The 57671-nt window shown below is 54.5% G+C and carries 53 protein-coding genes and 1 riboswitch (2 of these 54 cut by a window edge); of the genes, 21 read left to right on the top strand and 32 right to left on the bottom strand.

Going from position 1 to position 57671, the window contains the following annotated elements; translation table 11 throughout:
- From AACZ64_RS08750 to AACZ64_RS08760, 3 genes are all read left to right on the top strand, one after another.
- On the top strand, positions 1–1821 hold the 3' portion of the coding sequence (locus tag AACZ64_RS08750; protein WP_339639890.1) for a hypothetical protein. It extends 45 nt beyond the left edge of the window; only the last 1821 of its 1866 coding nucleotides appear in the window; its start codon lies off the left edge, out of view; its stop codon occupies positions 1819–1821.
- 18 nt (positions 1822–1839) lie between these two features.
- Positions 1840–3492 (top strand): PAS-domain containing protein, encoded by a 1653-nt coding sequence (locus AACZ64_RS08755; protein WP_339639891.1) that lies wholly within the window; start codon positions 1840–1842, stop codon positions 3490–3492.
- A gap of 96 nt (positions 3493–3588) precedes the next feature.
- Positions 3589–4074 (top strand): YajQ family cyclic di-GMP-binding protein, encoded by a 486-nt coding sequence (locus AACZ64_RS08760; RefSeq protein ID WP_272981501.1) that lies wholly within the window; start codon positions 3589–3591, stop codon positions 4072–4074.
- A 55-nt stretch (positions 4075–4129) separates the two neighbouring features.
- On the opposite strand, the gene AACZ64_RS08765 is transcribed toward AACZ64_RS08760, so the two are convergent.
- Positions 4130–4792 (bottom strand): response regulator transcription factor, encoded by a 663-nt coding sequence (locus AACZ64_RS08765; protein ID WP_272981502.1) that lies wholly within the window; start codon positions 4790–4792, stop codon positions 4130–4132.
- A 211-nt stretch (positions 4793–5003) separates the two neighbouring features.
- Here AACZ64_RS08765 and AACZ64_RS08770 point away from each other — a divergent pair, with 211 nt between their 5' ends.
- The 3 genes from AACZ64_RS08770 to AACZ64_RS08780 all read left to right on the top strand — a co-directional run bounded on the left by AACZ64_RS08770 (position 5004) and on the right by AACZ64_RS08780 (position 8433).
- A complete protein-coding gene (locus AACZ64_RS08770) occupies positions 5004–6323 on the top strand; it encodes a DcaP family trimeric outer membrane transporter (RefSeq protein ID WP_339639892.1) in 1320 nt (439 codons plus the stop codon).
- Positions 6324–6443: 120 nt separating this feature from the next.
- Positions 6444–6716 (top strand): DUF4212 domain-containing protein, encoded by a 273-nt coding sequence (locus tag AACZ64_RS08775; RefSeq protein ID WP_272981504.1) that lies wholly within the window; start codon positions 6444–6446, stop codon positions 6714–6716.
- A 10-nt stretch (positions 6717–6726) separates the two neighbouring features.
- Positions 6727–8433, top strand: coding sequence for a sodium:solute symporter family protein (locus tag AACZ64_RS08780; RefSeq protein WP_339639893.1), 1707 nt, complete (start codon positions 6727–6729; stop codon positions 8431–8433).
- A 108-nt stretch (positions 8434–8541) separates the two neighbouring features.
- Here the strand turns inward: AACZ64_RS08780 and AACZ64_RS08785 are convergent, their stop codons facing one another.
- Both AACZ64_RS08785 and arfB read right to left on the bottom strand, forming a co-directional pair.
- Entirely contained in the window at positions 8542–9990 is a 1449-nt protein-coding gene (locus AACZ64_RS08785; RefSeq protein WP_272981029.1) for a mechanosensitive ion channel, read from the bottom strand.
- A 165-nt stretch (positions 9991–10155) separates the two neighbouring features.
- Complete coding sequence (gene arfB, locus AACZ64_RS08790; protein WP_293614923.1) at positions 10156–10569, bottom strand: alternative ribosome rescue aminoacyl-tRNA hydrolase ArfB; 414 nt, start codon at positions 10567–10569, stop codon at positions 10156–10158.
- A gap of 174 nt (positions 10570–10743) precedes the next feature.
- Here arfB and AACZ64_RS08795 point away from each other — a divergent pair, with 174 nt between their 5' ends.
- From AACZ64_RS08795 to AACZ64_RS08805, 3 genes are all read left to right on the top strand, one after another.
- Positions 10744–11118 (top strand): hypothetical protein, encoded by a 375-nt coding sequence (locus AACZ64_RS08795; RefSeq protein WP_293614922.1) that lies wholly within the window; start codon positions 10744–10746, stop codon positions 11116–11118.
- A gap of 63 nt (positions 11119–11181) precedes the next feature.
- On the top strand, positions 11182–12906 hold the full coding sequence (locus AACZ64_RS08800) for a copper resistance system multicopper oxidase (protein WP_293614921.1): 1725 nt from the start codon (positions 11182–11184) through the stop codon (positions 12904–12906).
- A gap of 37 nt (positions 12907–12943) precedes the next feature.
- Positions 12944–13606 (top strand): copper resistance protein B, encoded by a 663-nt coding sequence (locus AACZ64_RS08805; RefSeq protein ID WP_293614920.1) that lies wholly within the window; start codon positions 12944–12946, stop codon positions 13604–13606.
- Between the two features lie 20 nt (positions 13607–13626).
- Here AACZ64_RS08805 and AACZ64_RS08810 read toward each other — a convergent pair whose 3' ends face one another.
- The 4 genes from AACZ64_RS08810 to AACZ64_RS08825 all read right to left on the bottom strand — a co-directional run bounded on the left by AACZ64_RS08810 (position 13627) and on the right by AACZ64_RS08825 (position 20271).
- Positions 13627–15942, bottom strand: coding sequence for a heavy metal translocating P-type ATPase (locus AACZ64_RS08810; RefSeq protein WP_293614972.1), 2316 nt, complete (start codon positions 15940–15942; stop codon positions 13627–13629).
- Positions 15935–16393, bottom strand: coding sequence for an ATPase (locus AACZ64_RS08815; protein WP_293614919.1), 459 nt, complete (start codon positions 16391–16393; stop codon positions 15935–15937). The genes AACZ64_RS08810 and AACZ64_RS08815 overlap by 8 nt, the downstream gene beginning before the upstream one ends.
- 176 nt (positions 16394–16569) lie before the next feature.
- The gene (locus AACZ64_RS08820; RefSeq protein ID WP_293614918.1) at positions 16570–18957 is read right to left on the bottom strand and encodes a phosphoketolase family protein; all 2388 of its coding nucleotides are present in this window, start codon (positions 18955–18957) and stop codon (positions 16570–16572) included.
- A gap of 120 nt (positions 18958–19077) precedes the next feature.
- The gene (locus AACZ64_RS08825) at positions 19078–20271 is read right to left on the bottom strand and encodes an acetate/propionate family kinase (RefSeq protein WP_293614917.1); all 1194 of its coding nucleotides are present in this window, start codon (positions 20269–20271) and stop codon (positions 19078–19080) included.
- Between the two features lie 340 nt (positions 20272–20611).
- Between AACZ64_RS08825 and AACZ64_RS08830 the strand changes: the two genes are divergently transcribed.
- The 4 genes from AACZ64_RS08830 to AACZ64_RS08845 all read left to right on the top strand — a co-directional run bounded on the left by AACZ64_RS08830 (position 20612) and on the right by AACZ64_RS08845 (position 25938).
- Positions 20612–22468, top strand: a complete 1857-nt coding sequence (locus AACZ64_RS08830) for a putative nucleotidyltransferase substrate binding domain-containing protein (protein ID WP_293614916.1) — start codon at positions 20612–20614, stop codon at positions 22466–22468.
- On the top strand, positions 22468–23151 hold the full coding sequence (locus AACZ64_RS08835) for an exonuclease domain-containing protein (RefSeq protein WP_293614915.1): 684 nt from the start codon (positions 22468–22470) through the stop codon (positions 23149–23151). The genes AACZ64_RS08830 and AACZ64_RS08835 overlap by 1 nt, the downstream gene beginning before the upstream one ends.
- 136 nt (positions 23152–23287) lie before the next feature.
- On the top strand, positions 23288–25225 hold the full coding sequence (gene acs / locus AACZ64_RS08840; protein ID WP_339639894.1) for an acetate--CoA ligase: 1938 nt from the start codon (positions 23288–23290) through the stop codon (positions 25223–25225).
- Between the two features lie 170 nt (positions 25226–25395).
- Positions 25396–25938 (top strand): methylated-DNA--[protein]-cysteine S-methyltransferase, encoded by a 543-nt coding sequence (locus AACZ64_RS08845; RefSeq protein ID WP_293614913.1) that lies wholly within the window; start codon positions 25396–25398, stop codon positions 25936–25938.
- 57 nt (positions 25939–25995) lie between these two features.
- Here the strand turns inward: AACZ64_RS08845 and ppa are convergent, their stop codons facing one another.
- The 3 genes from ppa to AACZ64_RS08860 all read right to left on the bottom strand — a co-directional run bounded on the left by ppa (position 25996) and on the right by AACZ64_RS08860 (position 29052).
- A complete protein-coding gene (gene ppa, locus AACZ64_RS08850) occupies positions 25996–26532 on the bottom strand; it encodes an inorganic diphosphatase (RefSeq protein ID WP_036859967.1) in 537 nt (178 codons plus the stop codon).
- Positions 26533–26709: 177 nt separating this feature from the next.
- Positions 26710–27378: an OmpA family protein gene (locus AACZ64_RS08855; protein ID WP_339639905.1), complete on the bottom strand. Its 669-nt coding sequence runs from the start codon at positions 27376–27378 to the stop codon at positions 26710–26712.
- Positions 27379–27492: 114 nt separating this feature from the next.
- Positions 27493–29052, bottom strand: a complete 1560-nt coding sequence (locus AACZ64_RS08860; RefSeq protein ID WP_293614911.1) for an EAL domain-containing protein — start codon at positions 29050–29052, stop codon at positions 27493–27495.
- A 213-nt stretch (positions 29053–29265) separates the two neighbouring features.
- Here AACZ64_RS08860 and hemN point away from each other — a divergent pair, with 213 nt between their 5' ends.
- The 5 genes from hemN to AACZ64_RS08885 all read left to right on the top strand — a co-directional run bounded on the left by hemN (position 29266) and on the right by AACZ64_RS08885 (position 34655).
- Positions 29266–30657: an oxygen-independent coproporphyrinogen III oxidase gene (hemN, locus tag AACZ64_RS08865; protein ID WP_293614910.1), complete on the top strand. Its 1392-nt coding sequence runs from the start codon at positions 29266–29268 to the stop codon at positions 30655–30657.
- 64 nt (positions 30658–30721) lie between these two features.
- A riboswitch (TPP riboswitch) is annotated at positions 30722–30820 on the top strand.
- 51 nt (positions 30821–30871) lie between these two features.
- The gene (locus AACZ64_RS08870; protein ID WP_339639895.1) at positions 30872–33052 is read left to right on the top strand and encodes a TonB-dependent receptor; all 2181 of its coding nucleotides are present in this window, start codon (positions 30872–30874) and stop codon (positions 33050–33052) included.
- Positions 33053–33079: 27 nt separating this feature from the next.
- Entirely contained in the window at positions 33080–33328 is a 249-nt protein-coding gene (locus AACZ64_RS08875) for a hypothetical protein (RefSeq protein ID WP_293614908.1), read from the top strand.
- Positions 33329–33943 (top strand): nicotinamide riboside transporter PnuC, encoded by a 615-nt coding sequence (gene pnuC / locus AACZ64_RS08880; RefSeq protein ID WP_293614907.1) that lies wholly within the window; start codon positions 33329–33331, stop codon positions 33941–33943.
- On the top strand, positions 33888–34655 hold the full coding sequence (locus AACZ64_RS08885; protein ID WP_293614906.1) for a choline/ethanolamine kinase family protein: 768 nt from the start codon (positions 33888–33890) through the stop codon (positions 34653–34655). The genes pnuC and AACZ64_RS08885 overlap by 56 nt, the downstream gene beginning before the upstream one ends.
- Before the next feature lie 60 nt (positions 34656–34715).
- Here AACZ64_RS08885 and AACZ64_RS08890 read toward each other — a convergent pair whose 3' ends face one another.
- The 16 genes from AACZ64_RS08890 to AACZ64_RS08965 form a co-directional block, all read right to left on the bottom strand.
- On the bottom strand, positions 34716–35129 hold the full coding sequence (locus tag AACZ64_RS08890) for a globin family protein (RefSeq protein ID WP_293614905.1): 414 nt from the start codon (positions 35127–35129) through the stop codon (positions 34716–34718).
- Positions 35130–35140: 11 nt separating this feature from the next.
- Positions 35141–35509, bottom strand: coding sequence for a c-type cytochrome (locus AACZ64_RS08895; RefSeq protein WP_339639896.1), 369 nt, complete (start codon positions 35507–35509; stop codon positions 35141–35143).
- A gap of 30 nt (positions 35510–35539) precedes the next feature.
- The gene (locus tag AACZ64_RS08900) at positions 35540–36124 is read right to left on the bottom strand and encodes a DUF3365 domain-containing protein (protein WP_036859978.1); all 585 of its coding nucleotides are present in this window, start codon (positions 36122–36124) and stop codon (positions 35540–35542) included.
- A 70-nt stretch (positions 36125–36194) separates the two neighbouring features.
- Positions 36195–37508 (bottom strand): cytochrome c3 family protein, encoded by a 1314-nt coding sequence (locus AACZ64_RS08905; RefSeq protein ID WP_293615331.1) that lies wholly within the window; start codon positions 37506–37508, stop codon positions 36195–36197.
- A gap of 16 nt (positions 37509–37524) precedes the next feature.
- Positions 37525–39555, bottom strand: a complete 2031-nt coding sequence (locus tag AACZ64_RS08910; RefSeq protein ID WP_293615332.1) for an FAD-dependent oxidoreductase — start codon at positions 39553–39555, stop codon at positions 37525–37527.
- 297 nt (positions 39556–39852) lie between these two features.
- Entirely contained in the window at positions 39853–40605 is a 753-nt protein-coding gene (gene tatC / locus AACZ64_RS08915; protein WP_293615333.1) for a twin-arginine translocase subunit TatC, read from the bottom strand.
- The gene (tatB, locus tag AACZ64_RS08920) at positions 40602–40934 is read right to left on the bottom strand and encodes a Sec-independent protein translocase protein TatB (protein WP_293615334.1); all 333 of its coding nucleotides are present in this window, start codon (positions 40932–40934) and stop codon (positions 40602–40604) included. Before tatB ends, tatC begins: the two co-directional genes overlap by 4 nt.
- 30 nt (positions 40935–40964) lie before the next feature.
- Positions 40965–41207 carry a twin-arginine translocase TatA/TatE family subunit gene (gene tatA, locus AACZ64_RS08925; RefSeq protein WP_293615335.1) on the bottom strand — a complete coding sequence of 81 codons (243 nt, stop codon included), beginning with the start codon at positions 41205–41207 and terminating at the stop codon, positions 40965–40967.
- An 18-nt stretch (positions 41208–41225) separates the two neighbouring features.
- Entirely contained in the window at positions 41226–41570 is a 345-nt protein-coding gene (locus tag AACZ64_RS08930) for a phosphoribosyl-ATP diphosphatase (protein WP_293615336.1), read from the bottom strand.
- A complete protein-coding gene (gene hisI / locus AACZ64_RS08935; RefSeq protein ID WP_293615367.1) occupies positions 41567–41950 on the bottom strand; it encodes a phosphoribosyl-AMP cyclohydrolase in 384 nt (127 codons plus the stop codon). The genes AACZ64_RS08930 and hisI overlap by 4 nt, the downstream gene beginning before the upstream one ends.
- A gap of 57 nt (positions 41951–42007) precedes the next feature.
- Positions 42008–43618, bottom strand: coding sequence for a ubiquinone biosynthesis regulatory protein kinase UbiB (gene ubiB, locus AACZ64_RS08940; protein WP_293615337.1), 1611 nt, complete (start codon positions 43616–43618; stop codon positions 42008–42010).
- 2 nt (positions 43619–43620) lie between these two features.
- Positions 43621–44283, bottom strand: a complete 663-nt coding sequence (locus AACZ64_RS08945; protein ID WP_293615338.1) for an SCP2 sterol-binding domain-containing protein — start codon at positions 44281–44283, stop codon at positions 43621–43623.
- Positions 44283–45032 (bottom strand): bifunctional demethylmenaquinone methyltransferase/2-methoxy-6-polyprenyl-1,4-benzoquinol methylase UbiE, encoded by a 750-nt coding sequence (gene ubiE, locus AACZ64_RS08950; protein WP_293615339.1) that lies wholly within the window; start codon positions 45030–45032, stop codon positions 44283–44285. Before ubiE ends, AACZ64_RS08945 begins: the two co-directional genes overlap by 1 nt.
- A 119-nt stretch (positions 45033–45151) precedes the next feature.
- Entirely contained in the window at positions 45152–46861 is a 1710-nt protein-coding gene (locus AACZ64_RS08955; RefSeq protein WP_293615340.1) for a lysophospholipid acyltransferase family protein, read from the bottom strand.
- Between the two features lie 93 nt (positions 46862–46954).
- Positions 46955–47746, bottom strand: a complete 792-nt coding sequence (locus AACZ64_RS08960) for a GGDEF domain-containing protein (protein WP_293615341.1) — start codon at positions 47744–47746, stop codon at positions 46955–46957.
- A 106-nt stretch (positions 47747–47852) separates the two neighbouring features.
- Positions 47853–50549 carry a cation-transporting P-type ATPase gene (locus AACZ64_RS08965; RefSeq protein WP_293615342.1) on the bottom strand — a complete coding sequence of 899 codons (2697 nt, stop codon included), beginning with the start codon at positions 50547–50549 and terminating at the stop codon, positions 47853–47855.
- A 202-nt stretch (positions 50550–50751) separates the two neighbouring features.
- Between AACZ64_RS08965 and AACZ64_RS08970 the strand changes: the two genes are divergently transcribed.
- Complete coding sequence (locus tag AACZ64_RS08970; protein WP_293615343.1) at positions 50752–52017, top strand: acetyl-CoA hydrolase/transferase C-terminal domain-containing protein; 1266 nt, start codon at positions 50752–50754, stop codon at positions 52015–52017.
- Here AACZ64_RS08970 and AACZ64_RS08975 read toward each other — a convergent pair.
- Positions 52014–52682: a DUF3047 domain-containing protein gene (locus AACZ64_RS08975; protein ID WP_293615344.1), complete on the bottom strand. Its 669-nt coding sequence runs from the start codon at positions 52680–52682 to the stop codon at positions 52014–52016. The genes AACZ64_RS08970 and AACZ64_RS08975 overlap by 4 nt on opposite strands.
- Before the next feature lie 196 nt (positions 52683–52878).
- Here AACZ64_RS08975 and AACZ64_RS08980 point away from each other — a divergent pair, with 196 nt between their 5' ends.
- Positions 52879–53223 (top strand): hypothetical protein, encoded by a 345-nt coding sequence (locus tag AACZ64_RS08980; protein ID WP_293615345.1) that lies wholly within the window; start codon positions 52879–52881, stop codon positions 53221–53223.
- A gap of 43 nt (positions 53224–53266) precedes the next feature.
- On the opposite strand, the gene AACZ64_RS08985 is transcribed toward AACZ64_RS08980, so the two are convergent.
- The 5 genes from AACZ64_RS08985 to htpX form a co-directional block, all read right to left on the bottom strand.
- On the bottom strand, positions 53267–53656 hold the full coding sequence (locus AACZ64_RS08985; RefSeq protein ID WP_293615346.1) for a DUF971 domain-containing protein: 390 nt from the start codon (positions 53654–53656) through the stop codon (positions 53267–53269).
- A gap of 44 nt (positions 53657–53700) precedes the next feature.
- Entirely contained in the window at positions 53701–55026 is a 1326-nt protein-coding gene (hslU, locus tag AACZ64_RS08990; protein ID WP_293615347.1) for an ATP-dependent protease ATPase subunit HslU, read from the bottom strand.
- A 118-nt stretch (positions 55027–55144) separates the two neighbouring features.
- A complete protein-coding gene (gene hslV, locus AACZ64_RS08995; protein WP_293615348.1) occupies positions 55145–55684 on the bottom strand; it encodes an ATP-dependent protease subunit HslV in 540 nt (179 codons plus the stop codon).
- Positions 55685–55773: 89 nt separating this feature from the next.
- On the bottom strand, positions 55774–56121 hold the full coding sequence (locus AACZ64_RS09000) for a Rieske (2Fe-2S) protein (protein ID WP_293615349.1): 348 nt from the start codon (positions 56119–56121) through the stop codon (positions 55774–55776).
- Positions 56121–57014 (bottom strand): protease HtpX, encoded by an 894-nt coding sequence (htpX, locus tag AACZ64_RS09005; RefSeq protein ID WP_293615350.1) that lies wholly within the window; start codon positions 57012–57014, stop codon positions 56121–56123. The genes AACZ64_RS09000 and htpX overlap by 1 nt, the downstream gene beginning before the upstream one ends.
- A gap of 304 nt (positions 57015–57318) precedes the next feature.
- On the opposite strand from htpX, the gene AACZ64_RS09010 reads away from it, so the two are divergent.
- On the top strand, positions 57319–57671 hold the 5' portion of the coding sequence (locus AACZ64_RS09010; protein ID WP_293615351.1) for an LEA type 2 family protein. Its footprint extends 109 nt past the window's final position; only the first 353 of its 462 coding nucleotides appear in the window; it begins with the start codon at positions 57319–57321; the stop codon falls past the right edge of the window.

Genomic DNA, 57671 nt, shown 5'->3' on the forward strand with positions numbered 1-57671 from the left:
GTAGCCCTTGGCTGTGTCTCGCTTCTGGTGCTGGTGGCACTCTGGTCAGAGCGTCACCCTGGTTGGCACAATCGCCTGCATCCGTATATCTATAGTCTGACGCTGGCGGTTTACTGCACTTCGTGGACATTTTTTGGTGCAGTGGGCACAGCGGCCCACCAGACTTGGGCCTATTTGCCCATCTATCTCGGACCCATGCTGGTGTTTGTTCTCGGCATGCCCATCCTGCGCAAACTGGTCAAGGCGGGGTCCAGGCAGAAAACGACTTCTCTGGCGGATTTTATCGGTGCCCGCTACGGTAAACGGCAGCTTCTGGCGGCACTGGTTACACTGGTGGCTGTGGCTGGCTCGATGCCTTACATTTCCCTGCAGCTGCATGCTGTATCCATTGCCTGGGATACATTGGCAGGGCCCATTGCGACCGGAACAATGGGTGTCTATCAACCAGATAACGCGTTCATTACGGCCTGTTTGCTGGCGGTTTTTGCCATGGTATTCGGCACCCGGCACATCGAGGGACGAGAACGCAATCGCGGTATGATGTCAGCCCTGGCACTGGAATCCATCATCAAATTGCTGGCGTTAATTGCGCTGGCCGTGTTCGCCTTGATGATGGCTACTGCAGTTGATGGCGATTCCGCCGTCAGCGGCGAGCCATGGCTTCAGCCCTGGCTGGTCAATCCTCTGGATATGCAGTTTGTCACCATGACGCTGTTATCCATGCTGGCGATTATCTGCCTGCCGCGGCAGTTTCATGTGACGGTGGTGGAGTTTCAGAATGAGCGGGATCTGCACATGGCCCACTGGCTGTTTCCGCTCTATCTGTTGGCGATTGTTGCTGTGGTGTTGCCTATCACACTGGTGGCCCAGCAATTGCTCGGGGATAGCGGTGTCTCTCCCGATACCTATGTCCTGAAGCTGGCCATGGCGAGTCACTCGGACCTGTTGGTCATTCTGGTATTCGCCGGCGGGTTTTCAGCGGCGACCGGGATGGTGATTGTGGCAACGGTGACGTTGTCCATCATGGTTTCCAACGAGATTATCCTGCCGCTGCTGTTGCGCTGGCGCAAACAGCACTTTCGTCAGGCAGGATTCCTGGGACAATATCTGCGCTGGATTCGCCGCGGTTGTATCCTCACGGTCCTGCTGGGTTCCTGGCTGATGTACCGTTTGATGGGGGCAGATAAGGAGCTGGCTTCAATCGGCCTGGTTTCCTTTGCCTGTTTTGCCCAGTTGGCCCCGGCACTGCTGGGCGCTATTTACTGGCGTCGGGGGCATGCCAAGGGAGTTTACGCGGGATTGGCTGTCGGCTTTCTGTTCTGGTGGTACTGCCTGTTGGTGCCGATGATTCTGGGGCCGCAACATCCGGTGATGTCGGTCGGCCCATTGGGACTGTCCTGGTTGCGGCCCGAATCCCTGTTCGGTACCGGTTTTCTCGATCCGTTGAGTCATGGTGTGTGGTGGAGTCTGTGCAGTAATCTGCTGATCTATATCTCGGTGTCACTGTTTGTCAAACCGGCTGAGCGGGATACCTTCCAGGCGAATGTGTTTCTCGACGTGCCACAGCCACAATTATACGGTGATGACGACTTTGAATTATCCCCTGTTCGCGTAGTGCAATTGCGGCAATTACTACAGTCTTTCATCAGCCGTTCGCAGCATGAAGAGCTGTGGCGCAGTTGCGAGGCCCGTTTCCATCAGCGCCTGCTGGACAACGACAGAGCGCCGCTTTTTGCGGTCAGGCGGGTTGAAAAAGCGCTGTCTGCTATCGTGGGGAGTGCGTCGGCACAGAGCATTATTGGTCTGCTACAACGTACATAGCCCCTCCAGTTCAGTGATGTGGCGGCGATTGTCGGTGGCACGTCCGAACAGCTTCAGTTTAATCGGGACTTGCTGCAAACCACCGTAGAAACGATTACCCAGGGTGTGTGCGTAGTGGATGCGGATCTGAAGGTGGTGGCATGGAACCGACGCTACGAGCAGATCTTTGATTATCCCCCACGATTGCTCTATGTGGGCTGTCCGATCAGGTCAATATATGAATTTAATGCCAGACGGGGACTATATCGGGATGCCGACACACTGGAACGGCAGGTGGAACGCCGTCTTGACCTGCTGAGAAGTGGAAATTCGCACCGTTTTGAGCGGACTTTGCCCAATGGCACGACCATTCAGGTGGTTGGCAACCCTATGCCCAATGGTGGATTTGCCTCTACTTACATCGATATTAGTGATTATAAAAATGTGGTGGTTGCGCTGGAGGAGGCCAAGGCCACCCTGGAGCATCGCGTTGAGCAGCGCACCGCGGATCTGTCTGCATTGAATCATGCGTTGGGGGAAGAAAACCGGTTGCGGGCGCTGGCGGAGGCAGAGGTTCGCGAGATGCATAACAGTAAAAGCCGTTTCATGCAGGCCGCGAGCCATGACCTGCTGCAGCCAATCAGTGCCGCCAAACTCTTCGTTTCGTCAACCCGACTGCAGCTGATGAATACCGATAACCAGCCGCTTCTGGAGCAGATGAACCATATCCAGAAATCCCTGGATACGGCCGAAAAACTGATTGCCACCCTGCGGGAAATAGCCGGTCTTGAGGGTGGCAAGTTGCAGCCGGCAATAAAAGCTTTTTGTATCGGTGAACTGCTCACTGATCTGGCCGCCGAGTTTGGTGTGCTGGCAGTTGAGAAGGGCATTGCCCTGCATTTTGTGACCTCCCGGGTCATGGTGGAAAGCGACCCCCATCTGCTGCGCCGGATTCTGCAGAACTTTATGAGTAATGCGGTTCATTACACCCGGCGTGGACGTTTGTTGCTCGGCTGCCGCCGGACTGCGCGGGGTTTACGCGTAGAAGTCTGGGATACAGGGCCGGGTATTGCCCCGGGCGCCATCGATCGTATTTTTCGTGAGTTTGAACGGCTTAGCCCTGGTGCGACCAGTGTCGACAAAGGGCTGGGGCTGGGCCTGACCATCGCCAAAGGTATGGCGGATTTAATGGGGCATGAAATCGGTGTGAGGTCCAGTCCCGGTGAGGGTTCTGTCTTCAGTATTGTGGTGCCTTACGGAAAAACGGGTCGCCCAATACTGCCAACAGTGTCGGTATCCATGCTGCAACCGGCGCTGCATGGCGTCCGTGTCCTCTGCATTGATAACGAAGAGGAAATTCTCAGGGGGATGGAGAGTCTGCTGGGTCAGTGGGGTTGTCATGTCCTGTCGGCGAGAGGGCCCGGCGAGCTGTCCCCACTCCTGGGTGAGCTTCCCCCGGCGATTTTACTGGTGGACTATCATCTGGATGAAAACCTTACCGGAATTGAACTGGTCAGGCAGTTGCCTGCCTCCTGGCAGGCAGCCCCCTGTATCATTATCAGTGCTGACGATTCCGATGACCTCAAACATCGGGCAGCACTGGCCGATTATACACTGATAGCAAAGCCGGTATCCGCTGATCAACTGGCGGCACTGATGACGTCACTCCTGGAGCAGTCCGGACTCGACTGAATGTAGAAGTTACCTTGCAGAGTGGTCAGGCTACTTTTCTCGAGCGGTCAGTGCCGCTAGACTGGTCGCCCGAAATATCAGCCAACAGGATCTATTATGCCGACCTTCGATATAGTCTCAGAAGTGGATCAGGTGGAAATTCGTCACGCCACTGAAAACACGCAACGGGAGTTGGCCACTCGCTTTGATTTTCGTGGGGTTGAGGCCAATGTGACGCTAAAGGATGAGGTGGTTACACTGACCGCCGAATCAGATTTCCAGTGCCGACAACTGCTGGACATGCTGAGCAAGAATCTGGTGAAACGCAATGTGGATCCCTATGTTATTGATGTGGAAGAGGAAACTGTCCACAGCGGCAAAACGTTTTCACTGCAGGTGCGTTTCAAACAGGGCATCGATCAGCCAATGGCGAAGAAAATTATCAAGTTGGTGAAAGAGGCCAAAATAAAAGTACAGACAGCGATTCAGGGTGAGAAATTGCGTGTTACCGGTAAAAAACGTGATGACCTGCAGCAAGCCATTGCCCTGATCAAAGGGGCAGATCTTGGCCAGCCTTTCCAGTTTGAAAATTTCAGAGACTGAGGCTTAGTACGTCGCTCCAGTGTCGCAGGGATTTAAGATACCACACGAAAGCTGACTAGTTTTCCTCTGACCCCGTTGATTCTTCCAGGTTGAGCTTGCCAATGGCCAGCACAGCCTGGGTTCTCGAACGCACGCCCAGCTTCCTGAAAATAGCAGTCATATGTGCCTTGATGGTCGCTTCCGTGACATCCAGTTCATAGGCAATCTGCTTGTTCAGCAGACCCTCGGCCAGCATAGTCAGTACAAGGTATTGCTGGGGCGTCAGCGAGGCGATCCCTGCCATCAATTGTTGTTCACTCTGGTTCAGGGTCAAACCTCTCGATCCCGTATGAGCAGGCGGTAGCCAGATATCACCCTGCAGGACAGTCTGAATCGCTTCCAGAATGGTCGTGACGCTGGATGATTTAGGCAGAAATCCCCTGGCGCCAAATTCCAAAGCACGCTGGATGATGTCTGTCTTTTCATTGGCAGACACCACCAGTACCGGCATCTTGCCACAATGCCCCTGCACATAGGCCAGGGCACTGAATCCGTGGGCGCCGGGCATGTGTAGATCCAGTAATACCAAATCCGTATCGGGGTGATCGCTCAACTTGATTTGCAGGCTCGCCATATCCTGTGCTTCGACGACTTCCTGTTCGCCACCCATAGTTTGCAGCACCTGGGCAATGGCATTTCTGAAGAGTGGGTGGTCATCGGCAACAATAAATTTCGACATTATTTTTATGCTTCAGCAGGTATTTCTTTTTGATGGTAATGCGCGTGCTGTTTAGTGGCAAGATTTTCATTTTTCACAAAAAAACCTTTTATCCCGGCTATTTTGTTAGACATTGGTCTTAAATTTCCTGCCGAATCGACCTTGGTCGGATACCCAAACAAGTTCCTCGGCGTTACATCTGTCGCCGTTACAGGATTTTTGGGAGAAGGTGATGGTTAACAGAAAAAAAATGGCCACGGTTTCAGGTGTCATTTTGCCGATGCTGGCTTTTTCGGGGCAGCTCTGGGCAAATGCCACCAATGAGGAGCTGGCGGCCAGGGTGGAGCAACTGGAGACCCTGGTGACGCGACTGCAGCAGCTGGTTGTGGAGCAGGGTGAGCAGCAGCAGGAAATGGCCACGACGGTCAGTAAGAAAGTCGATGCGCCGTTGTCCGGCACCAAATTCAGTTACGGCGGTTATGTGAAGTTCGATGCCATGAGCAGCAGTTTCTCCGACGGGGAGCGTGCTACGGCATCTATCGGTGACGATATTCTGGTGCCGTCGACCATCCCGGTGGATGGCAAAAGTGGTGCCAGCCGTTTCGACAGTTCGGCAAAGACCTCGAGGTTCTGGTTTAAAACCATAACGCCCACCGATATGGGGGATGTGCGAACCCATATCGAAATGGATTTGCTGACATTCGATGGTGACGAGCGGATCACCAATGCCAATCATTCCAGAATTCGGCACGCCTATCTGGCCTGGGATTACCACGATAACGCATCACTGTTGTTTGGCCAGACCTGGAGTACGTTCATGAATGTGAATGTACTGCCGGAAACGGTCGACTTCATTGGCCCCACCTCCGGGGGCATCTTCAACCGGCAGGCTCAGGCCCGCTGGAGTTACCGGTTTGAAAAGGGTGGTGCCGTCCATGTGGCGCTGGAAAATCCCTCCAGTGGTGCGATCGATGGTGGTGGTGGTATTGAAAGCAGCAATTTCGATGACAACAGTCTGCCGGATCTGGCGCTGCGTTATGACGGCAAAGCGGGTGATCTCAGCTACAGCCTCGCTGCCATTGGCCGGCAGATCAGTTATGACACTGGGACACAGGATGAGGATGCCTATGGTCTTGGTCTGAGCCTGTCGGGCAAATACCAGTTCAGTAATGGGGACGATTTGAAGGTTCAGCTCAATCACGGTCACCTCGGCCGCTATATTGCCCTGCAGGCATTTCGCGATGCCGCTGTTGAGGCCGATGGTGATCTGGATCTACTGGATGTTACCGGTGGTTTTATTGCTTACCGCCACTTCTGGTCACCCAGATGGCGCACCACGCTCTCCTATGCCATGACAAGGGCAGATAACGCCGGTGATGTGGCCACTACTAATACCGAAGAGGTCAGCAACTACGGACTTAACCTGTTCTATTCCCCTACCGACAAACTGTCGTTCGGGATGGAGTACATCAGGGCGAAACGGGAACTGGAAAACGGCAGTGATGGCGATCTGAAGCGCCTGCAGTTTACCGGCAAGTACGTGTTTGAGTAGGCCGATAACGGGAGGTTTTTTGTCGGCTTAGACCAAGGTTGCAGAGACACAGGGACACGACGGGATTAACTTGGCAGTGTCCGCTATTAAAAGATAAACAACGGGAGTGGAGAAAAATTTATGAGCTTCGAAACTAATGAACATGCACAAGCATACTGGAAGGAGAACCTGCGGTTGCTGATCACGCTGCTGGTGATCTGGTTCACCGTTTCATTCGGGTTTGGCATTCTGTTGGTCGAGCAGCTGAATAACATCCAGTTATTCGGTTTCAAGCTTGGTTTCTGGTTTGCCCAGCAGGGTTCCATCTATGTATTTGTGGTGCTGATCTTCGTTTATGTGTTGAAGATGCGGGCACTGGATCGCAAGTACAACGTTCAAGAAGACGAAGAGTAGGGGCATGGGTATGGGTATTCAAACCTGGACATTTTTACTGGTGGGTCTCAGTTTCGCGTTGTATATCGGTATTGCGATCTGGGCCAGGGCGGGCTCCACCAAGGAGTTTTATGTTGCCGGTGGCGGGGTTCCTCCGGTGGCCAATGGTATGGCCACGGCAGCGGACTGGATGTCTGCTGCATCCTTTATCTCCATGGCGGGGCTGATCTCGTTTATCGGGTATGACGGAAGTGTCTATCTGATGGGTTGGACAGGAGGCTACGTGCTGCTGGCGCTTTGCCTGGCTCCCTACCTGAGAAAATTCGGCAAATTTACCGTGCCGGATTTTATCGGTGATCGTTATTACTCCCAGACCGCCAGAACGGTGGCTGTCATCTGTGCCATTTTTGTTTCGTTCACCTATGTGGCGGGGCAAATGCGCGGTGTCGGTGTGGTCTTCTCGCGCTTTCTCGAAGTGGATATCGTTACCGGTGTCCTACTGGGGATGTGCGTGGTCTTTTTTTACGCCGTGCTCGGTGGCATGAAAGGTATTACCTATACCCAGGTAGCCCAGTACTGTGTGCTGATTTTTGCCTACCTGGTCCCGGCAATTTTTATCTCCGTGATGATGACGGGAAACCCTGTGCCCCAGTTGGGTTTTGGCGGCACGCTTGCCGACGGGTCGGGTGTCTATCTGATGGACAAACTGAATGGCCTGTCGACGGAGCTCGGCTTCAATGAGTACACCTCGGGGACCAAGAGCACGATTGATGTGTTCTTTATTACCTTTGCCCTGATGGTGGGTACCGCCGGTCTGCCGCATGTCATCGTGCGTTTCTTCACGGTGCCGAAAGTCTCGGATGCCCGTCTTTCCGCGGGTTGGGCGCTGGTCTTCATCGCTATCCTGTACACCACCGCACCGGCGATCGCCTCTTTCGCACGCGTCAACATGATCGAGACCATTAACGGTCCGGAAGGTCAGGGTGTCGCCTATGAGCAGGCCCCCGGGTGGATCAAAAACTGGGAGCAAACCGGGCTGATTGGCTGGGAAGACAAAAACGACGACGGACGGATGTTCTATGCCGGTGATGAGCGCAACGAAATGGCGATTGACCGCGATATTATCGTCATGGCCAATCCCGAAATCGCCAAACTGCCCGCCTGGGTGATCGCACTGGTGGCAGCGGGTGGTGTGGCTGCGGCCCTGTCGACCTCTGCGGGTTTGCTACTGGTGATTTCCACCTCCATATCCCACGACCTGCTGAAAAGAAACCTGATGCCCAACATCACTGACAAGCAGGAACTGCTCTATGCCCGGATTGCTGCCGCCTGTGGTATAGCCGTGGCCGCCTACCTGGGTATCAATCCGCCGGGCTTTGTGGCGGAGGTGGTGGCATTTGCCTTCGGCCTTGCCGCATCCAGTTTCTTCCCGGCCATTATTCTGGGTATTTTCTACAAGAAAATGAACAAGGAGGGGGCCATCGCCGGCATGCTGACAGGCATTACGTTTACGGCTGCTTATATTGTTTACTTTAAGTTCATTAATCCGGCAGCGAATACCCCGGACAACTGGTGGTTGGGAGTGTCCCCGGAAGGCATCGGTACGTTGGGCATGATCTTCAACTTTGTGGTGGCCTTTATCGCATTGAAGTTGACCAGAGAAGCGCCGGACCACATCAAGGAACTGGTGGAAAGCCTGCGTTATCCCAAGGGCGCCGGGCAGGCACAGGATCACTAGATATTATTTTCCCCTTTGGGCCGCTCTATGAGCGGCCTTTTTTATCTTATCGTCCAAAAAAAAACCACCGGGTTGTCCCGGTGGGTAATTGCAGAACTGGTCAGACCGTTATTTCTTGACGCGATCCAGCAGTGACTGAACTTCTCTGCCAGCGATCTCCTTACTGCCCAGGCCAATCGCAATGGCTGCGCCGACAGCAACCGCACCAAGCATCAGGCCAAAGGCAATATTGATGATGTCCTGCGCAAGGCCGATCTGACGCAGCGCCATGGCAATGGTCAGAAACATGATGGCAAGGCTGGCAAGGTTGCCTGCTGCAGAGGGCATTCCCGCCTCGATAATCAACAGCCGTACTTTTCTGGCAATGAAAATACCGATAGCCAGAATCAGTGCACCCAACAGTACCTGAACGGCGAAACTGATCATGACGGTCACAATCTGGCTGAGGGGTTCAAAGCTCAGTAACTCAGTGGCACCCAGAATCGCGAACAGGATAATACCCAGCAGCACCAGGCTGCCTGCATACTGACTCGGGGTACGCTCCAGTCCCATCTTGAAGCCGAGCTTTTCAATTAATTGATTGAACCCGGCTGCTGTCAGTAGATCCGTCACCAGACTGGCAATCAGCTTGCCCACATAGTAAGAGATGGCGAGCACCAGCACGGCCGCAAGGATGCCAGGCACGGCAGCAAAAATCATATCAATCATGTTTTGCGCGGGCGTGGAAATAGCTGCGATCTTCAGGGCTTCCAGCGATTGCACAATCACCAGCAGCAAAATGAAAGTGTAAATCAGTGTGCCAACCAGTGTGGAACATTTCTGCTGAATACCGGACTTCTCGCTTAGTCGGTCGATGCCAGAGGCGGCCAGCAGGCTACTGACAATCTGTCTTACCAGCTTGGCTACGAAATAACCAATGGCGAAGATCAGCAGTGCCGAGAGGATATTGGGCAGGTAGCTGAACAGCTTGTCGAACATGCTTTGCAGAGGGGCGACCAGACTTTCCATCTGCAAGGCGCTCAGCACCATTGGCAGGAAGAGCAGAAATACCAGCCAGTAACCGGCGGTAGCCAGAGATTGACTCACGGTTACCTTGTCTTCCTCATCGTGCTCAAGCTTGTTGAGGCGCTCGTCCAGTTTGCCCAGTGTGGCGCCTTTCTCAATGGCTTTTTTCACGAGCGCTGCCAGGACCCAGGCGAGCAGCAGCAGACCGAGTGCTGCAGCAAATTTTGGTAGGTAGGTAAAAATCTCGGTCAGCAACACATTTAATGGCTGCGTCACTGATTGAAGATCGAGCTTTTCAAAGAAGGAGATAAAGCCAAAGATCATGATGATCCAGAAGGCCGTCGTGGAGATGACTTTCTCCACGGGGAAGTCATCATTTAGCCCGACCGTGCGGGTGAACCGGTTATCCAGATCGGTTTTCAGCAGCAGCCGATGTGACAAGCTTTTGACAATCCGTGCTGCGATATAAAAAACGAGCAGGTATAAAACGGCCACCAGGAAGAGCAAAACAGGGCCTTCGTACTGGTTCCAGAAGCTGGTAATTTCACTCATAGCGGGATCCTTCTGTTTTTCTATTGAAAGACAAGCATAGGAGTCCTGACCATGAATGTCCAAAAACGGGCCCTCGGAGAGATCAGGTTTTTTGAGCAGGGTGGCAGGTATTTTTGAATGGGAGGAGGTCGGGACAACGGTATAAATTAAATAATCTGATTTTTTCTAATCGATGACTTTGCCGCGCAGGGCCTTCGTCTTGCCGCGCTGGGTTTTGTTGTCCACTCGCCGGGTTTTGGAGGCTTTTGTCGCCCGGGTGGGTATGCGTGTTTTCTTGACTGCAGTGGCGGAAAGAATAACGTCTTTCAAGCGTTCCAGGGCATCCAGCCGGTTTTTTTCCTGGGTACGGAATTGCTGAGCCTTGATCACAATCACGCCCTCTTTATTAATCCGGCGGTCCCTCGTGACCAGCAGCTGTTGCTTGTAGTCATCGGGCAGGGACGATGCGTTGATGTCGAAACGCAGGTGTATCGCCGAAGAGACCTTGTTGACGTTCTGTCCACCGGCTCCCTGGGAGCGAATGGCCGTCAGTTCAATTTCTTCGTCGGGAATGGCAATTTTTTTCGTGATGTCCAGCAACGTCCAATACTCCAATGTTTGTTTCAGGTTGAATTATAGGGAAGCAATAGTCGTCAGTAAGTATGTAGGCGAGGAGTTACCGGCGATTACAGATGCCATAACAGCCAATGGCTCAGCATCATCCCCCTAGCCGCCCCCCTTGATAAAAGCCAGGCAGCAAGCCATAGTATTCCCATGTCTGTCACCAAAACACACTGGGCTCTCTGGGTCATCACCGCCTTTCTTTTGTCGGTGCTGGTGAATACCGCTCACGCCAGTATGGACAGTCGTCATGACCTGTCGCAAAGGGCGGAGTTATCCCATAGTACAGAAATGCCCTGCGAGTCTGAATCCGCGCATCCTGCCGGGATGCAGCACGCAAACGGTAATAACCACAGCTGCATGTCTGATATCTGCCATTGCGTGACCCAGGGTTGCCATTTGACGCCGATAGGCATTAATCCCCTGACCGCCTGGTTGTCTTTACCTCATCATCCCGCCCAGACACCGCTTCGGCAGAACCTGCTGAATGCTGGTCCCCATCGACTTGATCGCCCTCCCCGAAGCTGATTGTCCGCTGTTAAAAACACCTCCCCGAGGTACTGCAGGACAATTCATCTGAGGATTGAACAAATGTCATTATTTTCAAGGCTGTTGACGGCTTTCTGGATGTTCATGATCGCCATCAATGCCGTCGCCAATATCACTGAGTATCACCTGGAAATTGACCGACAGACAGTCAATATCACAGGCAAGCCGTTACAGCGTATTACTGTTAACGGCAGCATTCCCGGGCCTGTGCTGGAATTCACTGAAGGTGGTACAGCCGTGATTCATGTTACCAATAAAATGAAGGTGCCGAGCTCGGTCCACTGGCACGGATTGCTGCTACCGCCGGCAATGGATGGTGTGCCGGGCTTCAGCGGTTATCCCGGTATTGCACCGGGGGAAACTTTTACCTATCGATTTGAGCTTCGGCAAAACGGTACATACTGGTATCACGCCCACAGTGGCACCCAGGAACAGGATGGCCACTACGGTGCCCTGATTGTACATCCCGACGACCACAATCTGATTCAGGCGGATCGGGATTATGTGGTGTTGCTGTCTGATTTCAGTGAAGAAGCCAGTTCGCAGATCATGGCGAATTTGAAGAAAGATCCACACTATTACAACTACTCCCAGCGCACCATCGGTGATTTTCTGGATGATGTGCGCAACCGCGGTCTGGCCGACGCCTGGCAATGGGCTGCCGATTGGGGTGAGATGCGGATGTCGCCCACCGATATCGCGGATGTCAGTGGCTATACCTTTCTCATCAATGGCCAGACACCGGCGCAAAACTGGACCGGTTTATTCAATCCCGGCGAAACTGTCCGGCTGCGTTTTATCAATGCCTCGGCCATGTCCATGTATGACGTCCGCATCCCCGGCCTGACAATGGATGTGGTGCAGGCAGATGGCCAATATGTTGAGCCTGTCACCGTAGATGAATTTCGCTTTGCCGTGGCGGAGACCTATGACGTGCTTGTCAGACCGACCACCGACACCGCCTTTACCATTGCCGCAGAAGCCATTGATCGCACCGGTTTTGCCATGGGCACCCTGGCTCCCCGCAACGGGATGCGAGGTCCAGAACCGGAATCCCGTCCGCGTGCATTGTTGACTATGGGGGACATGGGTATGGGACACGGTGAGGCGCATGATGCAGATGGAACCGGCAAGGTTGCCATGACAGACCATGCTGATCACGGTATGGCGCAGCAGGAAAATACAGTTTCGGCGGGCAGTGGCTGGTCCGATGCCGGTACTCCGCCAGGCCATAAGGCCCTGAGTTATGCCGATCTGAGGTCTTTGCAACAGCAGACGGATACCCGTCCACCGGAGCGGGAGATTGTGGTCAGTCTGGGCGGTTCCATGACGCGCTTCATCTGGACCATCAATGGTCACAAGTTTGGTGACGAAGGTTTCAAACCCCTGCAACTGCGTTATGGTGAGCGCGTCAAACTGACGTTTGAAAACACCTCCATGATGGCCCATCCCATGCATCTCCATGGCATGTTTGTCCAGCTGGATAACGGTCAGCCCGCCGAGCGATTGCCCAATAAACATACCGTGAATGTGCCACCGGGAAAATCCTATTCCGTATTGCTGACAGCAGACGAGCCCGGCGAATGGGCCTTCCATTGTCACCTGCTGTTCCATATGGCCGCTGGCATGATGACCAAACTGGTGGTGGCGGAATACGATGCGGAGGCTGGACAGAAAGCCGCTACCTTATCCGATACGGGCCAGGAATCCCCTCCATCCGGGGACCATGAAGTTAGTCAGCATGGAGGCAAGCATCATGGGCATTAGGCAACGGTGTTGTTCTGCGTTAGTGGGTATGCTGCTGATGCCAGCAGCTGTGTGGGCCGATTATGCACATCATCCAAGTCCGGTATTTCACGCTTTTTGGCTCGAGGCACAGCACGGTGGTGGTAGTGAAAATAGTGTTACCGATGTTGAACTGGATGGCTGGATCGGTGGCGACAGGCACAAACTGTGGCTAAAAACGGATATCAAACAGCACAAGGGCACTCTGCAAGAGAGTGAGTTCTGGGCGATGTACAGCCGCAATGTCAGCGAATTCTGGGACTTTCAGACCGGCATTCGCCTGGATACCCAGCCCGATTCCACGGGGTACTTCACCCTAGGGGTCAGTGGCCTGGCACCTTACTTCCTGAAAACTCAGGCCCACCTGTTTGTCAGCGACTACGGCCATATCACGGCCCGGTTGAAACAGAGCACCCATCTGCTGGTGACGCAACGGGTGGGTATTGAGCCCTACTACCGGCTGGAAATGGCCGCTCAGCGGGTGGCGCGACAGTCACTGGGTCAGGGCCTGACCAATGGACGACTGGGTGTGCGTTTGAATTACGAAATTACCCGGGAATGGTCGCCCTATGTGGATTTCCGCTACGACTGGAAATTCGGCGGCACGTCCTCTATCGCTAACAATAACGATGAGCGCCGGGATCATTTTACCCTGTCACTGGGTGTGGCCTTGATGTTCTAGCCCGTGAATAAAATGCCCTGTCAGCTGAGCTTGACGGCTCTCAGGCGCAGGGCATTGCCAATCACGCTGACTGATGACAGGGACATCGCCGCTGCGGCAATGATCGGTGATAACAGCAATCCGGTGAACGGGTAGAGGATGCCCGCGGCAATTGGCACTCCGGCGGCGTTATAGGCAAAGGCAAAAAACAGGTTCTGGCGGATGTTGCGCATGGTGGCGCGAGACAGCCTGCAGGCATCGACAATACCCATCAGATCACCTCTCAGCAGCGTTACCCCAGCGCTTTCGATGGCGACATCGGTGCCGGTGCCCATCGCGATTCCCACATCAGCGCTGGCCAGAGCCGGTGCATCGTTCACGCCATCACCGACCATGACCACAATGCGCTTCTGGTCCTGCAGGCGGCGTACAGCGAGGCTTTTATCCTCGGGTAGAACCTCGGCTTCTACCTCATCGATATTCAATTGGCGGGCGATGGCCTCCGCTGATGTGCGGCTGTCACCCGTCAGCATGACCACGCGAAGGCCGTCATGTTGTAAGGCACGAATGGCGGCTGCAGTGGTTTCCTTGATGGGATCTGCTATCGCAAACAAGCCTGCATATTGACCATTGACGGCGATAAAAATGACGGTGGCGCCGTCATGGCGAAGTGCCTCGGCACTGTCGGCGCAGGCTGACAGATCGATAGCTTCGCCTTCCATCAACAGACGATTGCCCAGGACAATCTGTGTGCCCTCAATCCTGCCGGTGACACCCTTGCCATTGAGGGCCTGAAAATCCTCGGGTTCGGACAGGGTCAATTCCAGCTCACCGGCTTTTGTCAGCATAGCCTCCGCCAGGGGGTGTTCGCTTGATCGCTCCAGGCTGGCACCAAGTCGCAGTAAGGTATCTCGATCAAAGCCCGAAGCAGGATGGATGCCGGTTACCTGAGGTCTGCCTTCCGTCAGCGTGCCGGTTTTGTCGATCACCACGGTATCCACTTTTTCCAGTCGTTCCAGTGCTTCGGCATTGCGAATCAGGACGCCGGCCTGTGCCCCGCGCCCGACTCCCACCATGATTGACATCGGTGTGGCCAACCCCAATGCGCAGGGGCAGGCAATAATCAGAACACTGACGGCTGCGATGAGGGCAAATGCCATCGGCGGGGTGGGGCCCCATATCGACCAGACAATAAACGCGATGAGGGCAACGAGGATTACGACCGGTACAAAAATCCCGGCAACCTTGTCTGCCAGACCCTGAATGGGCGCGCGCGTACGCTGGGCACTGGCCACCATCTGGACAATCTGTGACAGCATAGTGTCCCGACCGATTTTATCAGCACGCATGATGAATGAACCCTGGCCGTTGATACTGCCGCCAACAACCGTGTCACCCGACTGTTTTTTGGCGGCCAGGGGTTCGCCGGTCACCATCGATTCATCGATATTGGAGCGGCCCTCTAGCACCTCACCATCCAGCGGCACTTTGTCGCCGGGGCGAACTCTGAGACGGTCTCCCACCTTTACCTGTTCGAGCGGGATAGTCGCCTCATTGCCTTGGTCATCCAGCCGTCGCGCTGTGGTTGGCGCCAGATTCAATAGGGCACGAATGGCCCCGGAGGTTTTTTCCCGGGCACGCAATTCGAGTACCTGGCCCAGCAACACCAGTACGATAATCACGGCAGCGGCCTCAAAATAGACGGCAACTGAACCATCCTGTTGGCGGAACGCCGTAGGAAAGAGATCTGGTGCCAGTGTGGCAAACAGGCTGTATAGCCAGGCAGCTCCGGTGCCGATGGCAATCAGGGTAAACATGTTCAGGTTGCGACGTAAAATGGAATTCCAGCCACGCTGGAAGAATGGCCATCCCGCCCACAGCACCACAGGAGTAGCGAGTAGCAATTGCACCCAGTTGGAAACCTGTGGTGATATCAGACTGTCGGTGTGGAAGAAGTGGCTGCTCATTTCGAGGATAAAGACCGGTAGCGCCAACATCAACCCAAGCCAGAAGCGCCGGTTCATATCGAGTAGTTCTGCCGAGGGTTCACTGTCGGCGGTGATTTCTTCCGGCTCTAGCGCCATCCCGCAGATCGGGCAATCGCCGGGTCCCTGCTGTTGAATCTCAGGGTGCATGGGGCAGGTAAAGAGTGCCCCGGGCAGGGTCTTTTGTTCTGTGGGCGAGCCGTCCAGATACTGTGTGGGATCGTTCTCGAACTTTTCCCGGCAGCGGGCGGCACAGAAATACCAGGTTTTACCCGCATGTTGGGAAAAATGCCTGGCTTCCCGTGGGTTGACGGTCATGCCACAGACGGGATCTTTTGTTTCTGCTTCAGTGGTTTCGGTTATATCAGAGATCGCTCATTCTCCCTGTCTGGGTAGCCAGCCGCATCACTTCGTGTTCCTCCATTTCGAGTAACGATTCCAGCAGGCCTCTGGCTTCGGGAATTTCCGCTTTACTGGATAGTGTCCGGTAAAGCTCAATCATCTGCTCGTGCAGGCTAAAAACCTCCTGACAAATGTCATCAAAACCCAGCTTACCAAAAGGGATTTCGCAAGGTTGGGAGATCTTGATTGGTTGGTGTGACAAATAGTCGTAAACATAGGTCCGCATGGCTTTCTGATCTGCCTGCTGCTCAAATTGAGCGACCATTCTCTCCATCTCTGCTTCGTGATTCGACAGATAGGCAAGTAATAATTTGGCACGTTCTTCCTGATTCTCGCCGATACCCTTATCGAGACAATGTGCCAAATGCGCATGCAGTTGGCGGGTCCAGTCGATCAGTTCGGCAAAGGTTTTGATGTCCATCCTCACTCCTATTATTTTATTGTTCAGTCTCAACGATTATTTTCAGTGGTTAAAGCAATACTTTTATACAGTGCTAAACGACTCCCTGCCAACCCAGCGTTTACTCTACAAACTGGGATCGACATGCGGTGATGACTTCGCCAGGTGTAAACAGGTCGTTACGACGTTGTTTCAGCTCACGTCCATCGCCAGTTGAGCACCTCCGGCATATCCTGCCCGTATTCATTGATGTAAGCCTTGTGCTCGGTCAACTTGGTATGGAGTTGTCGCTTTAATTCGCTACCCTGTTGGCCGGTCTGGGGCAGGTAATCAATGACATCTATTGCCAGATGGAAGCGGTCCATCCTGTTTCGAACCGTCATGTCAAAGGGTGTGGTGGTGGAGCCTTCCTCCTGAAATCCCCGAACATAGAGGTTCTGGTGATTATGGCGCCGATAGGTGAGCCGGTGAATCAGCAGTGGGTAGCCGTGGTAGGCAAAAATAACTGGTTTGTCCGCCGTAAACAGGGCATCGAAGTTGGCATCGCTTAAACCGTGGGGATGTTTGCTGTCCGGTAACAGGCGCATTAGATCTACCACATTGACGACCCGGATTTTCACTGCCGGCAATGATTCACGCAGGATTGATACCGCTGCCAGTGTCTCCAGGGTAGGAACATCGCCGCAGCAGGCCATCACGACATCCGGTTCTTCTTCCCCCTCACTGCCAGCCCAGGACCAGATGCCAATACCGGCGGAACAGTGTTTGACTGCCTGATCCATGGTCAGCCATTGGGGTGCAGACTGCTTGCCGGCCACGATGACATTAACGTAGTTGCGGCTGCGCAGGCAGTGATCGGTCACCGACAGCAGGGTATTGGCATCCGGCGGCAGATAGACGCGGATGATTTTGGCCTGCTTATTGGCAACCACGTCAATAAACCCCGGATCCTGATGACTGAAACCATTGTGGTCCTGACGCCAGACATGGGATGAGAGCAGGTAATTGAGGGACGCTATCGGTGGTCGCCAGGCGATATCGCCAGCCACATCCAGCCATTTGGCATGCTGGTTGAACATGGAGTCGACAATGTGAATAAATGCCTCATAGCAGGAAAAAAAGCCGTGGCGCCCGGTCAGCAGATAGCCTTCCAGCCAACCTTCACACTGGTGCTCGCTGAGCATTTCCATGATTCGGCCATCGGCTGCCACATGCTCGTCACCGGGCAGAATTTCTGCTGTGGAACATCGGTTGGTCACCTCGAATACCGCATTCCAGCGGTTTGAATTGGTTTCATCCGGGCTGAATACCCGAAAGTTTTCCGGGTTGTGGGTGATGACATCGCGAATAAACTGTCCCTGCACCCGAGTGGATTCACAGTCCACTCCACCGGGTGTTTCCACCGCGACGGCATAGTCTCTGAAATCCGGCAGGATCAGATCCTTCAGCAGCAGGCCACCATTGCTGTGTGGGTTGGCACCCATACGGCGTTCACCCTTGGGTGCCAGTGCCGCCAAGTCATCGATGAGTTTGCCCTGTTGGTCAAACAGTTCCTCGGGTCGGTAACTCCGCAACCAGTTTTCCAGTATTTCGAGGTGCCCGGGATGACGCATATCTCCCATGGGTACCTGGTGGGCGCGGAAGGTGCCCTCGGCAGGTTTGTCATCGACAGTTTCTGGACCCGTCCAGCCTTTTGGGGAGCGAAGAATGATCATTGGCCAGCGGGGGCGCACTTTAAAGCCGTTGCTGCGGGCTTCAGCCTGAATCCGGTTGATCTCGGCGATGGCACTGTCGAGTGTTGCCGCCATCTGTTGATGCATCGCCTCCGGGGCGTTACCTTCCACAAAGTAGGGTTTGTAACCGTAGCCTGTAAACAATGCTTCCAGCTCATCGTGGGGAATTCTGGCCAGTACGGTAGGCCCGGCAATCTTATAACCGTTCAGGTGCAGGATGGGCAGAACTGCGCCGTCGTGCACGGGATTCAGAAATTTGTTGGAGTGCCAGCTGGTAGCCAGGGGGCCGGTTTCTGCTTCGCCATCGCCCACCACGCAGGCCACGATCAGATCCGGATTGTCAAACGCAGCGCCGAATGCGTGGGAGAGCGCATAGCCAAGCTCGCCGCCCTCATGGATTGAGCCGGGGGTTTCCGGCGCCACATGACTGGGAATCCCACCGGGGAATGAGAACTGCTTGAACAGCCGTTTCATCCCGATTTCATCCGGGGAGACCTCCGGGTAAGTTTCACTGTAAGTGCCTTCCAGCCAGGTATTGGCCACAATGCCCGGTCCGCCGTGGCCTGGGCCGGTAATGTAGAGGATGTTGAGATCCAGCGCTTTGATGATCCGGTTGAGATGTACGTAAATAAAATTCAGTCCGGGTGTCGTGCCCCAGTGGCCGAGTAGTCGGGGCTTGATATGTGCCTGTTCCAGCGGTTCTCTGAGCAGCGGATTATCCAGCAGGTAGATCTGTCCCACTGACAGATAATTGGCTGCACGCCAGTAGGCATCGATTTTGTGCAGATGTTCCGCTGTCAGTGGCTGGTGATTCCACACCTTGCCACTGTCCGCTGAATGTCGGTGTTGCATAGAATGTTCCCTTGCCTGGTGAGAGTATTCATCATAGTCAAAAAAGCCGGTCGTCAGCCACTGTTGGCTGTGGGGTATGAACGATCCTGACTGAGTACCACTCGGCCGGGCCGTAGGTCGTCAGGGCGGTAGTTGCAGGAGGCGGTGGACAGATCTGGCGATAATCAGCGCTTCATCGGTAGCAATCACGCGCACAGTGACCGCGCTGGTTCCGGTTGAGATCACCGCAGCATTGTCGGCATTGGCCTGGGGGGCCAGAGTAATGCCGAGATAGCCGAGTCCCTCGCAGATACGTGCGCGGATAGCCGGAGCGTTCTCGCCGATACCACCGCTGAAAACCAGTGTGTCGAGTCCCCCGAGAGCAGCGGTATAGCCGCCTAGCCATTTTTTGGTCTGGTAGCAGAACAGTGCCAGCGCCTCCCGGGCCCGGTTGTCGGTGTCTTCCCTGGCCAGCAGTTCCCGCACATCAGCGCTGGTTTCGGAAATGCCCAGCAGGCCGGATTCACGACTGGCAAGCTGTTGGAATTCTGTCGCAGTGATATTCTCCCGTTGCTCAAGATAGCTGGCCACGCCGGGTTCCAGATCCCCCGAACGGCTGCTCATGGGCAACCCGGAGGTCGGCGTGAATCCCATGCTGGTATCAATGCTTTTGCCATTGCGGACAGCGGCGAGGCTGGCGCCATTGCCGAGGTGGGCAAGAATCACCCGGCCTGCTGTTGCCGCTGGGTCGCCGAGGCTGACCAGTTCTTCCATCAGGTAGTTATAGGACAGGCCGTGAAAACCATAGCGTCGCACGCCCAACGCCTCGAAGCGGCGAGGAATGGGCAGCAGTTGTGCCACCCGAGGCATGCTGGTGTGGAACGCTGTATCGAAGCAGGCCACCTGTGGCAGGGAGGGAAAACGTTCCTGCAAAGCCTCGATCAACGCCAGCTCGCGGGGCAGATGTTCTGGTGCGAAGTGACTGATGCCTGCCAGTTCGGCCAGCAGTGCCGGGGTAATTCGCTCCGGCTCGGTATGAGACAGGCCGTGGACCAGTCGATGACCGATCGCCCGAGTCGATGAAACGACTCCCGATGATTCCAGCCAGTCGACAAAAAACGCGGCCATTGCCGCGGGATCCGCGGGCATATCGATGGTGCTGTCGACGGTCTCGCCCGAATTGGCCTCGACGATCAGTCGGGTTCCGGGGATGCCGATTCGTTCAACCCGGCCATGCAGTATCTGTTGCAACGGCTCCCCAACCCGGTATTGGGCAAAGCGGATACTGGAAGAGCCTGCATTAATGATCAGTATGGTCGGCTTGATTGCATCCAAAAAGCTATCTCCCGGTGTTGAATCTGAGGGTTGTGTCGTCGTCCCGATTAACCGGCCTGGCATATAGATGTGTCAAGCCGAGTTAGTCCGGTTAATGCTTTTACCCAACAACAAAAACTTATCTCTGCTATTTCAGAAAGTCACGAATTTTCCGTTCCAGGATTTTTGTGGCAGGGGGCGGTTGGGTTCTGTGAGTGCCTCTGCCAATTTCTTCTTACACTTTCGCCTAATTGTTGCAGATACCCCCTGGAGGCTATCTTTCAAATAGAATAGGGACTTGCAGTTATTAGCGTAACGGCTTTCCGCTAGAGTTACGGGAAATTGTGTTGAGGCAGGTTTTATGACCGTCAGTGTTGAAGTGGCTGCAATCAGAGAATTTCTTGCCGGGTGCCCACCCTTTGATGAGCTTCCCGCGGAGGTGCTCGGTCACGCTGCCAGCAAAGTGCAGATTGCCTATTATCGCGCCGGTGATCCCAGTGCGATCCTCGATTACTCCAGCCCGCGTCTGTATGTGGTTCGCACGGGTGCCTTTGAGGTGCGAGACAGTGAGGGGCAGCTACTCGACCGGGTGGAGCCCGGCGGTTACTTTGGTTACCCGTCGTTGCTGACCGGCGACGCCATCACCAACCAGCTGACAGTGATTGAGGACGGGCTGGTTTACCAGCTCGACGGGGATTTGTTTCAGGAGCTGCGCTCTGCCAGTCGACCCTTTGACCGTTTCTTCAATCGGGCACATGCCAACCGTTTGCGCCATGCCGTGCGGTTTCGCGAACAGAGTTATCAGCTCACCCGTCGGGTTGGTGATATCTGCTCCCGCGAGCCGGTGATCGCGTCTGTCGATCAGACTGTTACCGAGGTGGCAAGGTTGATGACGGCTGAACGGGTATCCTCTGTGATGGTAGTAGATGGTGGAGGCCGGTTGTGTGGTCTGGTCACCGACCGCGATTTGCGTATCCGTGTGGTTGCCGAAGGCCGCAGTGCAGATACCCCCCTGGCAGACATCATGACCACGGATCTGGTCAGTGTCTCAGCGGAGAGCCTGGTCTTTGAAGCCACACTGTTGATGACTGAGCACAATATTCACCATTTGCCAGTACTTCGTGACGGCAATCCCGCCGGGATGATGACCACCACCGATTTAATCAAGGCGCAGAAAGCGGATCCCGTTCTCTTGATTGGTGAAGTTGGCCACCAGGAAACGGTGGCCGGTTTGCAACGGGTGTCGCGGGATATTCCGGAATTGTTGGGCAGCCTGATCCGGGCCGGTGCCAGTGCCGACCAGGTTGGCCGTCTGCTGACCACTGTGACCGATGCCTTGACCCGGCAACTGATCCATCAGGCGATGGGCAAGCTGGGTGCTGCGCCGACGGCCTTTGCCTGGTTAGCCTTCGGTTCACAGGGCCGGCAGGATCAGGCCGCGATTTCCGATCAGGACAATGGCCTGCTACTCAGTGACGGAGCGACCGGGGAGGACGACAGCTACTTTAAAGCACTGGCGACTTATGTGAACGACGGTCTGGATCGCTGTGGTTACAAATACTGTCCCGGGGAAGTGATGGCCATTACAGATCGCTGGCGGCAACCCCTGGCGGATTGGAAAAAACAGTTTCTGGGCTGGATTAATCAGCCGTCCACTAAAGCACTGATGCATGCCAGTATTTTCTTTGATATGCGCTGTGTTTTTGGTGACAAGGCCCTGTTTGCGAACCTGCAAAAGACAGTCTGTAACGCTGCCAGGGGGAACGAAATTTTTCTGGCCAACCTCACTGCCAACGCCTTGAAACTGACGCCTCCGATGGGTTTTTTCAAACATTTTGTGCTGGAGCACAGCGGTGAGCACAAACACGCGTTTGACATGAAGTTGCGAGGCATCATGCCGATCAATGATATCGCCCGAATTCATGCGCTCGCCGCAGGCTCTACTGAGATACATACACTGGCCCGTTTGCGTGAAGCGGCTACCAACCGGCAGATTTCTTTGAAAGATGCCCGCAATCTGATCGATGCCCATGAGTTTATTTCCCGATTGCGACTGGAACATCAGGGGGCGATGTTGAAGGCGGGCAGCAAGCCGGACAATTATCTCGATCCGAAAACACTATCATCCCTGTCCCGTCACCAGTTGAGGGATGCATTTGCGGTCGTGACCAGCGCCCAGGCCGCGTTGCGAGTCAAGTTTACCCGTGGATTGATGTAATGTTGGCCGGTTGGACTTACCAACTGAAGCAAAAGCGCCATCTGGCCCGGTGTCAGCATGGCCGGATGCGGGAGTACCTGCGAGCTGCTGCTCCGTGCAGAAAAGCGGATTTCAGACAGGGCAGTTATCTGGCCGTGGATCTTGAAATGACCGGGATGGAGGCCGACTCAGATCATATCCTGAGCATCGGTTTCGTACCGATAGACAATATGAGGGTCATGCTGGCCGGTGCCCGGCACATTCTGGTAAGCAGCCCCCTCGGCGTTGGTCAGAGTGCTGTGATCCACGGTATTCACGACAGGGATATGGTCGGTGCCAGCGCCCTGTCCGAGGCCATGGATTGTCTGCTGGAAGCTTTGCAGGGCAGGGTGCTGTTGCTTCACTACGCGGCACTCGATCTGGCTTTTTTACGGGAGGCCAGCCAGCGCCTTTACGGCGTGCCATTGCTGGCGATGGTGGTGGATACCCTGGTGCTCGAAAATCAGCGACTGCAACGCAACAGTACAGGTCAGCACGGGCAGGGTCTGCGGTTGTCGGATTGTCGCCGCCGCTACAACCTGCCCGATTATCATGCCCATAATGCGCTGGTGGACGCTGTCGCAACAGCGGAGCTGTTTCTTGCGCAAGTCGCCCACCGGTTCGGACGTGAGCATGCACCGTTGGCCCGGATAATCTCCGGCTAAGATCTATCCCGGCTTGTCGGATGGGGCTTTGTCCTGGAAAAATCCCTGTGACTTGTTATGCAAAGGTCGAATAGATGCTAGGCTTCATCTCCTTTAATCTGGGCCCCATAGAACTGATAACGAGAGGGAGGATTTCATGTCCGCAACCAATGTTCGTCCCGTCCCCGACGACTTCGCCACCCAGGCGCATATCGATGCTGAAACCTACGAGCGCATGTATCGCCATTCCATTGAGCACCCGGATGAATTCTGGGCCAAGGAAGCTGAGCTGTTTCTCGATTGGGAAACACGCTGGAATGAGGTATGTGATTACGATTTCAACACCGGTGAAGCCAGCTGGTTTTCCGGTGGCAAACTGAATGTGACGGTCAACTGTATAGATCGTCATCTGGCGGAGCGCGGCGACAAGGTTGCATTGATCTGGGAAGGTGATAACCCGGTGGAAAGTACTGATATCACCTATAACGATCTCAGTGAACAGGTCAACAAACTGGCCAATGTGCTGAAATCCCGGGGTGTAAAAAAGGGTGAGCGAGTCTGTATTTACATGCCGATGATCCCCGAGGCGGCCTATGCGATGCTGGCCTGTGCGCGCATCGGCGCGGTTCACTCCGTGGTGTTCGGTGGATTTTCTCCTGATGCCCTGAAAGACCGGATTCTCGATTCGGATTGTCAGGTGCTGATCACAGCGGATGAAGGGCTGCGCGGCGGCAAGAAAATTCCATTGAAAGCCAATGCCGACCAGGCTTTGCGGGGTTGTCCCAATGTACATACCTGTCTGGTGGTGGAGCGAACTCGCTCTCTGGTGGAGTGGGATGACAATCGCGATGTCTGGTACCACGAAGAAATGATGGAGGCGAATGACTACTGTGCGCCAGAGCTGATGGATGCAGAGGACCCACTGTTTATCCTCTACACTTCCGGCTCCACCGGGATGCCAAAGGGCGTGATGCACACCACTGCCGGTTATTTATTGCAGTGTGCCATGACCCACAAATATGTATTCGATCACAAAGATGAGGATATCTACTGGTGTACTGCCGATGTGGGCTGGATTACCGGTCACAGTTATATTGTCTATGGTCCACTCTGCAATGGCGGGACTTCGCTGTTATTTGAAGGCGTTCCCACTTACCCCGATGCTTCCCGTTTCTGGCAGGTGGTCGAGAAACATAGGGTCACCATCTTTTACACTGCACCCACGGCCATTCGTGCGCTGATGGGGGCCGGTGATGATTATGTCAAACAGGCCGACCTCAGTTCCCTGCGATTGCTGGGTACGGTTGGCGAGCCGATCAATCCTGAGGCCTGGGAGTGGTATTACCGGGTTGTTGGTGACGGTCGTTGCCCAATTGTCGATACCTGGTGGCAGACAGAAACCGGTGCCCATATGCTGACCCCTCTGCCCGGTGCCACGCTGATGAAGCCCGGTTGTGCGACCGTACCATTTTTTGGCGTACAGCCCGTACTGCTGGATGCCGACGGGCATGAAATCGAGGGTCCCGGTGAAGGTGTTCTGGCTATCAAGGCATCCTGGCCTGCCCAGATTCGTGGTGTATACGGAGATATGGAACGTTTCCGGGAAACCTATTTTGCTCCCTACAAAGGTTATTACTTTACCGGTGATGGTGGTCGTCGTGATGCCGATGGCCACTATTGGATTACCGGCCGGGTGGACGATGTACTGAATGTTTCCGGGCACCGCATGGGGACTGCGGAGGTGGAAAGTGCTCTGGTGTTGCATGCCAATGTGGCCGAGGCTGCGGTGGTCGGTTACCCGCACGATATCAAGGGACAGGGTATCTACGCCTATGTCACGCTGATGAACGGTGCCGAGCCATCGGATGACTTGCGCAAGGAGCTGGTGGCACTTTGTGTAAAGGAAATTGGCGCAATTGCCAAACCGGATGTCATTCATTGGGCTCCGGGGCTACCGAAGACCCGGTCGGGAAAAATCATGCGCCGTATTTTGCGAAAAATTGCCGCCAATGAACTGGAGAACCTGGGGGATACTTCAACCCTGGCAGATCCCGCTGTGGTGGATCAGTTGATTGAGAATCGGGCCAATAATTGATACCTCGGTAAAACAGCCCGCCCGGCGGGCTGTTTTACCATCCTGTATTTGTATTGATTCTGTCGAATAGGTCCTGCCGATATCAGTCTGAATCAATTGCCACCAGCAGATGGTTGCCGTAATACCTTTCCCTTGTCATTATTCCGTCAGCAACAGGGTAGAGTAGAGAAATGAAAATCCGTCTGGTTGATTATCAGGATGGGCTCGATGCCCGTTATGGCAATTCGCCCTCACCATTTGGCTCGCTTTGGTTGGTCTGGTCAGAGTCCGGTATTGAGCAGCTGGTGTTTCAGGACCGCGGTGAAACCGATCCTTTTCGGGTTTTTCCCCGGCTGGATAAATCCCGGCGTTTCAATCGTGATGATGCGGGTGTAGCAGCTTTCGTACAAACGCTGTTTTGTCGGCCTGCCCGGGAGAACCCGCAGGAAGACAGCTTGACACTGAGTGCGAAGGGTACGGTATTTCAGCGACGGGTCTGGCAGGCACTATTGTCGATCCCCTTTGCCAGTGTGACCACCTATCAGCAGGTGGCCAGTGCCATTGACCAGCGCAAAGCGGTGCGCGCCGTAGCCAGCGCGATTGGTGCCAACCCGGTGGCCTGGCTGGTTCCCTGCCATCGTGTGATCCGCAGCAACGGCGAGCTGGGGGGGTATCGCTGGGGGCTGTCCAGGAAACAGCAGATGCTGGATTGGGAGCAGTCAGTATCGGCATGACATAAAAAACCCGGCGTTAAATGCCGGGTTTTTTATTGGTGAGTGTCGGCCCGTGTTTCAGCCTTCCTCTTGCAGATAGCGATCGCGCGAAGCGGTAATTTCCCTGCGGGCTGCTTCGGCATTGTCCCAGCCTTCAACTTTCACCCACTTGCCGGCTTCGAGTGTCTTGTAATTTTCAAAGTAGTGTTTGATCTGTTTGATCAGTAGCTCCGGCAGGTCGGCAATTTCCTGCACGTGGTCATACAGCTTGGTGAGCTTGGTGTGGGGTACCGCCAGTAGCTTGGCATCCACACCGGACTCATCGGTCATGTTTAACACGCCGATGACCCGGCTGCGGATCACTGAGCCGGGCATGACCGGGTAGGGTGTTACCACCAGTACATCCAGGGGATCGCCGTCTTCCGACAGAGTCTGTGGAATATAGCCGTAATTTGCCGGATAAAACATGGGTGTTGCGACAAAGCGGTCAACAAAAATTGCATCGCTGTCCTTGTCGATTTCATATTTGATGGGGTCGTGGTTGGCAGGGATTTCAATGACCACGTTGATATCGTGCGGCAGGTCGTTGCCAGCGGGAATCTTGTTGTAGCTCATGTCTCGTCTTCTTCTCTCTTGAGGTTAGGGAAGCGGAAATGCACAGGTCCACCCGGCGGGTTTCCAGAGTGGCGGAATTATACTGGCCAGCATGGGCTATTGCCAGTGACACCTTGGTCTATACTCTCGGTTCGAAGGCCGCGTTTGCAGGTGTTGGCCGAGAATTTCCAGTTCAGGTTACGACGACGATTGTCGGGTAACGATGGGCTCTATGATCAGCTCGACACGGCGATTTTCAGCGCGGCCCGAGGCAATGCTGTTATCGGCGATAGGACGGTTCTGACCAAAGTACTGAATCACCAACCTGGTGGGCGTGATGCCGCGTTGGGAAAGGTATTTGCCAATGGCGAGGGCACGCTGTTCGGAGAGTTCCTGATTATAGTCAGTCTCTCCCTGATTGTCGGTGTGACCGGCCACAGTAATCATTGTGTTGTCATACTCTGCCAATACCCCGGTAATGGCTGTCAGGGCCGATTGAGCCCCCTTATTGATGTCTGTGCTGTTGACATCAAAGATGGTTGCCCCGGGGATAATCATGGTGATTTTACTGTTCTGTAGGCTGAGGTCGATACCCTGATTCCTGAGCTTCTGCTGGAGGTTGGCATACTGGACATCCATGTAATAACCGACCTGTTCCGGGGGCAGCGGGTTGATCTTGCCACTGTCACTCAGCGTTGCCTTACGTTTTACCGGGCTGCTTTTTGTGCTATCCGAAAGGCTGGTGATTCTGGCTGGCTCTGACTGCTCCGTCAGTGGATCCCAAAGGCTACAGCCACCGCTTGCCAATGTAATTATCGCGACGAACAGGTAATTCAGTGATGTCTTGGGGCAACTTGGCACAGGCATTTTTTTCAAGCAGTCAATTCTCCGGTGGTTGATAGGGAAACGGCCCGGACAGGGTTGAGACGGGTTGGTCATTCCCTCCGGGGCGGAATAGTTTATCTGTGCTGAGCTGATCGGTCAGCTGTATTTTTGATGGAAGTCAATAAACTGACGAGCGGTTAAAGGACGGCTGAACAGGTAACCCTGCCCCAGCCTGACGCCCTGACTCAAGAGCCACTTTGCCTGATGATCACACTCGACGCCCTCGGCAATAATATCCAGGTTCAATGATTTTGCCATCTCGATTACATGGACAATCACGCTGCTGGTAACAGCCTGGTTTTCAATGGCATCGACAAAAGACTTGTCGATTTTCAGGGCATCCAGCTCAAAACTTTCCAGATAGGAAAGGCTGGAGTAACCGGTGCCGAAATCATCAATAGCCACCAGATGACCCTGTTGGCGCAGGGTGCGGATTCGCTGCCGCGCCGAGTCACTGTCCACCAATGCCCGTTCGGTAATTTCCAGTTTTATGGCCGAAGTGGCCAGCCCGGCAGCTTTCAGCTCAGTTTCAAGGTGGACAAACAGCCGGTCTGTCTGGAAGTCCTGTGCAGAAAGGTTGAGGTTGATGCTGAGATCCGGGCATTGTTTTAGAAGATCGCCCAGTTCGTGAAGGATGCCTTGCAGCATGGCCCGAGCCAGGTCGGTGGCCAACCCGGCCTCCTCGGCGATTGGAATGAAAATATCCGGGCCGACAGCTTCACCGTTGTCACGGGTCCAGCGTGCCAGCGATTCCGCGCCGAGGCAGCGTCCATTGGACATATCCACGATGGGCTGATAGTTGACTCTCAGTTTATTTCTGGTGATTGCATCACGCAATTCGGCGGCCAGGCTAAGGTGCTGGCGGGAGTAACGGACCACAGCGAATACCCAAAGGGGGATCAGTAGCAGGGCTAATATTCCGGCGGTGATCAGGGTGGGCAGATAGCGTTTCCAGAACTCGCTCATTGGCTGAATGGCGACAATATCGATGGGAAGCAGGGTGCCCAGGGAAAACCGGGAAATCATCTGCCCCGTCGATTGATTGACAGTCATCCCCTGTTTGAGGCTTTCCAGCGGTGGGAAAACGGCATTGGGTGGTGTCGTGATCATGGGCAGTCTTTCTACCCAAAGGCCGGCCATCTGGCCCTCCAGAAGGTCCACGTTCAGTAACAACCGTGGGTCGATCACCACATCATGGTGACCAAATCGCATCAGAAACAGCTGTACGCCACCCACTTCTGTGGTCTCGCTGGGCCACCAGGCAATCACTCCCGAGTTGTAAATACGGCTGGCTTTGGGTGGCGTGAAGGATATGCCCTGAATAAACCCGGCGCCACAGAGTCGTTCGGCGGCACGCCAGTAGCCGATTGCCCGGATATAGGGGCGCGCTATGGCGACCTCCTGCATCATCGCCAGGTGGGTGGCGTTACAAGGGTCAGTGGTCCGCTCATTGAGGGTTTCAAGCAGATTGCGGGCGTCAATAATGGCCTGTTCTGTTTCCTCACCGAGCCGCTGTGACAATTGCTGCAGACGCTGCTCCTCTGTGCCAACGGATTCCCGCCAGATATACCAGCCCAACAGCAGTGACAGGGCCAATGCCCCAAGCACTGTAATGGCCAGGATACCAAAAAAGATTTTGTCACGACGTGCCAGCATGGAGGAAACAGACTTATGGGGGGGCGTTACTTTAACAGAGAGTCGCCCAAAACGGGTATGGAATGACGCATGCCGGGCGACTTGGCCATCAGGGTAACCCTCTTGGTGGGCGGGACTGTGGCTTGAGCTTGATCGAGTGGGTTGATCGACATCAACGAGCTGTAGGTGAACCGCTGCTAGGATTCGTTTTTTCCTCAACAGGTTTTTGTCACCGTGATTTCTGAAAATACGGCCATCTGGGATCGTCCGCTGATCGAGCGTTACGACCTGTCCGGCCCCCGCTACACGTCTTACCCCACGGCGCCACAATTCCACGAAGGCTTTGGCGAGGCAGCACTGTGTCTCGCGATTGAGCGCAGTAATGCAGCGGGTCGTCCTCTGTCCCTGTATTTTCATCTGCCCTTCTGCAGCACGGTCTGTTATTACTGTGCCTGCAACAAAATCATCACGGCCAATCGCAAGCGTGCCATGCCGTATCTGGAAAGGCTGATCACCGAGGTGGCTTGTCAGGGGGCACTGTTTGACCGTTCCCGGCCAGTCCATCAGCTGCATTGGGGTGGCGGTACACCCACTTACATCAGTGATGATGAAAAACGCCTGTTGATGGCCGCCACCCGCAAACATTTCAACCTGTTGGATGACGACAGTGGCGAGTATTCGATAGAGATTCATCCTGGTGATATGGCCGTCAGTACGATCAGCTGTCTGCGGGATTTGGGATTTAACCGCCTCAGTATGGGGGTTCAGGATTTCGATCCCACCGTGCAGCAGGCGGTCAACCGTTTCAATTCTGTGGAGGAGGTGCGTGCGCTAGTGGAGGCGGGCCGCGCCGAAGGTTTCCATTCCATCAGCATGGACCTGATCTACGGTTTGCCCCACCAGAGTTGGGATACTTTCAGGCACACCCTGGACAGCATCATTGACCTCGGCCCGGACCGCCTATCAGTTTTCAATTACGCCCATTTACCCCATCTGTTCAAGGTGCAGAGACAAATCGACGAAAGCGCACTGCCCAGCGCGTCCGAAAAGTTGTTGATGATGGAGCGGATGACTCAGGTGTTGCTTAATGCCGGTTACGTTTACATTGGCATGGACCATTTTGCCCACCCGGACGACGAGCTGGCAGTGGCCCAGCGCAACGGTGTGTTGCAGCGCAATTTCCAGGGTTACTCCACCCACGGCGGCTCTGATCTGGTGGCCTTTGGCGTGTCCGCTATCAGTGCCATAGACAATGTGTTTGCCCAGAATCACAAGCAGATCGAGGATTACCAGATTGCCATCGACAGCGGTCATCTGCCGGTGGCACGGGGATTTGAGCTGAGCCCTGATGACCTGCTGCGCCAGATGGTGATCAAGCAGTTGATTTGCCATTTTGAGTTGAATTTTTCTGACATCGAGCAACAATTTGGCGTTGTGTTTGCCGACTACTTTGCGGCAGAGTTGATTCAGCTGCGGTCGATGATGGACGACGGCTTGGTGGTTCTCAACCCGGATAGCCTCCGGGTAACCCCGGTGGGACGACTGTTGATTCGCCGCATCTGCATGACTTTTGATGCCTATATCAACAAATCCGAGCCGGAAATTCGTTATTCCAAAATTATTTAAATACAGCCATTGAGTTGGTGATTGATTCGCGTAAACTCCCAATCTCACCTGCACACAGCAGGTGTTTATTCCTAAGGGGCGGCGTAAGCCTGAGACATCTTCGGATGAACCCTTTGAACCTGATCCGGATAGTACCGGCGTAGGGATAGGACGCAAAACCACCGTTCACTCCTTCCATATCCGGGTCTCTTTAACAGTGTTAATGGGGCTCATGATGATAGACCTTTTTCGAAAAATGCAATGGCTGGTATTTGCCTGCCTCCTTTCCGGCGGTGTGCTTGCCACAGAGCTCGAGAATTCCGAGGGCACAGCAGCCGAGACCCCCACACCAACGCTACCCGCTGAAACGATTCAGGAAGTCGTGGTGACTGCCGAGTTTCGTGACGTATCCTTGCTGGATACCGGCAACAGTGTCTCCGTTCTCGACAGTCAGCAGATTGAACGCCGTCAGGCCCGTCACCTGGACCAGCTCCTGAATCTGGTTCCGAATGTGAACTTTTCCAGCGGTGCATCGCGCGGCAAGTTTATCCAGATCCGTGGTATCGGGGAGCGCAGTCAGTTTATCGAGCCGCTGAACCCCTCGGTGGGTTTGTTGATTGACGGGATCGATTTCAGTGGTATCGGCGGTGCGGCAACAACCCTCGACTTGCGTCAGGTTGAAGTGTTGCGCGGTCCCCAGGGTACGCTCTACGGCGCCAACGCACTGGCGGGTTTGATCAATATGACATCCAATAACCCCACTGACATTTTTGAAGGTCACATTGAAACCTCCATTGCCGAGTATGAAACCCGCACCACCAGCGCGGTATTGAGTGGCCCGATTGCCGATAATCTGGGTTACCGTCTGGCCGTGCAGGGCCATCGCAGTGACGGCTATATCGATAACGAATTTCTCAATCGCAAGGATACCAGTAACATTGACGAGCTCACTGCCCGGGGCAAGTTGCAATGGCAAGCCAGCGATCGGTTACAGCTGAATTTCACCGGTTTCTACGTGGACGCCGACAATGGCTACGATGCCTTTTCGCTGGACAACACCCGCAATACGCTCTCCGATCAGCCGGGTCACGACCGTCAGGAATCCACGGCCTTTGCGGTTGAGAGTATCTGGCAAGCCACTGAGCAATTTGATGTGGTCGGATTGGTCAGTTATGCCGATACCAACCTGGAATACAGTTATGACGAGGACTGGAGCTTTGCGGCTATCTGTGATGACCAGCCTTGCGAGGGTTGGGCCTATTCCTCTTTTGATCGCTACCAGCGCAGCCGCTATAACGGCACTCTGGATCTGAAGTTGATTTCCAATGAAGCGGGTCGCCTGTTTAATGGTGCCAGCGACTGGGTGCTGGGTATTTATTACCGCAGGCAGAATGAGTCGCTACTGCGACAATACACCTATGCTGACGGTGACTTCACCAGCGATTTTGATACCCGCAATCGGGCTGTCTACGGTCAGCTGGACACCCGACTCAGTGACCGTTTAAAGCTGGTCAGCGGCGCACGAATCGAGTTTCGCCGTGCCGATTATCTGGACAGCGAGGGAGTTCGTCACGATACCAGTGAAAGGCTCTGGGGAGGTCGTCTGGCTCTGGAGTTCGGTCTGAGTCCGGAAACCCTGCTCTATGGTCTGGTCTCGCGCGGGTACAAGGCCGGTGGGGTCAACAGTAACCCTGAGCTGGACTCCGATGCCCGGGATTTTGATACCGAATATATGTGGAATGTCGAAACCGGCATCAAGGGTGACTGGCTGGATCGCACCCTGCAGGTTAATCTGGCACTGTTTTACCAAATGCGACGGGATATGCAGGTCAAGCAATCATTGGTCAAGCCGATTACCGGTGATCTGTGCCCCTGCAGTTTTATTGACACCTTTGATAATGCGTCCAAAGGTCGTAATTATGGTCTTGAGCTGATGTTTGACTGGTTAGCGATGGACGATGTTCAGGTCTACGGCAGTCTTGGCCTGCTCCGTGCTACCTATCAGGATTTTGAAAGCTTGAGCCATGTGGATGCCGATCCGGAAAACAATGTAGCGGTCGATCTCGATGGTCGGGAGCAGGCACATGCGCCTTCCTACCAGTTTTCCCTGGGGGTCGAGGTGGCCTTAACCGGACAGATGTCGGCAGCACTGGAAATGGAAGGCAAGCAGCAGTTCTATTTGTCGCCGCGTCACAACGCCAGGTCAAATCGCTACGAGCTGTTCAATGCCCGGCTTGAGTACCGGGTGCAACAGTGGGATTTCATGCTGTGGGGACGTAATCTGACAGACCGGGATGTGATTGTTCGCGGTTTTGGTGGCTTCGGCAATGACCCCCGCAATTTTTATCAGACTGAACCCTATTATCAGTATGGTGAGCCGCGCATTGTTGGCGCCACCGCCAAATACCGCTTTTAAGGGCATTACCCCAAGGAGATTTATCATATGCAGGTGACCATTGATGTCAGTATGTATCCTAACCGGGAGGACTTTATTCCGCCGATCAAGGGGTTTATTGAGAAGATTAACTGCTATCCGGGGCTTGAGGTGCAGACCTTCCCCACCAGTACGGTGGTGCAGGGTGAATACCAGACGGCCATGCAGGCGGTTCAAGATACCATCGCCGCCTGCCGTAAGGAGTTCGGGATGGCGATTTATGTACTCAAGGTAATTCCCGGCTATGAGGCACTCTGAATGTCGGATTGGTTGAGCCTGGAAGCACTGGCGGTGGTTTTTTCATTGGCCTATCTCGTGCTGGCTATGCGAGAGAACAGCCTGTGCTGGTTCTGTGCCTTTTTTGGCACGGCTATTTATATCTGGGTGTTTGGCGGTGTCAGTCTTTACATGGGCTCGTTGCTGCACGTCTATTATCTGGTGATGGCGGTTTATGGGTGGTATCAGTGGCGTCGCGGTGGTGTCGAGCACCGCGGCGTCAGGATATCCCGCTGGGGGCTAACGCAACACTTGTATGCGTTGCTCGCTGTTGTACTGGCTTCTGCCGTGTCTGGTCACCTGCTGTCCCAACACACCGATGCCCACTTGCCTTATCTGGACTCCTTCACTACCTGGGGCGGGGTGCTGACTACGGTGATGGTGGCCCGCAAAATTCTGGAAAACTGGCTCTACTGGATTGTCGTCGACGGGGCATCAATTTACCTTTATCTGGATCGTGAACTTTACCTCACGGCCGGCTTGTTTGCTGTTTATCTGGTGCTGGTCGTGCTCGGTTTTATCCGCTGGAGAAAACATTACCTTGAACAGCCAATCACTGAGCGACGGCAAGAGTTTGCTGCACCAGACGTTATCTGAATGGCGGCGCTGGGAAGTCTGTCTGCCAGGTAAACCGTCTCTGGTTGAACCCCTGTCCGGCGGCATGACCAATCTGTCTTTTCTGGTGGAAAGTGGCTCCAGGCGAGCCGTAGTGAGAGTCAATACACCGCACAGCAAGGCGCTGGGAATTGACCGCCAAAGGGAGGAGGCTCTGCTTCGCCTGTTGCAGCCCACCGGCTATGTGCCAAAGCTGCTTTATGTGACCGGCGAGGTGCTGGTAACGGAATTTGTCGACGGACGAGTATGGGATGCGGGGACGGTTGATAACGATCATCGGCTAAACCGGCAACTGTTGCCTCTGCTCGAAAAAATCCGGGCTTTTCCTAAACCGGCTACAGCCAGCCGTTTCAGCTACCTGAATCACTGTCGACACTACCTCGCCCAGCTAGCCGTTCGCCCCGTGGCGGCAGATGCTATCGAAGAGCATGCTGCAGCCATTGATGCCGGCTCCTGGCAACCGGTCATCTGTCACCATGACCTGATCCCGGAAAATATCATCGATACGGGTCGTGGCCCGGTGATACTGGACTGGGAATATGCCGCCTGGGGGCACCCCGCCATGGATTTGATACGGCTCGATGTTGTTGAAAGCCACTACAGCGCCGTGGGTCGCCTCAAACTGCGGGATCTCCAGCGCGGCATGGACGCTCTTTGGTTGGCGCTGACGGATCAGTTGGCGGGTGTCGTTTAAACCTGAGGATTATTGAGCATTCGGCCACCATGCCGCCTGATCCGTCCGGGGGGCTCAGGCTCAGGTCTCTTTGTGAGCCGCTGCAATCATGGTGGAGGCGAGGATACCGTAAGCGACTAACCATGCTTCCTTTGCATCATCGGTGAAGCTGTCGCCAAGGCCGGTCTGCAGGGTTTCGATCAGCGCACTGCCGACGGTATCGTAATGGGCATCTTTAACCCCATAGGCGACATGACGCTTGCCCATGGCTTCCACTACGGGCACCAGTTCGTCGAGTCGATCCAGCATGCGCACCGCAGCGCCGATCATTTCCATCAGCTTTTTACCCTGTTCCCCCATGTCTCCCTTGAACAGGGGTTTTAAGGTTGGATCTGCGGCAAACAGGTTGTTGTAGAAGAGGGCGGCTGCGGTATCGGCAATCGGTTCCACCTTGGCCCAGGAGGTTTTGCAGGCGTGTATTTGCTCGGGTGTCATGGGTATATCCTCTATTGTGGTTGGGCGGTCAGCTGCGACAGCATATAGCTGACCGCCTGTGCCATTTGTTCATCGGTCAATGTTGAACCACCGCGGGCGGGCATTAGCCCGTAACCGTCGGTGGCATGTTGAACAAGAGTTTCCTCCCCCTGGCTGATCCTGGATGCCCACATCCTGTTATTGCCGATGATGGGCGCGCCATTGATGCCCGATGCGTGGCAGACGCGACAGTTGGCTTTCACCAGTGGTTCGCCGGGGTGGACAGAAGATGGCGTCTGTCCGGCAGGTGTTCCATCGTCGACGGATGAGCCCGGCTTGTCGGAGCAGGCCGACAAGCCGAGACAAATAACAGCGGTGATCACGCATTTTTTGTTCAACATAGGGCCACCAGGGTCAGAAATTCGGATCAGTTAAAGGGGAACACGGATAACCACACCACCCATCACGTCACCGATATCGAAGTCGGTTCTGGGGGAGTCCTTGTGATCGTTATGGCAGGTTGTGCAGGCGGGGGAGACGGCAACATCGGGATATACCGCCGTAAAGTAGGTCACGTCACCCAGCTTTTCCTCACCGTAGAAGTTTTCACCGGGATTGTCCACGGTGTATTGTAGGCCCTCTTCTTCAAGGGGGGTCTTGGGTGCATTCTGCTTGTTGATAGGCCACAGGGATTGCAGTGAGTAGGTGAATTCATCGGTCACTTCCGCGACGGCCTCTGAGCCTGCCCGGAACATCTGGGCCGGCAATAATGCCCCATTCTCTATTTCCTTCCAGTGTTCATCCGGCTTGATGGCGCCCGCGCCATTGGGTCCCAGGCGCTGAATGATTAATTTGGTGTAGTTGGCCCGGTCGGCATTCATGACCGCAAACAGTGAGTCAGTGTAGAGTTTTGGTGGTATGCCCGCTTTTGCCGGTGGCGCTTCATTGCAGGCGGTAATAACAAGGCTTCCGGTGAGCAGTGTTGTTATCAGGGCTATTTTTTTGATGTGTTTCATGGTGAATTCCTCGTGTTTTCAGAGTAATGACATGGGGGGTAGGTTGTGGTAATTACAGCGGTGAATTGCATCAGTCAGCCACCCGTTTGAGTGACCAGTCGATGGACGGGATGTGGTTGGCTGGTTTGCCGTTGAAGTTGTTCCTGATCAGTGCCGGGTCAGCCAGGGCGTCAATGGAAAAACCGAGACTGTGGCACTGCATGCAAACCGGTCGGATCATCTTTTCATTGGGACGCAGGTTGTGGTTCTGGTTGTGATTGACCTGTACCACCGCTTCCCCATTGATAATGTCCTCCGTTCTCGGCATATGACAGGTCGCACAGCTGACGGCCTGTTCCACCGCAATGACACCGGCGATCGCCTGATTTAGCAGCTGTCCGTGGGGTGATTCCTCGAACCCCTGTGAGTGTTCATCGTTGTGGCAGGTCAGGCAGGCTTCGCTGGCGGCAAACAGGGTGTCTGTCCGGTGTGCACTGTGGCAGCTGTTGCAACCCTGTTGCAGAGACATCGCTGTCTCCTTGAAGGGCAATTCGGAATCGGCAGGCCGGATAGCGGGCAGGGACTGAGCCAGTCGCATACCGTGTTTGCCCGATTTATAGCTTTCGGCTTCGTGAATATGGCAGGTCTGGCATTGCGCAATGCCGGGTTTTTCGAGCCATTCACCGGAGCGGGCATCACTGTGACAGCCACCGCAGTCCACACCGGCATCGGCATGGCTACTGCCAGACCATTCTTCATGGACATCCGGGTGAGCCGCTTTTTGCTCGGGGAATCCCGGCTGTTGGTTGGGTATGTGTGTGCTGGCAAGTATTTTTGCGCCAGTGGAACTCGTGATCCGGGCCATCTCCTTCAGCCAGGGACCTCCGTGGTTATTGACGAGAAAGTCTTCAAAGAGTGCCCGATTGTCGTGATAGTTATGGCAGCCTGCGCTGGCACAGCTATCAAAGGCCAGATCCTGATGGCTCTCCCGGTCGTCGCCGACGTCGGTGTGACAGTGGAAACAATAATCCTCTGGCAGGGTTACTCCCATCGGGGCTGTAATTTCTTTGCGGTGCTCGGTGTGACAGCTGACACAGTAGCGGGCATCAACCACACTGAGCCGGTCTGCATTGCGCGGGTCGGTAAACTTCTTTTTGGGGTGCGTATCGTTGGCCTCTGCTAGCTCCGCACCATGGCAGCCGACACAGGCTTCCTGAATGAGTTCGGGACCACCAAAGGCCTCTGTATGGCAACTGCTACAGGCCAGTTCGATCTGGAAGTGCCCATGGCTGGTCTCGCCGATCAGTAGTGCCTGTTTATTGTCGGCCTTGAGCAGGATGTAGCCGTAGTAGCCGGCTATCGACAGCGTGACAAGAATCCATGTGGCCCAGATGATTTTTTTCAATGCATCGGCCCCCGCATCAGTAGTAATACACGGTGAGGATATGTAAAGCCAAAAGGACGGGCAGGGGCCACGACACAATGATGTGCAGCCATTGCATAGACTTTCTTGTGCCCTGCGCGGCCCCTGTCGACAGTTTGTGGCCAAGGCCAATGGCGCCACTGGTAAAGGCGCCCATCAGGAGTACTGCCAGAAAATTAATGATCAGCAATTGATTGAGGTTGGATCCCAGGTGAAAACCGCTGTGCAGCACCAGCGTGATGCAACACAGAACTCCCAGTGAGGTATGGACCAGACGCCACCCCGAGAACTTGCCCATCCATGTCCAGGACAGGCGTTTGCGCAGTGACATCAGCAAGCCGATGGCTGTCAGCCCAAGCAGCGTAAAGCCCGTGACCTGTTTCCAGAATTTGTCATTCCAGATACCCTCGAACCAGCCCTGTTGCTGAACGCTGTCAGCTACGTTTGCTTCCGGCCAGAAAGCAATGAGTGTCACCAGTACAATGGCCAGCAGTGCGCCGATGGTGAGGGGGGTGGCCCCGGATTCCCTTTCCATGCCAGCGACACCCAAAAGCTGTTGCAGCAGGGGCTTGCAAGAGCCACAGACGGTACCGGCCCGGGTAACATCCTGAAGCTGAGCCAGTGTGCTGCACTTTGTGGCAATCGCACTGGACAGTTCGCCGCGACTGATATTGTTGCACTGGCAGATGATGGTGCCACTGGGCCAATTACCAATATCATCCCCGCCTTTGCCCCATAAAGTGCCGGTCAGATAAAACCGCAGCAGGTGCCAGAACCGGATTTTGCGTGCATTCTGATAGGCTTCCTGGACGCGCCGGGACTCCGGCCAGTTGCCAATAGCCACCGCGCCGATAATCCTGCCCCGAAGTACCACCAGCTTTCGATAGGCACCGTTGTGCTTGTCAGAATATTGCAGTTCTCTCTGGAAGGGTCTGCTGGGTAAGTCACTGATCTCTCCGAGACTGCAGACACTGGTGCCGACCACTTTGAGGTGGCTGATAGCCATGGAGCCCAGATAGCGAGGCAGGTTGTTCTGTGGTTCGCCAGCAATGATTTCCGCAGTCACCGCCGCCTGTTCGTAACCGGGGTTGACCAGCCCATAGGTGACGCCCAGGTGTTCACAGCACTCACCGATAGCAAAAATATCGGGATCCGATGTCCTCATCTGGTCATTGACCAGAATGCCAGTGCCCACCGGGAGACGGGCCTTTCGAGCCAGCTCCAGGTTCGGCGTGATACCGGTACAGAACAACACGGTATCGCAGTGAATCGTCTCGCCGTCCCGGGTGATGACCCCGGTGACGTGCTCAAAACCCTCCACAGAGCGCACACCGGAATGGGTGATGACATCAATACCCAGTGCGCGGACTTCGGCTTCGAGAAGTGCTGCTGCGTGCTCATCCAGCTGCCGGTTCATCAGTCGCGAACTCTGCTGAACCACGGTGACTCTGGTATTGAATTTGAGCAATCCCTTGGCCGCCTCCAGTCCCAGCAGACCGCCGCCCACCACGACAATATGACGGGAGCGGAGGATTCGCGCATAGAGACTTTCGGTGTCCTTGAGACTGCGAAAACTGAACACGCCCTGGCGCTCGATACCTGGAATGTTCGGAATATGAGCGCGGGCACCGGTGGCCAGCACCAACTTGTGATAGTGGAAGCGGGTGCCGCTGCTATCGGTAACAGTTTTCCGCTCGCGGTCAATGTCCACGATAGCGGCGCTGGTAAATTGAAAGTTGGGGTGATTGCCGAGAGCGGGCAACGGCAGATCGATATCATCCCGGTTAATCTCGCCGGCCAACAGGGCCGAGAGCTGAATACGATTGTATGGTCTGCAGGCTTCATCACCGAACAGGTGAACAGCCAGTTGGGGTTTTCTGGCAAGCAGGTCGTGGGTAAGGCGCATGCCGACGGGACCCGCACCGATGACAATAATGCCGGCATCATTGCGAGCAACCTGTGTCAGCTCAAGGGTGCTGGTATCAGGGGGTTCACAATAACCAATAGTGCTTGATGTTGTGGCTACCATTCGTTGCCTGTTCAATAAAAAAAGCCTGTCGGACCACTGTTAAAACAAGTGACTCGGCAGGCTTCATTACCTGGAACTTGGTGTGTTGCCACTACCCGGCAAGAAAAAGATTATGGGGCGGCTATTTATGTCAATGCATAATAGATGCCAACCTCATAAATACATTTAATACATTGAAAAACAAAGGTTTTTATTATTATCGTGAGGGGTCGAAAGACGGGTTGGAACAGAAAACGTGCACTGTTTTTGCCGCGGAGGTGGCGTTATTGGTGCACTTGTCATTGATGATGCGGCGGGTTAGGCCTGATTGTTGTCGGCGGTAGTTGAACGGGGTTTGATACACCGGCCAAACAGGATGCCTACTTCAAACAATAGCCACATGGGTACGGCAAGCAGGGTCTGGGACAGAATATCCGGGGGCGTGAGCAACATGCCGAAGACAAAACAGATAACAAACACATAGGGGCGTTGTTTGGCCAGACTGTCCGGTTCGATGATGCCCATCCAGGTCAGGATTACCACGCCGATCGGGATTTGAAAACTGATGCCAAACGCAAAAAACAATTTCAGGACGAAATCCAGATAGCTGCGAATATCCGTCATGACGGCCACACCCTCTGGGCCGACACTGGTGAAAAACATGAAGACCAGGGGGAATACCACATAGTAAGCGAAAGCCATTCCACCGTAGAACAGTAGAACGCTGGAAAAAAACAGGGGCAGCACAATTTTCTTTTCACGCTGGTAGAGCCCGGGGGCTACGAAGGCCCATACCTGATACAGAATGAAGGGCATGGCGGCAAAGAGTGACAACACCAGCGTCAATTTAAAGGGTGTGAGAAACGGCGACGCGACATCGGTGGCTATCATCGATGAGGTGTTGGGCAGGTGCAGCCTGAGGGGCTCCGAAATGTACAGGTAGAGATTGTTACTAAAGGAAAAAAGCCCCAGAAATATCAGCAGTACAACAATTACAGAGCGCAGCAGGCGATTGCGCAATTCAATGATATGGTCGATGAAAGGTTGGCTCAGTATTTTTTCTTCGCTCATTGTTTGGTTTCGTCGGGCGCGTCAGCCTTTTCGGCTGACCGTTCATCAGTGTCAGGTTTGGAGTCCTGTGGGACGGGGCCGGGCAACTCTTCGAACTCCGCTTTGGCGTTTTTCAGATCGCGCATCAGTTTCTCATTGTGCAACTGTCGGCGAATGTCATCCATACCGACCTCGTTTTCGAGTTCCTGGCGGATGGAGGAAAACGTCTGACGTATCCTGCCAATCCAGAGGCCTATGGTGCGAAGGGTCTGGGGCAGACGTTCCGGTCCCATGACAATCAGCGCCACAACGGCGATGACTAATAATTCGGCAAAGCCAATATCAAACATACGGCAATATTCGCAAGATCGCTGTCACGCCTATTTCTCTGTGGTTTTCTTTTCGCCGGTCGATGCGGCGCTATCATCGGTATTCATCTGGCTATTGACCGATTTCCCGTCGTCGAGGTGTTCCGGCTCCTTGTCCGAATCGCCGGACATGGATTCCTTGAATCCTTTGACGGCACCACCGATGTCAGTACCGATACCACGAAGTTTTTTGGTGCCAAAAATCAGCGCCACGATAATCAGAATAATTAACAGTTCCTGCCAGCCAAAGCCCATAACTCTCTCTCTTGTCAATCAGGTTGAATTGCGTTGTGCTTTCTCTTCGAGGCCCGACAGGTTGAAGCGTCGTTCCAATTCCCTGAGAACCGGTTCCGGGCCTTCGCCGAGGTGGGATAGCATCACCAGCGAGTGAAACCAGAGATCTGCGGTTTCATAAATGAGTTTGCTATTGTCATTGGTGGCCGCTGCATCTTTGGCAGCCAGAATTGTTTCAGTACACTCTTCGCCCACTTTCTCCAGGATTTTATTCAAACCCCTGTGATGCAGACTGGCCACATAAGACTCCTGATGCGAGTAGTCTTTGCGATCTTCCAGTATCTGACCTAATCGGGTCAATATATCATCACGGCAACTGTTCATGAATAAATGTCTCCGGGATCTTTGAGAACGGGGTCTACAGTGTGCCACTGCCCGTTTTTCAGGACACGATAAAAACAGGATGCGCGGCCGGTGTGACAGGCGATACCACCGAGCTGTTCAACCTGTAAGACAATAACGTCGCCATCGCAGTCCAGGCGAATTTCCCCGACTCGCTGAATATGACCGGATTCCTCACCCTTGCGCCACAATTTGCGACGCGAGCGGGACCAGTATACGGCGCGCCCTTCCGAGGCAGTGAGTTCCAATGCTTCCCGATTCATCCAGGCGACCATCAGGATGCGCCCCGAATCGGCGTCCTGTGCAACAGCGGGGAGCAGGCCATCTTCATTCCAGGTGATTTGATCGAGAAAGTCAGTCATGGCGGCCATTATGACAGTTGTGGTTGGATCGGCAATACGGATTTTTCAGGGTGACTCTCAGCGCACTATCAACAACAGTACACCAAGTCCCGCCAGAGCCAGGCTGCCGACGGGCATTTGCCGGATGGTATCCATCCATTCGGGAAATGCGCTGCCCAGACCGATACCGATCAGTGCCGCGCCGAGCAGGGTTCGCCGGCGCTGCCCCGACCTGACTGGAACACTGGTGGGTATTTCCTTCAGGCCAACTTCTTTTGCCTGCAGTCGTTCCAGAGTCTGAAAAACCAGCTGGGGTAACTGGGGAAACTGTTCCAGCCATTCCGGGCCGTGGCGTTTGAGTTGTTCCATCAGGGCGTTTGGTTTGAAGCGTTCTTTCAGCCAGCGCTCGAGGAAGGGGTGAGCCGTGGCCCACAGATCCAGGTCTGGATACAGTTGACGGCCGAGTCCCTCGATATTGAGCAGGGTTTTCTGCAGCAACACCAGCGATGGCTGTACTTCCATATCGAAGCGCCGGGCGGTGCGAAACAGGTTGACCAATAGCAGTCCAAAGGAGATTTCGCGCAAAGGGCGTTCGAAAATAGGCTCGCAGACAGTGCGTATGGCGGCGGCAAACTCACCCACATTGGTGCCCTCCGGAACCCAGCCCGACAGGACATGGAGTTCTGCCACCTGTTGATAGTCGCGGCGAAAGATGGCCAGTAGATTGCGGGCCAGATAATACTGATCGGCCTCGGTCAGGGTGCCCATAATGGCGCAGTCCACCGCCAGGTATTTTGGTTGTTGCGGGTCCTCCGGATCGACAAATATATTGCCGGGATGCATGTCGGCATGAAAAAAGTTGTGCTCGAATACCTGGGTAAAAAAGATTTCTACTCCGCGTTCGGCAAGCACTTTAAAATTGGTCCCGTGCTGTTGGAGGGTGGCGATATCCGTGACCGGTATTGCGTAAATGCGCTCCATCACCAGGACTTTTTCATTGGTGTGTGACCAGAATACCTCGGGTACGTAGAGCAGTGGGGAGCGATCAAAGTTGCGGCGCAACATGGAGGCATTGGCGCCTTCCCGTTGCAGATTGAGTTCATCGAGAATGGTGTTCCGGTAGTCGCTGACCACCTCGGTTAAGCGCATTCTCCGGCCATCAACGGTATTGGTTTCGAGCCACTGGGCCATGGTGAACAGTAGCCTGATATCCTGGTCAATGGTTTTTTCGATACCGGGCCGAATGGCCTTGACGACGGCTTCCCGCCCGTTGTGCAGTGTCGCTGCGTGGACCTGTGCCACGGAGGCGGAGGCCAAGGGTTCCCGGTCAAAGTGTAGAAACAGGTTGTCGACACTGTCCTCGAGCGCCTGCTCGACAATGGCGACGAAATGGGCTTTGTCGAAAGGGGGTACATTGTCCTGCAGTTTGTCCAATTGTTGGCAAATATCCGGCGGGATCAGGTCCGGGCGGGTAGACAACAATTGGCCGAACTTGATGAAAATGGGCCCGAGATCTTCCATGGCCTGCCGCAACCGTTCGCCGCGCGGTTGTTTTGGTGCGGGCAACAGCCGGTTGAACCTCAGAAATAGCCGCATGCCCCAGGGCAGCCTGTCTGCATCGAGAAAGGTGTCCAGTCGGTAACGAATGGTGGTGCGCAGGATCGTGCTGAGCCGACGGATTCTTGACATGGCTAGTCGCTGTTCCGGGGTTGGGAGTCTAGCTTGAGACTGAATTTGTGGATGCGGGCAGCCAGTCGATCCACATCCGTACTCAGTTGGCGAATCTGCGTTCTAAAATGCGCTACTTCATTGGCACTGGGGGTCAGTCGTATTTCCTCCTGGGCGAACTCAGTGGCGGCACTGGCGGCGCGTTCGGCTGTCCGTGTCTGCCATGTTGCCGCACTGCGCAGGGACTCTCCCACCAGGTGCGCGGGTACATCACCAATCAGTTTCGCCAGTGCGGCCTCCCAGTCCACGTCCAGGTGTTTGAGAATCCTGCGTATCTGCCGGAGCAGATCGTGGTCGCCCTCTACTTCGACACCCGTGCCGTAAAAGGACACTTTGTCCTCGGCGTTTGTCGCCAGTGCAGCGAGTGACAGGGCGGTTCCCCGCAGGCTGGTATTTGCCGTTCCTTCATAGTGAGAAAGTAGGCTGACACCGTCTGCTCCGAAGATGATGTAGAAGCTCAGTGGCGGAAGGGTGCAATTGATTTCAAGAGCCTGACCGTTCATTTCGCCGAGGGCTTTCCGGGTGGCGGAATCGTACTTCAGTCCACTGTTGATAGCCGTTTCCACCGCCATTAGTGCAGAGCTGTGCAGTGCCTGCAGTGGATTGTGTTTCAGGAAATCAAACATCAGGGTTTGAAACCCCGATGAAGGGCAACGATGCCGCCGGTCATGTTGTGATAGTCGATATTGACGAAGCCTGCATCCGCCATCATTTTTTTCAGGGTTTCCTGATCCGGGTGCATGCGAATGGACTCGGCCAGGTACTGATAGCTGTCCGCATCCTGGGCGACCAATTGACCAATTCTCGGCAACAGGTTGAAGGAATAAAAGTCGTAGACTTTGCCCAACAGGCCACTGGTGGGGGTAGAGAATTCCAGCACCAGCAGTCTGCCGCCGGGTTTCAGTACCCGAAGCATGGATTGCAGGGCCAGGTCTTTGTCGGTGACATTGCGCAGGCCGAAAGCAATGGTGATGCAGTCAAAGGTATTGTCGGGAAATGGCAGATACTGTGCATCGGCCTGTGCATAGCGGACGTTGCCCGCTGCACCGCGATCTGTGAGCTTGTCACGGCCCACCTTGAGCATGGAATCGTTGATGTCTGCCAGTACCACTTCACCGGTGGGGCCAACCAGTCGTGAAAATTTAACAGTCAGGTCGCCAGTGCCACCGGCGATATCCAGTACCCGCTGGCCACTGCGCACCCCGGACAGCTCAATGGTATAGCGTTTCCAGAGCCGATGGATGCCTCCGGACATCAGGTCGTTCATCAGGTCGTATTTGCCGGCCACGGAGTGAAACACATCCGCCACATGACCAGCTTTTTCCTGTACGGGAACGGTTTTGAAACCGAAATGGGTGGTTTTGTTGTCAGTCATCGCCCAACGCCGGATTGAGAAAGGTCGACATTGTACACTGACACCGTCGGGGTGTCCTTTGGCGAGACGTCAATCAGCAGGTTTTCTGATCGCAATCAACTTCTCTGAAGCCTTCGCGATCAGGGGATGTAACGCTCCCGCCTGGCGGGTTTCAGGCGAGCCAGATCGACGACAATAAGTCCATCCACACAGTTGGCAAAGGCCGGATCAATATTGAAACCGGCAAACTGGACGCCGCCCAGCTCACAGACCTCGGTGTACTGTTTGAACAGGGTGGGAACACTGAGATTCATATGCGCCAGTTCGCTCTTCAGCTGGGTGAATTCTTCCCGCTGATCCACACCGGGAAATTTCTCGGCCAGTTCGGCCAGGTGATCCTGGTTGATGCGATAGGGCAGCATCGGTTCCACCAGGTTTTGCAGGCTGGGATAATGGCGGCTGTAGAAAAACACCAACATTTCCATGGCCCATTCGGGATAACTGTTACTCAGCGTCACGGGCCCAAACAGGTAGCGGTAGTGGGGGTTTTTGCTCAGAAAAGCACCGATCCCATACCACAGATAGTCCAGACTGCGACGGCCCCAGTATTTGGGTTGCACAAAGCTGCGCCCGAGTTCCAGGCCCTGTGACAGGTAGGGTTTCATGGCAGGGGTATAATCAAACAGCTCTGCGGAGTAGAGGTATCCCCGCCCCATATTGTCCAGACAAACCGAAGCATCACAGAACCGGTAGGCCCCGGCGATTTCCAGTTCTTCCTCATCCCACAGCAGCAGATGAAAATAGTGGTGATCATACCCGTCGATGTCGCGGCGGCTGCCGGTACCTTCCCCCACCGCCCGGAAGGCAATTTCCCGCAACCGGCCCACTTCCCGCATGATCAACGAATCGGGCTGGTAGCGGTACAGGTAGATCTGTTTGCCATCACCGGTACTGCCCAGCCATTCGCACTGTTTGACCGACTCCCGCAGCAGTGCCCGGTTTTCCGGGTGGGCGATGGCGCTGACCGTATTGAAAATCCCTTTTTTATCCTGGCCGATACGGTACAGGTGGCGCTTGAACAGTTTACTTTTTTCCCGCAATGGCACATTGATACGCTGGTAACAGTCATAACTGACTGGCTCGCCGATGCGAACGTCCACACAGTTCCTGGCCTGTTTGAACATCTCTCTCACCAGCAGCAGGGTGGAGAGCGGTTTGGCGACCAGTGACACACTGTAGAACAGCGCCGAATTGCGACCGTCCACGAATACCGGCAGAACCGGTGCCTTGCTGTTGATAGCCATGCGCAGGAAACCGTTGCGCCAGTCGCCATCGCGGATACCCTGAGGCCCGAAGCGGGATACCTCCCCGGCGGGGAAGATAATGATCGCCCCCTCTCTGTCCAGGTGTTCACGAATGGCGGTCAAGTTCTGGCGCGTGGTCTGGCCTCCCATGTTGTCCACGGGTAGGAGGAGGCTATGCAGCGGTTTGATGGTGAACAGCAGTTCGTTGGCCACCACCTTGACGTCGGGGCGGGTCTCCCTTACCAGCTTCAGAAGTGCCAGGCCATCCAGTGAGCCAATGGGGTGGTTGGCGATGATGACAACCCGACCGTGGGTGGGAATACGGTGCCGTTCGTGGTCGCGTACGGTGTAGCGGAAATCGAAGTAATCCAGCACCTGTTCGACAAAGTCGAAGCCGTGAAGGTGGGGGTAGTCCTGCTCGAATTGCTGGAAACTCTGTTCCCGGAACAGCATCCTCAGTACCCGGATAACGGGACGCACCAGTTTGGGGTGGCGCTGGTAAAAGCCGGGGTAGCGATCCTGAATGAAGAGTTCGATATTGAGCATGCGCTGGTTTCTCCTTTTCGAACCAGCTTAGTGCGTCAATATGACAGATTATGGATAGACAGGTGACAGGCTTGTGACAGCGCTCGTCTGTGGTCAGGCCGCCGCTTCGGTGACGGCTTCTTCGTGAAATATGGCGCAACCCTTACCCGCTTTTTTTGCCAGGTACATGGCGCTGTCGGCGTCATTGATGAGGTGTTCTGTCTGTGAGGTCGCTGCGGCCGTGTCCAGAAACCGTATCCCTATACTGGTAGAGACCTTGAGTTCCTTGCGGTCAAAGGGTAAGGGCGCACTGATGGTGGTAATCAGCCGCTTTGCAATCAGCTCCACTTTGTTCTGGGCGGCACTGTGCTCCTGGCCCAGGTCGCCGAGAATAACGATGAACTCATCGCCTCCCAGCCGCCCCACAATATCTTCAGTGCGGGTCATCGACTTGAGCCGTTTGGCAATCTCTACCAGTATTGCATCGCCAGCCTCATGGCCGAATCTGTCATTGACCGGTTTGAAGCCGTCCAGATCCAGTACCAGCAGGGCGCCAAAAACGTTATGCCGCAAACAGCCGGCGAGGGTTTTCTCCAGGTGCTGGTAAATAAGTCTGCGGTTGGCCAGCTGGGTGAGTGGGTCGAGACAGGCCATATACTCTATCTGGTGTAAGGTGTCGTTATGCGCTTTGACAAAAGGTTTGACCACCCAGAAGTAAATAATAGGGGTGGATAAAACCACTAGCGAAAAGGCATTCAGGGTGGCCTCCTGAAAGGCGGAGATTGCCGGGGAAAAGGTGTGTAGGAGGGCCATTACCAGAAATTCGGCACCTGAGACGATGCCGACAATGCGAACAGTGACCTGTGCTTTACTGGGCAGGTCAATGGTTTCCCCTTGACGGATCATTGGTCTTTTTTCTTGCTATTGTTCACCTAGATCAACTTACCACACTTGATCCGTCAATTCATGGGTAGTCCTTTTGTGGGTAATTCGTGCCGTTTTTTTGTCTAAATCATCTGAATCTTGCCTTCGATAGCTTCAACCGAAGTTGTTTTTCAATTTCCAGAATGACAAATACGACAAGACCAATGGCTACAATCAGTAAGCCGTCCGTCACTGATACCGATTCAGTATTGAAAATCAATTGCAGAGCTGAGACGTACGTGATCGAAAATTGAGCCAGAGTAACCAAAATAACCGCTATCCATACCACCTTTGTGCCGCGTACAGCCCGCCAGGTCAATGATGCGCCGTAGATGTTGCGAATGAAAAAAAGGCTGAATATCTCCATGACAACCAATGTATTCATTGCCATGGTCTGGGCCATCGCAACATTATAGCCACGCTCGATGGCATAGGTGTAAATACCAAATACACCACATACGAACAGGCTGCAAAGCAACAGAATCTGCCATACCCAAGTGCCCCCTAGTAGCGGTGCACCCTGGGGGCGAGGGGGACGACGCATGGTATTTTCTTCTGTCGGTTCAAAAGCCAGGGCGATACCCAGCGTGACAGCCGTGATCAGATTTACCCAGAGAATCTGAATGGCCGTGATGGGCAATGCCATTCCCAATAACAGTGCTATCACAATAGGCATCGCCTCGCCGACGTTGGTCGGCAGAGTCCAGCTGATGACCTTTTTTATGTTGTCGTAGACGGTCCTGCCTTCCCGGACAGCGGCCACGATGGTGGCGAAATTGTCGTCTGCCAGCACCAGCTCGGCAGCCTCTTTTGCGGCTTCACTGCCTTTTTGTCCCATGGCAATACCGACATTGGCCCGTTTCAGGGCCGGGGCATCGTTGACCCCGTCTCCGGTCATGGCAACAACTTTGCCCTGAGCCTGTAGTGCCATAACCAGTCGCAATTTGTGCTCCGGGCTGGTGCGGGCAAAAATATCAGTGTTGACCACAGCAGACGCCAGCTCACTATCGGTCATACGATCGAGCTCCACGCCGGTTAATACTTTGTCGGGATTTTCCAGCCCGATCTGTCGGGCTATGGCGGTGGCAGTACCCGCGTGATCGCCGGTGATCATCTTTACCTGAATACCGGCCTGATGACACGCGGCCACCGCAGTAATGGCCCCTGGGCGGGGCGGGTCCATCAGGCCCACCAGACCTAACAGGGTCAGTCCGTCTGTCACATCCGTCATTTCCAGTGAGAGATGTTGTGGTTTGACTTCCTTGACGGCAAGGGCCAGCACACGCAGGCCCATTGCAGCCAGTTCTGAGCTGCGTTGATGCCATCGATCCTGATCGAGTGGCACGGTATCTCCCGACTGGGTGGACTCATGACTGCACATGACAAGGATTTGCTCGGGAGCACCTTTGACAAAAATTGCCGCTTTCCCCTCATGGTTATGGTTGAGGGTTGCCATAAAGCGATGCTTGGCATCAAAGGGAATGGTGTCTGTCCTTGCCCAAAGGCCTTGCTCAGCATGTCTGTCAATTCCAGCCCTTCCTGAAAAGGCCAACAGTGCCGCCTCCATAGGGTCTCCCTCTATGTCCCAGTTTTTCTCCTTCTCATGCAGGGCACTATCATTGCAAAGTGCCGCTGTCCTTCCCATTGATGTGAGTACCGGATGGTCCTCTTGACTGATGGCAGTCTCGTCAATATGCACCGTTCCCGAGGGTGCATAACCTTCGCCGTCCACTGTCAGCAGCCGGTGCTGGATAACGACGGTTGTGATGTTCATCTCGTTTCGAGTCAACGTGCCGGTTTTGTCTGTACAGATAACCGATACGGAGCCTATCGTTTCTATTGCTGGCAGACGGCGGACAATGGCGTTTCTCCTGGCCATGGTTTGAACGCCGATAGCCAGGGTAATGGTCAGTACTGCCGGGAGGCCTTCCGGGATGGCGGCTACAGTCAGGCCAACGACGGCCATGAAAAGTGCGTCAAAGGCCTGATCCTGGATGAAGACACCGAAGGCCAGTATAAAGCTGGCAACGGTGAGTATCATGGCGGTGAGCCACTTTGAGAAAGTCGCCATCTGAGCCACAAGAGGAGTTGTCAGTGTTTCTACCGTAGAGAGCATGCCGCTGATAAGACCTATCTCAGTAGCGCCGGCGATGGCTGTAACCACCCCTGTGCCCTGGCCACTGGTAACCAACGTTCCACCGAATGCCATACAACTGCGGTCACCCAGCGGCACCTCCTGCTGGATGGCGGCAGTCTGTTTCTCCACAGGTAGTGATTCGCCGGTAAGAATGGCCTCCTGGATATGCAAACCATGGGCCTTGATAAGTCGTAAGTCCGCTGGCACCTTGTCGCCGGGCTCCAGTAATACGATATCTCCAGGCACCAGCTGCTCCGCAGGAATAGTGTGTCGCCCGCCATCCCGCAACACCGAGGCATTCGGGGACAACATCCGATTGATGGCATCCATGGCCTTCTCGGCCTTTCCCTCCTGAATAAAACCAATCAGGGCATTGACGATTACGACCGCCAGGATGACAGTCGTGTCGATCAGGTGACCCAGTAATAACGTAATCACTGCTGAGACGAGCAGCACATAAATCAATACATTGTGAAAATGCACAAGAAATCGAATGATCGGCCCGCGTCGTTCGACTTTCGGCAGACTGTTGGGGCCAAAGCGGGCTGCCCTGATTTCGGCTTCACTGGTGCTTAGGCCCTGGGGAGCGGAGTCCAGTTCAGATAATGTGTTTTCGTAGGTGCGTAGGTACCAGGTTTTGGTTTCCATAACTATCTGGGTTCACTGAGTCTGCCGTTTTGGGGCGTGTTATCGCCCCGATTCTGGGGATTTAATTTGGGTGGTGTGAGCAAAGCACGGTACGGTGTATCAGAATAAAAAATCGTCAGTCTGTCATCAATCAATCAACTGTCTCCAGTAAGATGGCGATCATGTACCCTGATCAGCAGTATACCTTGGAGGAATTATAACAATGGCCGTTATTTGCAAAACAGTTGAAGAGGCATTGGCACCGATAAAATCCGGCGACAGGGTCTGGTGTCACTCCATGGCGGCAACGCCCTACAGGCTCCTGGAAGCGCTGGCCGTACATGTTTTGAGCCTTGAAGACGTCACACTGCTTCAGCTTCACCTGGAACATGCAGAAGCGGTCTGCCAGCCCCAACTCGAAGGGCATTTGCGCAATCGCTGTTATTTCGTCAGCCACAGTACCCGGGAACTGGTAAATGCCGGCAAGGCGGATTATGTGCCCATCTTCCTTTCTGAAATTCCCAAACTGTTGCGCAGTGGTCGTCAGCCCATTGATGTCGCTCTGATTCAGGTGTCGCCCCCGGACCGTCACGGCAATTGTTCGCTCGGTGTCTCCGTAGAGGCCACTCTGGCGGCCTGTAACGTGGCAAAAACCGTGATTGCCCAGATTAACCCGCAGATGCCCCGCACTCACGGTGATGCAGCCATTTCACTGAAGTCCATTGACTTTGTTGTGGAAATCGACAGCGAGATCCCCGCTTCTTCCCCGTCTGTGCCGAAGGACGAACACCTGCAGATTGGTGGCCACGTGGCAGAGTTGATTCGCGATGGCGACTGCCTGCAAATGGGCATTGGTGCAATTCCGGATGCGGTACTGGCACATCTCGGCAACCATCGGCATCTGGGTATCCATACCGAGATGTTTTCCAGTGGTGTACTACCGCTGGTGGCATCCGGTGTCATCGACAACAGCAATAAGGTGATTCAGCCGGGTAAAATTGTCACCAGCTTTGTACTGGGTTCTGATGCCCTCTACGATTTTGTTGCTGATAACACCGAGGTGCTTTTTCTCGATGTGGAATATGTTAACAACCCGGCAGTCATTCGAAAGAATGCTCAGGTGGTTTCGATAAACAGTGCGATTCAGATCGACCTGTCCGGTCAGGTATGTGCAGATTCCATTGGCGGGAAGGTTTATTCGGGTTTTGGTGGGCAGGTGGATTTTGTTACCGGTTCCCAGCTTTCAGAGGGTGGGCGCTCTATCATTGCGATGCCATCCACAGCACTCTCCGGCAGTCAATCGCGTATTGTCAGTCATCTCTCCGGCGGTGCCGGTGTGGTGACGTCGCGCGCCCAGGTGGATTTCATTGTGACCGAGTATGGTGTTGCACATCTGCATGGTCGCAGCCTGCGCGAGCGAGCAGAACGGTTGATTGCCATTGCACATCCGGATTTCCGGGAGGACCTGGCAAACGCTGTCAACTTTTAGTCGCCGGTTTCCGGTACGGCTGAAAACCAGATGTCGCCATACCATGCCCGGACACTGAGTCCGGTGTTGTCGGTATCGGTCATCAGGGCGATCGCCGCGATTTCCCCGGGTTCTTCACCGAACAGACGTCGATAGTCGGCCAGCACATCCCTTTGTTCCTGTACCCATTGATCCCGCAATTCGCCACCACCCCGGACGGCGATCATCCGGGCATTTGAGGTAAAGGCATTGGGCCACTCACTACCTGCGGGCTGGTTGCTGGACCAGACATAATTGATTGCGCGGGTGCGCCAGAACCTCAGTCCGCCGGAAAACACCACATAGAGTCGCGCCGGGTAATCATCGCCGGACTTGTTGCGCTCGTTGTTCCCAGTGAGCAGGTTGTTGACCTTCCAGGACCAGTTCAGCAGTGGCGTCTGTTTCAGGTCAATGGTCATTTCACGGTAAAGGCCCGAGGCACTGCTGCGACTGTCAGCCAGCAGTACCTGTCGACCGTCGTCAGCAACCAACGCATAATCGGTTTTTCCGGCAAATATTTTGGGTTTCCACTGATCGAGCTGGCCAGAGGAGAAGTCGCCGACATCGATTCGGCCAACCTCGGCAAACGCTATCCCCGAACAGGGCAACAGGGCAGTGACGAGGCAGATTTTCAACCATACTGTCATTGCTCGACAGGTTGTTGATGAAATAGGTGGGAGCATAGGAATATCCGAACAAGGAGGGTAGCCTGGTCAGCTGTCCAATAAGGCAACAGGTTAGTGTGGATTGCGGGGTTGGGCAACTCGTCGGGCACACCGAAACCTCTGGGGCGGGAGCAAACGGTTTGGTGTTTGCTTCATCAGAACAGGTAGCATCGTATTTATGAAGCAATTACCGGGCGAGCTGACCACCATGGAGCGCCGCAGGCTTAAATACCTGGGGTTGGCATTGCTGCTGGCATTGTCACTGGGCATTGCTCTCGCCCTGTACCTTGCTTCCGCAGTGGGTGCCGTGATTGCACTGGTGGCCGGTTACGTTGTCTGGAGATTATTTATTCTGTTAATTGATCGGCAGCTGGCGTTGACCTGCAGTATTTGTCGTCGGCAGGGGTTAGCCGAAGTGCCGGGGCTGCCCTGTCAGTTGCCGGAATACCAATGCAGTGCATGCGGGGCACGCTTCCAGAATGGCCGTCCCGTATCGACGGAGCAAACGGATAAACCCCCCTGAACAGTGGCTTGTAAAGCCAGTATAGGTGTGGTCGGGGGGCTACCTAATGCTGGGTAGGGCTGATCAACCTGACGATCTGGCGGTCCGGTTCGCGAAACTCTCCGGCTGCCTCTAGCGCTGAGAGATAATCCTGCCAGTAACGTTCGTAGTTGATGGCAAGGTCGCGCAGATAGTCCCAGGTGAAGATGCCGCTGTCGTGACCATCACTGAAGGTCACATGCAGGGCATAATTTCCAGAAGGGGCCACATGGGTGATCCGGACACCATGTTTTCCCGACTGCAGTATTCCCTGTCCCTTGCCGTGTCCGCGAACTTCCGCGCTGGGGGAGTGGACCCGCAAATACTCTCCGGTCAGTGTAAACCGACTGCCATCGGCATATTCCAGCAGCAGACTGCCTTCCTCAAGATTCAGTTTGATTTTTTCTGGTGTCATCGCGGTCACACTGCCGGTTTTATCCGGCCCCTGTTATCCGGCATCTAGAGAATGAATCGGGACAAATCTTCATCCCGGGAAATTTCATTCAGGTATTTATCGACATAGGCACTGTCAATATCGATGGGCTCGCTTTTTTCGCCGAGGTCAGAGGCTTCGAACGACATTTCCTCCAGTAGACGTTCCATGAGGGTATGCAGGCGTCGGGCACCGATATTCTCCGTACGCTCGTTGACATCAAAGGCAATTTCCGCAATACGCTTTACACCATCGGCGGTAAAGCGGATGCGGAGCTGTTCGGTCGCCAGCAGCTCCCGGTATTGCTCGGTCAGAGATGCGCTGGGTTCAGTTAGAATCCGTTCGAAGTCACCACTGGTGAGGGATTCAAGCTCTACCCTGATGGGCAATCTGCCCTGCAGCTCCGGAATCAGATCCGAGGGTTTGGAGAAGTGGAAGGCGCCGGACGCGATAAACAGGATATGGTCGGTTTTGATCATGCCGTATTTGGTGGAGACGGTGCAGCCCTCAATTAATGGCAGTAAATCCCGTTGCACACCCTCCCGGGAAATGTCAGTACCCGAGGTTTCTCCGCGCTTGGCCACTTTGTCAATTTCATCGATGAAAACAATGCCGTTCTGTTCCGCAACCGTTACTGCGCGAACTTTCAGCTCGTCATCATTGACCAGTTTTGTTGCTTCGTCCTCCGTGAGTTTTTTCATGGCTTGTGCCACGGTCATTTTTTGCCGACTGGTTTTGTTTTTCCCCAGATTGGAAAACATGCTTTGCAGCTGGTTGGTCATTTCTTCCATGCCGGGCGGGGCCATGATTTCCACGCCCACCGGCGACGCATTGACTTCGATTTCGATTTCCCGGTCATCCAGCTCACCCTGGCGGAGCTTTTTACGGAAAACCTGCCTGGTCCCGGAGTCCGTTTCCGTTTGTTCCTTGTCCCGGGCAGGGGGTAACAGAACATCCAGGATGCGCTCTTCGGCGGCGTCCATGGCGCGGTGCTGGACTTTCTGCATTTCCTGTTCGCGGAGTTGTTTCACCGATGTCTCCACCAGATCGCGAATAATCGACTCCACATCCTTGCCCACATAGCCCACTTCGGTGAACTTGGTGGCTTCCACCTTGACGAAGGGCGCGTCCGCCAGTCGGGCCAGTCGTCGGGCAATTTCAGTTTTACCGACCCCGGTGGGGCCGATCATCAGAATATTCTTTGGTGTTACTTCATTGCGCAACTCCTCTCTGAGTTGCATGCGACGCCAGCGGTTGCGCAGGGCAATGGCTACAGCGCGCTTGGCTGCATCCTGCCCAATGATATGGCTGTCGAGTTCATGGACGATTTCACGGGGGGTCATATTGGACATGTCTTGGTCTCTTGTTTCCGGTCGCCGTCAAGCCCTCGGGCTGTAGCGGCAAATAATGGAGCCCAACCGGGCAGTGTGACAGCGGTAACAGGGCTTCGCTCTGCCAACACCCGGTTGATCAGTAATCGAGTTGTTCAATCGTGCGGTTGTGATTGGTATAGATACAGATATCGCCTGCGATGGCGAGCCCCTTCTCGACGATATCTCTGGCGCCCAGCTCGGTGTTGTCGAGCAGGGCACGCGCCGCAGATTGGGCGAAAGGGCCACCTGAGCCGATGGCAATCAGATCTTCTTCGGGTTGTATCACATCGCCGTTGCCGGTAATGATCAGCGAGGCTTCCTTGTCGGCTACCGCCAGCAATGCTTCCAGTTTCCGGAGGATGCGGTCCGAGCGCCAGTCTTTGGCCAACTCCACAGCGGCGCGGGTCAGGTTGCCACTGTGTTGTTCCAGTTTGGCCTCGAATCGTTCAAAAAGCGTGAAGGCATCGGCTGTGCCGCCGGCAAACCCGGCAATAATCTGGTCTTTGTAAAGGCGGCGTACTTTGCGCGCGTTGCCTTTCATAACCGTATTGCCAAGGGTGACCTGGCCGTCTCCGCCGATGACAACGGTGCCATTGCGACGTACGGAGAGAATGGTGGTACCGCGATATTGTTCCAAAAGATTCTCCTGTGGGCTATCCATCCATCTAAAATAATTTTATACAGGGGACTAGGTGGGGCCAAAATGCAGAAATTCAACAGTGCCGGTTAGTCGGCGTCTCCCGTCGCTCTGTCTTCCCTGAGGTACAGTGCCCCGTTCTCAATGTGGCAGGGCACCATGTCCAGGTATTGGCCAGTACAGGGCCCGGCCACGCATCGACCACTGTCCATCTCAAATAGAGCGCCGTGCGTACTGCACTGAATGTACTTCCGGTCATAGTCCAGAAAACGATCCGGCATCAAGTTCAAGGGTGCCCCCGTATGGGGACAGTGGTTTTGATAAACAAACACCGCTTGTCCCCGCCTAACCAAAAAACAGTTTTCACCGGCGATATTCAGTTCTCTGCTGCCGGGATTCGGCAGCTCTGCCACATGGCAGAGCGGTTTTTCCGACATTAGCCACCTCGGCGCAGCGTTTCAATGCGCTCGCTGAGGGGAGGGTGTGTCATGAACAGGCGCGATGCATGTTCTTTCCAGCCACTGGAAATACCGAAAGCTGTGAGGGTGTCCGGCATCTGGTTGGGCACATGAGCCTGGGTTTCTTCCTGAAGTCGCTGCAGGGCCGAAATCATTGCACCGCGGCTGGCCAGATGTGCACCGCTGGCGTCGGCGCGGAATTCCCGCCAGCGGGAAAACCACATCACAATCATTGAGGCAAAAATGCCCAGTACCACCTGTAATACCATGACGATCATGAAGTAACCTATGCCGTGACCACTGTTGTTTTTGAATACGGCCCTGTCGATAATCGAGCCGAGAATCCGGGCAAAAAACATCACAAAAGTATTCAGAACCCCCTGTATCAACGATAACGTTACCATGTCACCATTGGCCACATGGCCAATTTCATGGGCCAGCACGGCGCGGACTTCCTCGCGATCAAAACGCTGCATCAGCCCGGCGCTGACTGCGACCAGGGCATCGTTCCTGTTCCAGCCTGTGGCGAAGGCATTTGATTGCTGTGCGGGAAAAATGCCGACTTCCGGCATGCCGATACCCGCTTTTTTTGCCAGATCAGCAACCGTTTCTTTCAGCCAGCGCTCCTCGGGGGTGCGCGGCTGGTCGATCAGTTGCACGCCGGTGGACCGCTTTGCCATCCACTTTGAGATAAGCAGCGAAATGAATGAGCCGGCAAAACCGAATATCCCGCACATGATCAGCAGCCCGGTGAGGTTCCCCTGAACCCCTTGGGCAGCGAGGTATTGCTCCAGCCCAAGTACTTTGAAAATGATGCTGAACAGCACCAGAATGGCAATGTTGGTGCCCAGAAAAAGCCCGATTCTTAACAAGTGATCTCTCCTAGTGATGAAGTCTGCCAATATGATGTCAGCAACTGGCACTCCTGTAAGATGCGACTGGTTTCGAAAAATTCAACTGCCGGATTGATGAATACTTCGGGCGGCCTGTTGGATCGCCTGTCATAAACTGTCAATGGTTGCCACGTTAAAAAGCAGTGGGTGACTATAGCAAAGATGGCCGGTCGGCTCTCCAGAAGATTGACGACTTTCGGGTCGTGACTGCAGTCACCCGGTAGCAAACCGATGTACTATGTGGGCAGGTTCCACTCTGAGTTCGCCAAAACGAGGTTCTGCCATGGCAGTAATGAAACCGCTGGTAATAACGCTGATGGCACTGAATGTGCTGTCCGGATGTGCTCTACTGTCGTCGGGGCAGCCGCCGCCAGAAGTCCAGCTGAGCAATGTGGAACCTGCCGGACGAGAAGGGCTTGAACAACGTTTTATGATCAGTTTGCGAATACTCAACCACAGCAGCACACCGCTGAATATTTCCGGACTATCCTATAGCCTCAATCTGGAGGGACATAAGCTGATCAGCGGAGTGGCCGGGGGACTTCAGCCGATACCCGCCCATAGTCAGGTCGCTATCAAAGTCCCAGCCTCCACCAATCTGATCAGTGGTCTGAAAATCATTGGTGCCTTTATGGA

Origin of the sequence: uncultured Porticoccus sp., assembly GCF_963975625.1 — a bacterium.
Taxonomy (GTDB): Bacteria; Pseudomonadota; Gammaproteobacteria; order Pseudomonadales; family Porticoccaceae; genus Porticoccus.

What these genes read in the sequence shown, in the direction of transcription:
- AACZ64_RS08855 (WP_339639905.1), bottom strand. Translation starts at nt 27,378, where the DNA reads ATGCCTGTGCCAAGTTGCCCCAAGACATCACTGAATTACCTGTTCGTC.
- hisI (WP_293615367.1), bottom strand. Translation starts at nt 41,950, where the DNA reads ATGACTGACTTTCTCGATCAAATCACCTGGAATGAAGATGGCCTGCTC.
- AACZ64_RS08985 (WP_293615346.1), bottom strand. Translation starts at nt 53,656, where the DNA reads ATGACACCAGAAAAAATCAAACTGAATCTTGAGGAAGGCAGTCTGCTG.
- AACZ64_RS08975 (WP_293615344.1), bottom strand. Translation starts at nt 52,682, where the DNA reads ATGACAGTATGGTTGAAAATCTGCCTCGTCACTGCCCTGTTGCCCTGT.
- tatC (WP_293615333.1), bottom strand. Translation starts at nt 40,605, where the DNA reads ATGAGCGAAGAAAAAATACTGAGCCAACCTTTCATCGACCATATCATT.
- AACZ64_RS08775 (WP_272981504.1), top strand. Translation starts at nt 6,444, where the DNA reads ATGAGCTTCGAAACTAATGAACATGCACAAGCATACTGGAAGGAGAAC.
- pnuC (WP_293614907.1), top strand. Translation starts at nt 33,329, where the DNA reads ATGTCGGATTGGTTGAGCCTGGAAGCACTGGCGGTGGTTTTTTCATTG.
- AACZ64_RS08805 (WP_293614920.1), top strand. Translation starts at nt 12,944, where the DNA reads ATGCCAGCAGCTGTGTGGGCCGATTATGCACATCATCCAAGTCCGGTA.
- AACZ64_RS08890 (WP_293614905.1), bottom strand. Translation starts at nt 35,129, where the DNA reads ATGACACCCGAGCAAATACACGCCTGCAAAACCTCCTGGGCCAAGGTG.
- tatA (WP_293615335.1), bottom strand. Translation starts at nt 41,207, where the DNA reads ATGGGCTTTGGCTGGCAGGAACTGTTAATTATTCTGATTATCGTGGCG.
- ppa (WP_036859967.1), bottom strand. Translation starts at nt 26,532, where the DNA reads ATGAGCTACAACAAGATTCCCGCTGGCAACGACCTGCCGCACGATATC.
- hslU (WP_293615347.1), bottom strand. Translation starts at nt 55,026, where the DNA reads ATGTCCAATATGACCCCCCGTGAAATCGTCCATGAACTCGACAGCCAT.
- AACZ64_RS08795 (WP_293614922.1), top strand. Translation starts at nt 10,744, where the DNA reads ATGTCTGTCACCAAAACACACTGGGCTCTCTGGGTCATCACCGCCTTT.
- AACZ64_RS08830 (WP_293614916.1), top strand. Translation starts at nt 20,612, where the DNA reads ATGACCGTCAGTGTTGAAGTGGCTGCAATCAGAGAATTTCTTGCCGGG.
- AACZ64_RS08860 (WP_293614911.1), bottom strand. Translation starts at nt 29,052, where the DNA reads ATGCTGGCACGTCGTGACAAAATCTTTTTTGGTATCCTGGCCATTACA.
- AACZ64_RS08770 (WP_339639892.1), top strand. Translation starts at nt 5,004, where the DNA reads ATGGTTAACAGAAAAAAAATGGCCACGGTTTCAGGTGTCATTTTGCCG.
- ubiE (WP_293615339.1), bottom strand. Translation starts at nt 45,032, where the DNA reads ATGACTGACAACAAAACCACCCATTTCGGTTTCAAAACCGTTCCCGTA.
- AACZ64_RS08960 (WP_293615341.1), bottom strand. Translation starts at nt 47,746, where the DNA reads ATGATCCGTCAAGGGGAAACCATTGACCTGCCCAGTAAAGCACAGGTC.
- tatB (WP_293615334.1), bottom strand. Translation starts at nt 40,934, where the DNA reads ATGTTTGATATTGGCTTTGCCGAATTATTAGTCATCGCCGTTGTGGCG.
- ubiB (WP_293615337.1), bottom strand. Translation starts at nt 43,618, where the DNA reads ATGTCAAGAATCCGTCGGCTCAGCACGATCCTGCGCACCACCATTCGT.
- AACZ64_RS08910 (WP_293615332.1), bottom strand. Translation starts at nt 39,555, where the DNA reads ATGGTAGCCACAACATCAAGCACTATTGGTTATTGTGAACCCCCTGAT.
- AACZ64_RS08930 (WP_293615336.1), bottom strand. Translation starts at nt 41,570, where the DNA reads ATGAACAGTTGCCGTGATGATATATTGACCCGATTAGGTCAGATACTG.
- AACZ64_RS08870 (WP_339639895.1), top strand. Translation starts at nt 30,872, where the DNA reads ATGATAGACCTTTTTCGAAAAATGCAATGGCTGGTATTTGCCTGCCTC.
- AACZ64_RS08965 (WP_293615342.1), bottom strand. Translation starts at nt 50,549, where the DNA reads ATGGAAACCAAAACCTGGTACCTACGCACCTACGAAAACACATTATCT.
- AACZ64_RS08980 (WP_293615345.1), top strand. Translation starts at nt 52,879, where the DNA reads ATGAAGCAATTACCGGGCGAGCTGACCACCATGGAGCGCCGCAGGCTT.
- AACZ64_RS08900 (WP_036859978.1), bottom strand. Translation starts at nt 36,124, where the DNA reads ATGAAACACATCAAAAAAATAGCCCTGATAACAACACTGCTCACCGGA.
- AACZ64_RS08875 (WP_293614908.1), top strand. Translation starts at nt 33,080, where the DNA reads ATGCAGGTGACCATTGATGTCAGTATGTATCCTAACCGGGAGGACTTT.
- AACZ64_RS08845 (WP_293614913.1), top strand. Translation starts at nt 25,396, where the DNA reads ATGAAAATCCGTCTGGTTGATTATCAGGATGGGCTCGATGCCCGTTAT.
- AACZ64_RS09000 (WP_293615349.1), bottom strand. Translation starts at nt 56,121, where the DNA reads ATGTCGGAAAAACCGCTCTGCCATGTGGCAGAGCTGCCGAATCCCGGC.
- AACZ64_RS08815 (WP_293614919.1), bottom strand. Translation starts at nt 16,393, where the DNA reads ATGGACATCAAAACCTTTGCCGAACTGATCGACTGGACCCGCCAACTG.
- AACZ64_RS08765 (WP_272981502.1), bottom strand. Translation starts at nt 4,792, where the DNA reads ATGTCGAAATTTATTGTTGCCGATGACCACCCACTCTTCAGAAATGCC.
- AACZ64_RS08835 (WP_293614915.1), top strand. Translation starts at nt 22,468, where the DNA reads ATGTTGGCCGGTTGGACTTACCAACTGAAGCAAAAGCGCCATCTGGCC.
- AACZ64_RS08780 (WP_339639893.1), top strand. Translation starts at nt 6,727, where the DNA reads ATGGGTATTCAAACCTGGACATTTTTACTGGTGGGTCTCAGTTTCGCG.
- AACZ64_RS08970 (WP_293615343.1), top strand. Translation starts at nt 50,752, where the DNA reads ATGGCCGTTATTTGCAAAACAGTTGAAGAGGCATTGGCACCGATAAAA.
- AACZ64_RS08895 (WP_339639896.1), bottom strand. Translation starts at nt 35,509, where the DNA reads ATGTTGAACAAAAAATGCGTGATCACCGCTGTTATTTGTCTCGGCTTG.
- AACZ64_RS08785 (WP_272981029.1), bottom strand. Translation starts at nt 9,990, where the DNA reads ATGAGTGAAATTACCAGCTTCTGGAACCAGTACGAAGGCCCTGTTTTG.
- AACZ64_RS08800 (WP_293614921.1), top strand. Translation starts at nt 11,182, where the DNA reads ATGTCATTATTTTCAAGGCTGTTGACGGCTTTCTGGATGTTCATGATC.
- AACZ64_RS08820 (WP_293614918.1), bottom strand. Translation starts at nt 18,957, where the DNA reads ATGCAACACCGACATTCAGCGGACAGTGGCAAGGTGTGGAATCACCAG.
- AACZ64_RS08945 (WP_293615338.1), bottom strand. Translation starts at nt 44,283, where the DNA reads ATGTTTGATTTCCTGAAACACAATCCACTGCAGGCACTGCACAGCTCT.
- AACZ64_RS08955 (WP_293615340.1), bottom strand. Translation starts at nt 46,861, where the DNA reads ATGCTCAATATCGAACTCTTCATTCAGGATCGCTACCCCGGCTTTTAC.
- AACZ64_RS08760 (WP_272981501.1), top strand. Translation starts at nt 3,589, where the DNA reads ATGCCGACCTTCGATATAGTCTCAGAAGTGGATCAGGTGGAAATTCGT.
- acs (WP_339639894.1), top strand. Translation starts at nt 23,288, where the DNA reads ATGTCCGCAACCAATGTTCGTCCCGTCCCCGACGACTTCGCCACCCAG.